This is a genomic window from Yaniella soli (assembly GCF_054782375.1).
Genome location: NZ_BAAGSP010000002.1, coordinates 114067 through 170611, shown reverse-complemented (window position 1 = coordinate 170611; position 56545 = coordinate 114067). Strand labels below are relative to the sequence as shown.

The following is a 56545-nucleotide window of genomic DNA, read 5'->3' as shown; positions in this document are numbered from 1 at the left end:
GTACGGTTGAAGACCGTATTGACGCCACCCTGGGGCATCCGGCCGATCAATACCCCAATATCGATCTGGCCCAGATCAATGGCGGGCTCATAGCGCACCATCAGGCTCAGATCGTCCAGTTTGTCGAGGCAGTGCGAGATGACCGCGCTCCTGCTGTTACCGGTACTGATGCCACCAACGCCTTGCGTATTCTGCTGGCCATCTACCACTCGGCACAGACCAACAAGCCCGTCGACTTTGCACCATTACCCGCCGCTCCGCAGGTCCCAGACGAGATGCTTGACCGTCTTGATATTGCCGCCACGCCGCTGGCCCGATAGAACACACGAAAGAGAACGCTATGAACCGAACCACCCAACCTCTTGGGCTTGCCCAACTGTCACTGCTGGATGTTGCTGCACCGCAGCTCATTCGCTTGGCCGCCGATGTCGGTTTCGACTTCATCGGGGCACGCGTCCGGGCCGTGACAGGCAACGAGCCCGTCTATGATTTTCAACCCGGTTCCCCACTGCTTGCCGAAACGCTGGCCGCCATCGATGAAACCGGAGTGACCGTCGGAGACATCGAATTTCTCTTAGTCGACGGCAGCGACCAGCGCGACGCCTGGTTGGCCATGATGGAAGCGGGCCAGGCCCTCGGAGCCAAGACCATGACCGTTGCCGCAAGCCTGGAAAACGAAGCACAGCTGACCGATCTGCTGGCACAGATGACCGAGGACGGACGGCAATTCGGGATCATGCCAACACTCGAGGCCATCTCATATCAGGCCGTGAACACGCTGCCTCAGGCAGCACGCATCGCCCGGGCCGCCGGTTGCCAACTGGTAGCCGACACCTTGCACCTGTCGCGCGTTGCAACCCCGACCGAGCAGTTAACCGAATACGCCGAACTGATCCCCATGCTGCAGCTGTGCGACGGACCGGCCAAAGTGCCGGCTGATCGTGACGGACTCGTGCTCGAATCGCGAAGCCAACGTGGCGTGCCTGGCGATGGTGAATTTGGGCTGTCTCACTACGTGGCCGCGTTGCCTGCCGAGACGCCCCTGAGCGTTGAAGCTCCCGCCGATGCCACCGTGGCACGGATTGGCCACACAGCGTGGGCTGAGACATTGAAAGCCGGACTCGACCGGGTCATCGGTGACGCCACTGCGCTGCGCGAAGCGGTCGGACAGTAAAGGAGTAATGGCATGACATCCCTGCGCCAAGACGCAACGATCCAGCTGACAGATCACCTCGCCATCCCGGCCATCGGTCTGGGGACCTGGCCCATGGAAGGCGACGAAGCTTACGACGCCGTGCTCCGTGCGATCGACAAGGGTTACCGCCACATCGATACGGCCACCAACTACAACAATGAGGACGCCGTTGGCCGCGCCATCGTCGACACCGACACAGATCGCGACGACCTCTGGGTGACCAGCAAGTTCAATCGTGATGGACATGGGCGCGACGAAGTGAAACAGGCCTACGCTGCATCATTGCAGCGCATGGGACTCGACTACTTGGATAGCTACCTCGTGCACTGGCCGAACCCAGACCAGCACAAGTTCGTCGCCGCGTGCGAAGGGCTCCAGGAGCTTGTCGATGACGGGAAACTGCGCAGCTGGGGTGTCTCGAATTTCAAACCAGCCCACCTCGATGCGGTCTATGCCGCCGGGTTGACTCCGGTCATGAACCAGGTGCAAATCGACCCCCATCACCTGCAACCAGCACAGTTGGCCCACAACGCCAAATATGAACTGATTACCGCCGCGTACAGCCCACTAGGCCGTGCCGGCGAATTCCTCGACGACCCAGCGGTTACCACCCTGGCAGAAGCATACGACAAAACCCCGGCGCAGATCGTATTGCGCTGGCACCTCGATAGCGGTCGTATTGCCGTGCCGAAATCCGCCGATGACACTCGGCAGCGTCAAAACCTTGAGGTATTCGATTTCCACCTGACGCCAGCAGAAGTTGCCGCAATTGATGCGCTCGATACGGGTGCCGGTCCGCGCCTCGACGCCGACGAATTTGGACACTAAAGGATGAACACCATGACCACCACGTCTCAAGATTTCACCGACACCACCGTCGATGTGCTCGTCATCGGCTCCGGCGCCGGTGGACTGGCAACCGCCGTCACCGCTGCTTACCATGGCCTCAGCGTGCTGGTGATAGAAAAGGCTGATGTGTGCGGCGGCGCCACCTCCTTTTCCGGCGGCTGGGCATGGACGCCCGGCAACTCACTTGCCAAAGCCGACGGCGTGCATGAAGACACCGAGACCTTCCGCACGTACCTGCGCAATGCGATCGGTGAAGACTACGACGAAGATCGGGTGGATGCCTTCCTCGAAGCCGTGCCACACATGGTGGATTTCTTCCAATATCGCACCTCCCTGCAATTCACCCCCGGCACAGCGATCAAGGACATCTACGGTGACCTTCCTGGCGCCGGGACCGGGCATCGCTCTGTTGGTCCGGCACCCTACGACGCACGTGAAATCCGACCAGAGCTCCGCAAAAAAATGCGGCACCAGCTCTATGCCACCAGCTTTTTGGGTATGGGCATTATGGCCGGTGATGACCTCAAGAAGTTTTTGTCAGCCTCTCAGGGCGCGGTCACCGGGTTGGTCCATGCGACGAAACGCGTGACCCGCCATTTTGCTGATTTGGCCTTCCACCAGCGCAATATGCAGTTGGTCAACGGGACGGCTTTGACTGCACGGTTGATGAAATCAGCCGACGATCTCGGGGTCGAATTCCGAGTCGCCACGAGTGCCGAAAAACTGTTGACCGATGCCACGGGCGCAGTGACCGGCGCTGAAGTCGTATCCGGCACCAACCGATACACGGTCACCGCGAATGCCGGCGTCGTCCTCGCCACGGGTGGGTTCGCACAGAATGTTCGTCGTCGGGCGGAGTTGTTCCCCAACACCCCGACCGGCCAGGCACACTGGACCCTGACGCCACCAGAAGCGTCCGGCAGCGGCCTGGATATGGCTCTGGAAGTCGGTGCGAAATTCAATACCGATGTCGCATCACCGGCTGCATGGTGTCCTGTCTCTTTGATCAAATATCCGAATGGCACGACCGGCACGTTCCCACACATCATGGATCGTGCCAAACCGGGCAGCATCGGTGTGCTGGCCAACGGCAAACGCTTCGTCAACGAAGCCAACGGTTACTACGATTACGTTGCCGCTATGTTTGACAACACCGCAGATGGCGAAGAGGCCGCCTCCTGGCAGATTGCCGACTCGCGCTACGTGCGGAAGTATCCATTGGGCATGGCCAAACCACTCCCGGTACCGCTGACCCCGTATATCGCCAACGGCTACCTCATCAAGGCCAACACGCTGGCAGAACTCGCGGAAAAGTGCGGTATCGATGCCGATAACCTCGAGTTGACAGTTGCCCAATTCAACGTCAACGCCCGTGCAGGTGTTGATCCTGAGTTCGGACGCGGAGCAACGGCTTTCAACCGCTCGGGCGGCGATCCGAAGGTCGGACCGAACCCCAGCCTTGCCCCAATCGAAAAGGGACCGTTCTATGCGGTCAAGGTTCGCCCCGGCTCCTTCGGCACCTTCGCGGGCATCGACGTCGACTCCTCGGCTCGAGTACTCTCCGAATCCGGAGAAACGATTGAGGGGCTATTTGCCGTCGGCAACGATCAAGTTTCGGTCATGGGTGGGCACTATCCCGCCGGTGGTATCAACCTCGGGCCCGCACTGACCTTTGGTTATGTAGCCGCACGCGAGCTGGCAGGCGTCAGCGACTACGAAGTCACCCACCCGGTGATTCACTAAACCTTCCGATACGCACACCGCGTATCGGTCAGCAACATCAACAGATACAGGAGTTCAGTTATGAACATCTATGCAATCAACTACAACTACGACGACGCGACCGCAGCACAGCGCGACGAAATCCGCCCGGTTCACGTCGAATTCCTCAAGAGCCAGTTCGAAGCCGGTCGACTGCTCGCCTCGGGCCCGGTCGATGACGGTGCCGGTGCACTGTTGATCATCACCGGTGAAGACGAAAACGATGCACTGCAGTTGATGGACAACGATCCATACACCAAGAACAACCTCATCGCCGAACGCGGCATCCGCAAATGGGGCGTCTTCTTCGGCAAAGAAAAACTGCTCGGCGAATAATTTAGGAGGAAGGGATCCCCTATGCTTCGCGCTCATACCGTTGCTCGACGCACCATCGAACTTCGTGAGGAACCTGATCCGGTCGTAACCGACGGTCACGCTCTGGTTCGGGTGCACCACGTAGCCCTGTGCGGCACCGATCACTCCATCTGGGACGACAACTACCCGACAGAACTCCCCATGGTCCAAGGCCACGAGTTCGTTGGCGTGATCGAACAGATCGATGCACAAGCCTCCGATCTGGCCGTTGGCACTCCGGTCGCTGTGAGTCCGATGGTCTACTGCGGCACATGCGGCCCGTGTGCAGCGGAGCGCTATAACGTGTGCGAAACCATTTCGTGCCTGGGCTGCTATGAGGACGGCGCACTGGCTGAACTCATCGCGATGCCGGTCGAAAAGCTCCACCCGCTACCGTCGGACATGCCGCTACGGTTAGCCGCGCTAGGGGAACCCGGATCGATCGCCATGCAAGCCGTCAACCGCGGCACTCCACAGCCCGGCGAAACCGCACTGGTGCTGGGCTGTGGTCCGATCGGTCTGCTGGCCACCTTGTTTTTGACCGAACGCGGCGTCAAGGTCATCGCGTCTGATCTGGACGAACACCGCATGCAGTTGGCCCGTGACTTCGGTGCGGTCGCTACCATTGCCGCAGGTACCGACCCATTTCTCGATACCGCCGGTGCCGATGTGCTGGCGGAGCATTGCCCGTTGGGTGGCCCCACGCTGGTCATCGAAGCAACCGGTGTGCCGGTCAGTTTTGAAAATGCTGTGCGCCTTGCCGCGCCGACCGCGCGCGTTGTTCAGGTGGGTATCTCCACTGCGGTGGCCGCACTGTCGATGCGCGACGTACCCTTCAAAGAGCTCGACATCCGTGGGAGCCGCAACTCGCTGAACCTCATCCCCCAAGCGCTCGAAGTGCTCAATTCCCGCCAGGACCTGGCGTATAAGTTGATCACGCACAGCTTCGGCGTAGGACAGTTGTCCGAGGCCTTTGAAACCATGGAAGATCCGACGGCACAGGTCGGCAAAATCATTATCGATATGCCGGTGGCCAACCAGGCCAACGCTGACGAACAATTTCTCGAGGTCAATTACTCATGATACGTACCGAAGAATCTGCTTTTACCCAACCGAGCGAACTGGCAGACCGCTACGACGTGGTGGTCATGGGCTCGGGTGCTTCCGGCCTGACCGCCGCCGTCCGCGCAGCTCACGATGGCCTGCGGGTCGTCGTGGTCGAAAAAGACGCCAAACTTGGCGGTACAACTTCCGCGGGTGGCGGTGTGATTTGGGCTCCCGCCAACCACCTCGGTGCTGCTGCAGGTTATGAGGATTCCGAACAAGCAGGTATCGATTATCTGACGGCCGCGGCCGGCGACATCATGGAACCCGACGACATCGCCTGGTATGTCACAACCAGTGGCGAAGCCGTTCGGTTCTTGGACGCCCACACGCGAGTGGAGCTGCTGCCGCTGACCCGACCCGATTACCACATGGAATGGCCAGGAGCGGCAGCCGGTGGTCGTAGCCTCGATAATGCTGCGTTTCGTGCCGACGACTACCCGGAAATCGCCGAGGTACTGCGCCAGCCCACATACTTTCCATTATTGACCATGGTCGAACGCGATGACCTCAACGGTCGCGCACCGGACCCTGCGCTGCTCAACGAACGTGCCGAGGCCGGGGTTCGCACCATGGGTGGTGCGCTGGCTGGCTCATTGACTGCCAGCGCACTGGATGCCGGGGTCGACATCGTGTTGGGCACGCCCGTGACCGATCTGCAACGTGGTCAAGATGGTTGGAGCGTCACCCTGGATGAGGCTTTCGTGGTGCGCACGGGGGCCGTGGTGATCGCTTCGGGTGGGTTTGAATTCAACCCGCGGCTTCGCGAAACGTTCCTGCCCTTGGATGTCACCCCCATCGGTGCTCCGTCAAATGAAGGTGACGGGCTCGAATTGGGCATGGCTGCCGGTGCCAGCCTACAGGACATGACGGCGGTGTGGGGCGTGCCGATCATTAATGCTCAGAATCAAACCTATGATGGCAAACCGACCGGACGCATGGGCAACGTAGAGATGACCCTACCCGGGTCGATCTCTGTCAATCAGGCCGGTCGCCGATTCGTCAACGAAGCGCTGAACTATCACGACGCGGCGCGGGTCTTTGCCAATATCGACCCGAATACCAGCAAGGCCGAAAACAACCCGGCCTGGTTGGTCTTCGACCACACATTCATGTGCAAATATCCGGTCGCCGGATCAACCCCCGGAGACGCACCAGACTGGATGCTGTCGGCATCCACTTTGGCCGAGTTGGCTGAGCTCACCGGTATCGAGCCCGAACAGCTGGCCGAAACGGTTGAGCAGTTCAATGCCGATGCCCGCACCGGTGTCGACACCGCGTTTGGTCGCGGCTCGACTGCACAGGATCGCCACCTCGGCGATGCTTCAGTGGAACCAAACCCGTGCATGGCCCCGTTGGAGACCGGCCCGTACTATGCTGTGCCATTGCATGCCGGGGCGCTGGGCACCAGCGGTGGGCTGGCCACCAACCACGACGGCCAAGTGCTCGACCGGTTCCAAGAACCCATCGCCGGACTGTATGCTGCTGGCAACGTATCCGGCGGGGTATTCCGCAACACCTATCCGGGCGGTGGCGCAACCTTAGGTTCTGGCGTCACTCGCGGATTTGCCGCCGGTAGTCACATCGTCTCGGTGTTGGCGCCGGTCGCGTCCTAGCCCGAACACACTCATGACCGCAACGGCCCGGAAAACTCGGGCACCGTTGCGGTCATTGTGTTTTAACGCCGATATTATGGAACGTTCGAAGAGAATCGACTAGTATTCTTTAGCTCAGATTTGCGGCGTTTACTCATCTGCCGCAGTGGAGGGAATAGCAGCGCAGCCGCAGAAACGATAAACAGAATCATAGCGATTGGGCTCTGCAGAAATGATTCCCAACCACCTCCGATCAATGTACGTCGTAGGTTCGATTCTGCGAGAGGTCCGAGAATAAGACCTAGGACGGTTGGTCCTGCTGGGAATCCAAAACGCAGCATAAACAACCCAATTAACCCCATGATTAACATGACAGCGACATCAAAGACAGAATTGCTAATCGAATAGGTCCCTACCATACAGAACACAAGAATGATGATCCATAAGTACGCTTGATTTAGTTCAAGTAATTTCACCATCGACTTCATTCGCAGCAATGAGAGCGCCAAAGACAGCACCGTCGCGATCGTCAAGATTGCGACCAGCGAGTAGACCATCGATGGATCCGACGCGAACAGTCCAGGGCCCGGCTGGATACCCCAGATCATCATGGAACCAATGAGCACTGCCATAACGGAGTCTCCTGGAATGCCCAATGCCATCGTCGTCGTGACGGACCCGCCAAGCGTGGTCGTTGTTGAAGTATCTCCAGCCATAAGGCCTTCAACGGACCCTTTGCCAAATTCGTCTTTATTTTTCGACATCCGACGTGCGTTGTCCCAGCCAATAATCCCTGAAATATCGCCACCCACGGCAGGCACTAGCCCGATAACTGAACCAGTAGCTGCACCAACCGCTGTGGGTTTAGCCAAACGCTTGGTTGTTGTTTTGTCTGGCCACCACTGACCCATTTGAGCAATGGGTTTGAGCTGCGAAGCGCGGGGGTTATGTGTGAGCATTTGATTCAGCACCTCGGCAACACCAAACACGCCGATGATGACTGGGATGAATGGGACCCCTGAGTTTAACTCGAGAACATCCATAGTGAAACGTGCATCGCCGGATACCGGATCGCGGCCAACGGCTGCTAAAAATAGACCGAAGCAGCCCGCAATGAGCCCTTTGATGATGCGTCCTGATGATACGCCGATCATCATGGTCAGCCCGAAGACGACGAGTGCAAACAGCTCGGCGGGGCCGAACGCGCGAGCGAATCGTGCCAACGGGATAGCTATGAGCGCTAATAGAACTACACCAACGAGCATCCCAAAGGCTGACCCGAAAGCCGAAATTGTCATTGCGAGACCTGCGCGGCCTTGTTTTGCTAATGGATAGCCATCAAATGTAGTTGAAATCGATGCCGGTGTACCGGGTGTATTTATGAGGATGGCTGGAACGCGATCGCCGAATTGTGCGGCCACATAGATGGTCAGCAGTACTGAAAGTCCCTGCATGGGTTCCAGCGTGAGCGTGAACCCTGAAGCCAGAGCCACGGCCATGGTCGCGGTGACGCCGGGAAATGCCCCGACGAGCATGCCGACGGGCATCCCCAGTCCGATGTAGAGCAGAGTGTCGAGCTGTAAAATGATGCCAAAGCCGTCTAACACAGCATTAGCCGTGACGACTGAAGGTCCGAAGAATTCAAGAAAGTTTGTCATAGCAAGTTAGGAGTCTTTCAGCCGAGGGGAACCCGGAGCAGAATAACGAATAGCACGTGCAGCACCGCTGCAATAATGCCGGGGAATACCAACAAGAGTTTCCAGTCTCGGAACCCAAAGAGCAATAATAAAAGAACGATAGTGACAAATGTGATGAGCCATAGTTGCAAAACGTTAAACATCGCCAAGTAGCAAATGAGAACTACCAGGGTGATAGCCAAGCGACTAAGACCCCACCCCGTGACGGGATTGGGTAGATCCTTGGTTTCGCGAGCGGGGAGAACATTGGTTGTCACCAGTAATACGCTTAGAAAATCCGCCGATAGGTGCTGTTGTTAGGGTTTTCGATCGGGCCGATTGTCCCAGCGGTGGGTGACCCATGCTTGGCGGATCAGGCGTCGGATGATGATGACCGAGTTGGCTAAGGCAATAAATGCGTCGTTGACGCAAGCTCGGCGTTCGGTGCAGATCAAGAGTTTTTTGAAGCCTCGGGTGTGCCAGGCATTGGTGCGTTCCACGACCCAGCGGGCGCCGGTTTGCAACGGTTCGCCCTTGGTGCTGATCTGCCAATCACAGCCCAACTCGGTCAGCAGTCCACGGGTTTTAGCCGAGTCATAGCCGGCGTCGAGGTGTACCGTGATGTGGTCTGGTAAGTGGAATCCAAACCGCGATAATTTCTCCAACGTGGGCTGCAGTAGCGGTGAATCGTTGCGGTTGGCTGGGGCCGCTACACAGCCAATGGGGATACCGTTGCCATCGGTCAAAACGGATCGTTTGGTGCCTTGCTTGCCCCGGTCTACCGGGGATTTGCCTGCGATTTCACCACCACAGGGGGCTTTGACGATGCATCCATCGACGCACAGATTTTCTAGATCAAGGCCTTCAATTCGATCGTAGGCTTCCAGACAGATCTGCTCCAAATTTTCGAAGATTCCTGCAGCGATCCACTCGTCGCGGCGGCGTCGGATCGTGGTGGCTGAGCAGGTGCTGTCGCTGATTTTTTCGTAGGCGGCACCTAACACCAGTACCTGGATGAGTTTGTCGAAAATCACCCGGTCGGCGACACGTGGCCGGTGACAGCCCAATGGATGATGATCCACGATTGGTGGGATCAGCGCTTCAAATTGGTCCCACAAGGGGTCCATGATGAATAATGGAAGGGCAGGCATAGGGATCTCCTGGCAAACGATGAATTCTGAACAAATCCATGTTTAACAGGCCCTATGCCTGCACTATATTTAAAGACTATTAATGACGAGCCGACAACGCCCTATTGGCGGATTTTCTTAGACAAATAAGTCCCCAAGCAAGCAAAGTTGGCCAAAAGCGGGGCCCTAGCTCGCCTATGTCGCGAACAACAATATCCTGAGTAGCTATGAGCAGGATGAGACCGCCACTCAATGATACGACGACGGCGATCCACTCGCGGACCCGGTTGGCGCGCTTAGTGGGCGAAACCGGAGGTGTAGGAGCCACCTCTGCGCCGGATGGGTCAGCAGGTGGGTCTTGTTCTATAGAGTCCTTGCCGACCATGATTTATCGATTCTTCCGAGCTTCGTTACTCACCCTGAGCGAGACGGATCCATGCCTCGTGACGTTCGTCTTCTTCAGCGATGAACTCAGCAAACTCTTCTGGGTTGGTTGCTACTGGAATGAGATTCGATGATTCAATCGTCTCCTCATAGTCCTCGCTTGCCGCAGCGCTCTGAATTGCTGTCGATAAAGTATCGACAACATCCTCGGGGGTGCCAGCTGGAACTACGAGCCCAGTGAAAGACGAATTTTGTACATCAATGCTGAGTTCTTCTGTGGTTGGTACGTCAGGGAGCTCTTCTAAGCGCTCGTCGGCGAGGACTGCTAGGTAGCGCATATCGCCACCGTCGACCTGAGCTTTCTGTGAACCTACGGCGTCGATAGAGAAATCAACGTCGCCTGCACGCGCGAGTTTGGAATGGAACTGCAGGTAATTGGACCGTTTATTCCGACTTTGGAGCAGGGCCACGTAGCGGCCGCTTTTGCTCTTCAGCAAGACTCAACCGCCATAATGGGATTAACGATCAGCTGGCAATTGTTATCATTCAATACTTGTTGGCTCAGGGGTACGAAGTGCCAAGAGATTTTTCGGTCACAGGTTTTGATAACACGCAAGCGGCGGAAATTATCCACACGGGCTTGACATGTCTGAATGCGCCGTTGCGACTCGCGGGACATAAAGCTGTTGATTTGTTGTTTGAACATTTGGCCGGAAGCAGGACTCCGCAGTCGGTTCGGTTGAACGCTGACTTGGTCGTGCGTGGGTCGACCGGTCAGGCGCCAGTCTCTTAGCGTTATCTGAACGCTGCTTCCGCGCGTATACCTGGGCGCGCGGAGTCGTCGCCGTGTCTGGACAAGACTCGGCTCAGGAATATTGCAGGGTTGGCCTATTAAGCCAGCCCGAGCTCAGTGACTGTGTCTCGTTCTTCGGATAGCTCGGTCGCGCTGGCATCCATCTTTGCCCGGCTGAAATCGTTGATCTCAAGATCGTGGACGATCTGCCAGTTGCCGTCTTGGGTGGTGACCGGAAACGAATACATCAAACCTTCTGGTATCCCATAGGAGCCATCGGAAACTACGGCCATCGAAACCCAATCACCTTCTGGGGTGCCGTGCAGCCAATCACGGGCAGCATCGATCGTGGCTGAAGCAGCTGAGGCCGCCGATGATGCGCCTCGAGCCTCAATAATGGCCGATCCGCGTTGGGCTACCGTGGGGATGAAATCATCTTCAATCCAGTGTTGCTCTACCAACTCTGCTGCACTGTGACCATTGATCTTGGCGTGATAAATATCTGGATACTGCGTTGCCGAATGGTTGCCCCAGATCGTCATGTTCGTGATCTCGTCGACCCTGGATTGGGTTTTGCGGGCCAGCTGCGCGAGGGCGCGGTTGTGGTCGAGTCGGGTGAGCGCACTGAAGCGTTCGGCCGGGATGTCCGGGGCATTGTTCATCGCGATCATCGCGTTCGTATTCGCCGGATTGCCGGTGACGCCGATGCGAACGTCCTCGGCTGCGACCTTGTTCAGTGCCTTGCCCTGTTCGGTAAATATCGCACCGTTGGCATCCAGCAGATCCTTGCGTTCCATTCCCTTGCTTCGTGGGCGGGCTCCGACCAGCAGGGCGAGGTTTGCGCCATTGAAAATATGCTCGGCGTTATCACCAAGTTCTACGGAATCCAACAGTGGGAAAGCGCAATCGTCGAGTTCCATAGCGACGCCTTCAAGCGCTTGCATGCTCGCCGGGATCTCTAAGAGACGTAACTGGACGGGAACATCTGGCCCAAAGAGCGCACCGGATGCGATGCGAAACAGCAGGCTGTAGCCGATTTGGCCAGCTGCGCCGGTGATGGCAATTTTTACCGGGGTGGTCATGTTCAAGCTCCTTACATCGAAAGCTATGTCTCAGCTTACGCTGGGTGACCAAAAAGCTGACTACTGTCAGCATTGAACTCGAAACAGCGCAGACATCAACGGCTTCCTCAGATGACTTCATGTCGAGTTATCCACAAAGGGCGCTGGCATAGTTTCATATCGGGGCAGAATGTCATAGATTCGCTGGCATATACGGTGATTCATAGGCACAATGGGAGTATGCACATGCCGGTTGAAGTGATCGAGACCATCATTATCGCCGCCAGTTTGTTGATAACTCTTGGCGGTGGGTTTTATGCTGGTTTCGCATGGTTGATTCGACGCAGTGATGCTCAAACGGTCCAGGAGCGGACCATGCTCATGGCCAAAATCGATGAGGTGGGGTCACAGGTTGCCCGGGCGCAGGCAAACACCGATGCACGGTTTGACAAGGTAGACGAGCGTTTCGATCGCATGGGCGAGCGAATTCATGACGTCCAGACAGAACTGACCGAGGTTAAGATTGCGGTCGCACGCTTTGAAGGTCCTCTGCAGCGACTTATTGTTCCCCGCTGACCTTTCTATTGGGCAGGTGTCGCGGATTGCTGCTTGCGCGCGTATGCTCGCGCTGCCCGCACCCTGTCCCCACATCGAGTCGAGCACCAACGACGCCGAGCGTGTGTGCGCACATAGAATCGATCGCACGGTGCGGATTCACACTGGGTTAGCAGGTCACTGTGTTCACCGGTGAGTAGCGCTGCTGCATCGTCGCTGACCAGGGCCATAGCGTGCTCAACCAGTTGGGTAACCGGGTGGATATGCTGGCGGTAAAATCCCTGCTGCTGATCATATTGTAACTCTGAGGCACTCGAAATCTTCTGCATCGAGTTGTTGACGGCTGCCAACACTGTGTCGGCAGGGACAGCGCCGCGAACTTTCGCGCTGAATAATTCCCGCAAGTGGACACGCAGCCCAGTCAACTGGTTCTAGCAATACGGCAGTAATTGGGTATCTTCGGGCACCAACGCATGACTGATGAGCCAGCCGGTGGCATCTTCTGGGCTGGCCAAACCGTCTTCGATTTCTTCGCCGGGCAACGTCACCACGGTGTTGGCCAGCTCGAGACTCACATACTGATCCGACCCGGGTGCGGGAAATAACGTAGTCATACCATCACGCAATAGAGTTACTTGTACCGTGAGGATTTGAAGTTGGAATCAACGCAACAGACCAGTACTGCGCCGTTCACTCTGTCGGTACTCGACAATGCACATACTGCCGTAGGGCAAACCGTGGAGGATGCCTTTGGCGAAGTGATCAACCTGGCTAAGGTCGCAGACCAGCTGGGGTATCAGCGGTTCTGGATGTCAGAGCACCACGCGATGCCCGGCGCTTCGACGTCGTCGCCGTAGCTCATGCTGGCTCGATTGATCGGCGAAACCACTAACATCCGCCTCGGGGCAGGTGGCGTCATGCTGCCGAACCACGCGCCACTGTTGATAGCTGAGCAGTTCGGCATGCTCAATGCGATGGCTCCGGGTCGCATCGACCTTGGGTTGGGTCGACCCCCAGGTACAGATATGGCCACCGCAGCAGCCTTGCGTCGTCATAAACATGCCAACGACAACTTCGGCGAACAGGTGGATGAGCTGCTGGGTTTCTTGCGCGCTGACTTCCCGTCAGGGCACCCATACCAGCACGTCCATGCCGTGCCGGGGCCATGGCAGAATGTCGAAAACCGCGTGCCAGCCGCAGGCCTTAGTCCAGAAGAGTGGATTCTGGGCTCCTCGACCTTCTCCATACACTTGGCCGCCGAGCTCGGACGCCCCTACGCCTTCGCTTTGCAGTTTGGCGACGCAGATGCCGTCAGCGCACTGCGTCTCTACCGCGAGCAGTTCCAACCTTCTGAAGTCCTCGCTGAACCCTATGCGCTGGTGAGTCTTGGGGTAGTGGCTCACGACGATCCGCATGAAGCTGCGCTCCAGGCGCGTACCGCTGGGATGGCCATGTTGCGGATGTTTAAGCGCGAGTCTTACAGTCTCCTGCCGCCCGAAGAGGTAGCAAACTACCCGGCAACGCTCAATGAGCGCCACGTCCTGGACGTTTACGATAAGCGGTTCGTCAATGGTACGGGCGCCACCGTTGCTGCTGCGCTAGATCGGCTCTATGAGCAGACCCAGGCCGATGAAATCATGCTTGTGACCATGGGCTCGTCGCGCGCCGTGCACGTGCGCACCATCGAGCTCATCGCGCAGCATTATCAGCTCGGTGTTGGCGTCAACAGCTAGGAGCCGGTGGGGCGGAGGGTCACTACACCGGCCGCCCTCAGGTTGTGGCGTTCTAAGTGGTGCCGAACTGAGGTACGAAAGTTCAACTCAGCAAAGTACGGCATGACGTAGTTGTATGTTCGTGGACACGTATATAAGGTACAGCTCATGAAGAACATACGTCAGGGGGCCATGTCATGTTGAAATCTCGTCGGCTGAGCGTCGCGGTTCTTAGCACGGCGGCTGTGCTCGTCTTCGCCAGCTGTGCTGGGAGCCCCACACCAGAAGCACAGGGCAATGAAGAGCTGACCGTCTATGCAACGACCGGGTACCTCGCCGATGCCGTCGAAAATATCGCGCCTGACGCAGAGGTCATCACGATGGTTGGGCCCGGCGGCGATCCGCATACCTACCAGCCCTCCACCCAAGACATTCAAACCATTGAAGAATCCGACGTCGTCTTGTGGAACGGTTTGCACCTGGAAGCACAAATGATCGATATCTTGCAGGCCCAGGGGGACAGTCAGCTAGCTGTAGCTGATCAATTACCCGAAGACATATTGTTGTCCTGGCCCGAAACTGATGACCGGGGCAACGCCCTCCATGATCCACACGTGTGGAACAGCCCGGAAGCCTGGTCGCTGGTTGTCGACCACGTCGCCGAAAAACTCGCGGCCGCGGATCCAGAGCATTCAGAGGATTACCGTGCCAATGCGGAAACGTATCAGCAAGAGATTGCCGATACCGCTGCGGAGGTCGAGGACTTGTTGGCGGATGTGCCTGAGCCTCGCATGCTGATTACAGGTCACGATGCGTTCAACTATTTCGGCGAAACCTATGATCTGGATGTTCGCGCCACCGACTACGTGTCCACCGAAGCGGCGCTGAGCGCCAGCGAGCTCTCGGAACTGGCCGATCTGACTGCTGATCATGAAGTTCCGGTGATCTTCCAAGACAACCAGGCCAACCCGCAGGCGATCACCAGTTTGCAGGAAGCAGTACGAGACCGGGGTTGGGAAGTCGAGGTCTCCAACCAGGAACTGTACGCCGATTCTCTGGGTGCCGAAGAGGGCGTCGAGACGTACCTCGGTGTATTTGAACACAATGCCAATGCGATTGCCGATGCGCTGGGAGAAGGCACCGAATGACCAACCTTGCATGCGCAACACAGAACCTCGCGGTGGCGTATCGAGCCGAGCCGGTGCTCTATACGGTGGATTTCCAAGTGCCGGATGGTGCGGTCATGGGGATTGTCGGTCCTAACGGGGCCGGAAAATCCACACTCATTAAGGCTATGCTTGGTTTAGTGAAGCCGCTGACCGGTAGTGTCGAGTTCTTCGGTCAGCCGGTTGCCAAGATGCGTCAACGGGTCGGATATATGCCTCAATCCACATCGGTGGATTGGGATTTCCCGACCACGGTCATCGATGTGGTCACGATGGGCACCTACGGTTCGCTTGGGTTGTTTCGGCGCCCCAGAGCAAAACACCGCGCATTGGCTTACGACGCGTTGGAGCAAACCGGAATGGCGGAACTTGCCCGTCGCCAGATTGGTGAGCTCTCCGGCGGGCAACGTCAGCGCGTATTCTTGGCGCGTGCCCTCGTGCAACAGCCAGACCTGTACTTCCTGGATGAACCATTTCAAGGCATCGACGCCCGATCCCAGCAGTCGATGGTCGAGGTACTTCGTGCGCTGCAGGCGAGTGGCAAAACCATCGTCATCGTGCACCACGATCTGGCGACCCTGGCTGACTACTGCGATCACGTGACCCTGCTGAACCGTCGTATCGTAGCCCACGGGGCCGTCGAGGACGTCTTCACGCGCGATAATATTCGCACGACATATGATGTGACCGATGACAGTGCCGCGTTTCTGGAGTCCATCCGATGAGTCTCATCGAGTTCTTCGGTAACCACACCTACCGCATGGTGTTCTTCGGGACCATGGTCATTGGAATTGTGGCCGGTGCACTCGGCAGCTTCGCGTATCTGCGAAAACAATCATTGATTTCGGATGTCATTTCCCACGCAGCGCTCCCGGGTACCTTGTTGGCGTTTCTCACTGCCGTCACCGTGCTCGGTATCGACGGGCGCAATATGATCGGACTGATCATCGGGGCGATGGTGGTAGGTACCATCGCGGCGTTATTCGCCAACGCCGTCACCAGGGCCACAAAAATACGGATCGACACGTCGATGGCGGTCACCCTGACGGTCTTCTTCGGCGCCGGAATGCTGTTGATGCGTGTGATTTCTGACGGCGCGTTTCCTGGCAAAGGCGGGATTCAGGACTACCTGTTTGGTAACGCCTCTGTGATGACCGTTTCTGACCTGCGAGCCAGCGTGATCGTCGGTGGGATTGCCCTGGTTATCATGCTGCTGTTTTTCAAAGAGTTCGCGCTGCGCAGCTTTGATCCGCAGCATGCCACCGTGCTGGGCCTGAATGTCCGACTCATCGACACGTTGACGTTCACTGCCATCGTGTTGGCTATCGTCATCGGTGTGAAATCAGTAGGCCTTGTCCTGATGGTGGCCTTTATCGTCACACCGCCTGCTGCCGCACGCCAATGGACCAAAAGTCTCGGCGCGGTGGTCACGCTTTCGGCCATCTTCGGAGCCGTCGGTTCAGGCGTGGGTGCATACTTGTCGATCGCCATGGTCAACGCTCCCCACCGGTCCGCTGATCGTGTTGACCCTGTTCGCCATCTTCGTTGTGTCGCTCGTGTTCTCTCCGCAACGCAGTATCGTCACGACGGCGCTTGCTCGAGTTCGCGCTCGCAGAGACCTTCGACGCGCATTGGAGACCGCATGAGCTTCGTCGTCGGGACGGCCTTGTTAGCAGTGGTCACTGCCGTGGCCTGTGCGCTGCCGGGTGTCTTCGTGGTCCTGCGCAAGGGATCAATGCTTGTGGACGCGATCGCGCACGCGGTATTCCCCGGTATCGTCGTAGGATACGCCCTCACCCAAAACTTTGATTCACCGGTGTTGATCCTTGGCCCGGCACTGGCCGGGCTGATCGTGGTGGCAGGTGCTGAGGCACTAAACCGCACCGGGCTGCTCAGCGGGGACTCCCCGCAGGGGCTGATTTTTCCGGCGCTCTTTTCCATTGGCGTCATCATGGTGACAACACAGTTCGCAAATATTCACCTGGACACTCACATGGTGCTGGCCGGAGATCTGAATCTTGCTGCATATGAGCAACTCGAGATTGGTGGGGTAGCTGTCGGGCCCCAATATCTCTACGTCATGATCGGTATGCTTGTGGTGAATGCCGTGTTCCTGTCGGTGTTTTATCACCACCTGAAAGTGACTACTTTTGATTCCCAGTTTGCGTCGAGTCTTGGTATTCGGTCGAATGTGGTCAACATGGCGTTTATGTTTTTGGTGTCCGTGACGGTCACAGCGGCATTCAACGCCGCAGGAGCCATCCTGGTGATCGCACTGATGATTACCCCACCGGCAACCGCATATTTGCTGTCCAACAATCTGCCCACGATGATCGGCATCACGGTCGTGGTCGCGATCGTCGGCGCCCTGGTCGGTTTCGGCGCCGCCTACGTACTCAATGCTGCGACCAGCGCAGCCATGTCCGTGTTGTATGGAATCTTTTTTGTGCTCGCCATCGGCCTTGAGCGGTTCCGGCGGCGGCGTCGACAACGGGCGTCACAAGGAGAGCTTGTGGTCAGCCCCACAGTTTGAAACCTCAGGGCATTGGGTGCCACGAGGGTGACATTGCTTTAAAATCGTAGTGTTGTCATGCGATTGGTGACCTTTATGCGTACTTTGCAAGTAGTATACCTAGCCCAACATCATGTTGTGGTGTATCCACTCATGTTGGTGTGACTATACGCGCGAGGTTTGTTGAGCTAACATAATAATCAAGCCTGCTTACCTATAGTTCAAGGAGCCATCATGATTGAAGCCTGGATGTCCGCTGACGATATTGCTGAACACCTCGGGGTCACAAAGCACACCATTTATGGTTGGATCAATGACCGCTCCATGCCCGCCCATAAAATTGGCCGTCTCTGGAAGTTCAAGGCCTCTGAAGTCGACGAGTGGGTGCGCACTGGTGGCGCTGCAACGGTTGAAGACGAAGAAGGCTAAGAGACGTTTTTGAACATCAAAAAATCCCGGTCTGTACGTTGAGTGTACAAACCGGGATTTTCTTTGTGCTTATTCAGCGCTATTGAGTGGCTGTGGTGTGGGGTTTGTCCACGGGTCCTCAACCGGCTGGGAGAGACGCCATACAGCGTAGGCTGCACCAGCGGCAGCAACGGTAATACCAACGACGACGAGTCCACGACGGGACTTCTTCTTGCGCTTGGCCTGTTTTTTCAGTTGCTTTTCGGCATCCTGGGCCCAGTTCTTTGCGGCCTTCTGGAGGCGACGACCGGATTTCTTATCACCGGTCACACGAGTAATGGTGTCATTCACAAAGGCTGGCAGCTCGGCATCCTTGATGACCTCTGCGCTTCGACCGGCAACCGGAGCAAGTTGGCCTGCGGCGGTCGGGATGTATTCGTCCTGAACCTTCTGTTGGAAGTTCGTTGCGGCGTCGCCAACTTTATGTGCTGCATCCGAAATCTTGTGCGACACAGCATCTACCATTGGAGCGGCACGATCGGCGGAGTCCTGCCAAACGTTTTCTGCCCAGCCGCGAACCTGTGCCGCGGTGCCTCCCGACGGTGCTTTGGACTTGGATCGTCCGAACATATATACCTCCATAATAGGGAATGACTACAGTCTAGATTACGCGGTTGGGTTTGTCGTTGCCACGATCTGACTGCTTCGGGTCGTATTTCTTTAGGCCATCGGCGAATGAATACGTACTCGCACTGACTCAAGACTGTGTCGGGGGCTCAGATGATGACAGAATAACCTCATGAGTATTGCTACACATAAAGCTGTTATCAAAACCAACCGCGGCGATGTTGTCGTCGAACTCTTCGGCAACCACGCCCCTAAGACCGTCAACAACTTTGTTGGTCTGGCAACCGGTACCCAGGAATGGACCGATCCAGCCATCGGCGAGAAGAAGAATGGTGTGGCCCTCTACGATGGCACTATCTTCCACCGCATCATCTCCGACTTCATGATCCAGGGCGGTGACCCACTGGGCAAAGGTATCGGTGGACCCGGCTACCAGTTCGAAGACGAATTCCACCCGGAACTCGACTTCAACGACCCATACAAGCTGGCCATGGCCAACGCTGGTCCAGGCACCAACGGCTCACAATTCTTCATCACCTCGGTTGCAACACCATGGCTGCAGAATCGCCACACCATCTTCGGTGAAGTCATTGACCCTGACTCGCAGAAACTGGTGGACGAACTCAACACCGTGCCAACCGGCGCACAGGATCGTCCGGTCAACGATGTCGTCATCGAAACCATCGAAATCACCGAACTCTAAACCCTTTAGAAAGCACGATATATGTCATCCGGTCCCTCGTTTGGTGCCTATCACGATCCCTCGGCTGAACAGCCGGTGTGTCCCCGGCACCCAGATCGGGTGACATATATTCGATGCCAACGCTGCAACCAGCCGGTCTGCACCGACTGCCAGCGACCCTCTCAAGTCGGCGTGCTCTGCGTCGACTGTGTGCGCGAACATCAGCGTGCACTGCCCCGTGAACAACGGGCCCCAAAATTTACTGACCGCCGCGGGCACGCGATCCCGTTGGCGACGTACATCATTCTCGGCCTCACCGTGCTCGTTTACGCGCTGCAGTGGGCCGGCGAACTCATCCCGGCGTTCCCGCCAATCTACGAACTGTTCTTGTATTCCCCGCTGCATACGTCATGGGTAGCGCTTGAGGTAGCCCAGGTGACCGGGCAGTCGTTGTTCCAGCCATGGCGAATGCTCACCTCGGCGCTCGTGCATTCTATGGGCTCACCGGTCCACCTGCTCTTGAACATGGCGGTGCTGTGGATGATCGGCCGCCAGATCGAACAGTACCTCGGCGCCGCAAAATTCGTTGCGCTCTATGTGCTATCTGCCATCGGCGGGGCCGTCGCCGTCCTCTTTTTGGCTGAACCAAACTCAGCAGTCGTCGGCGCATCCGGTGCGGTGTACGGGCTGTTCGCGGCCCTGTGGCTGATCGGACGACGCTTGGGCGCTGACACCCGCGGCATCACCGTATTGATCGTCATCAACTTCGTATTCTCATTTATGGGTGCCAATATTTCCTGGCAGGGGCACCTCGGTGGCTTCATCACCGGGCTGGCCGCCTCGACACCAGTCGTACTGGCAGATAAAAAACAGGCCGGCATCGGTTCAACGCCCGAGCTCCGCAAGAAGCTCAACCGTCGAACCTGGCTCGGCCTGGCGCTCGTCCTCGTCCTGCTCATTGCACTGACCGTCATCGGTGCGCTGTTGATCGACACTCAGGCCATTCTCGGCCGCTAACCCCACGGTGTGTGACGCGCCCTGTGGAGAAACAGCGGAGTTAAACACAGTTTTCCCACAAGCATTCCACAAGTTATCCACAGCAAGTGTGTATAAGTGGAGTACGATCATGCCAAATCGCTGGGTATCCACAGAGTTACCCACAGGTTCATCCACAATGTGGAGAATTACATGCGTGTAACTCTAGGATGTCTGTGGGGATCTACCGCCAGCGGGTCATCATAATAAAACCGACCATAGCGAGCCCGAACCCGACAATAATGTTCCAACCGCCGATCCCCGGAATAGGATACTGACCGCCCGGCGCAAGGTAAAACACCATAATCCACAACAGCCCGACGATGAGCAGTCCAAACATGACCGCCTTATACCAGGTAGGAAGCGGCTGGGGCTGATCGTCAGCTGCTAATAACTGTGCGTCGAGTTCGGTTTCCTGCGAGTCGGCCTTACCGCGCTTCTTCGATGATGCCAATGCGTGTCCTGTTCAACAAGGGGGCGTATACTACTGACAGTATTCTACGTGTACGAGCTTCGTACCGCAGCGTATCTTGACTCCTAGGATTTTCACCATGTCAGATGCCGGTTCACAGCCGCTATCTCGCCGCCCGCGTCGCGCGGCAAAAAAACGTCCGCCACGACCAACCTTCCTCGGTGTGCTCGGCGAGTTGCTGATCACCGCCGGGCTCTTCGTCCTGCTGTTTGTAGTGTGGGAGCTCTATTGGACCAATCTCGGCGCCAACCGTGAGGCCCAAGCACACCGCGATACGATGGCCGATACCTTCAGCGAAAACTATGATGCCGGATTCGACGGTTCAGGCCCGGACCCGGCCGTGCCCGAAGAGGTCACAAGCGGCGACCCGTGGGGCATGCTCTACATTCCGCGCTTTGGCCCAGATTATTCGGTGCCCATGCTCGATGGCACCGGCCCCGAAATCGACTCGGCCGTGGTAGGTCGGTATGAGGACTCGCCGCGCCCGGGTGAAGAGGGCAACCTTGCTCTGGCAGGCCATCGACAAACCTACGGTGCCGTGCTGTGGGACATGGACAAGCTGCAAGATGGCGACCGCATGTACGTCCAAACCGCCAACGGCTGGTGGGTATACGAAACGCGCATGGTGCACATTGTGGATCCGTCCGACATCGAAGTGTTAGCCCCCAACCCGATGGATCCAGCATCGGGCGAGCCGGATGGCAGCTGGTTGACGTTGACGACGTGCCACCCGCCCTACACCGTGCTGGAACGCATGATTTCGCACGCCGAGCTCGTCGATTTTGTGCCGCTGGCCGACGGAGCACCCGAGAAGATTGCTGAATCGGTCGGCGACATCGAGCTCGAAGCCGCCCCGTCCACCATTGATACACCCGAGCACAATGACGCTATGGCTCACCGCGTCGCCGAGGAGGCATAATGTACGCCTGGATCTTCCACATTCTGCCCGGGCCCACCTGGTTCCGGTGGATTCTGGTGCTCGCCGCGCTGGCCGCGATCGTTTTTGTGCTCATGGAAGTTGTGTATCCATGGGTTGCTGAATTCGGGTTCTTCTCTGATGCGACCATGAACGTCGAATAGTTCAGATTTGTAGGAATGTATTCGGCTCGCGCGAGGTTGACCTAGATATGACTACGAATCACCATGCATCGTCCATACCCGAGGGAGCCATCGAATTTGGCCTACACACTTTCGGGGACCTCACCCAAGATGTCGAAGGCACCCGCGTGCTCGACTATCCCGAGGTCCTGCGCAACGTGGTTGCCGAGGGTGTCCTTGCCGATACCGTGGGCGTCGACGTCATCGGCGTCGGCGAACACCACCGTCCCGATTATGCGGTCTCCGCGCCCGACGTCGTGCTGACCGCGATCGGTGCCCAAACCGAAAAGATCAAGCTCATTTCGGCCGTCACCGTGTTGTCCTCGGATGATCCGGTGCGCGTGCACCAGCGTTTCGCCACCCTGGATGGCATCACCTCGGGTCGCGGAGAAGTCTCACTGGGACGCGGGAGTTTTATCGAATCGTTCCCGCTGTTTGGCTATGACCTGAGCGACTATGAAGTCCTGTTCGAAGAGAAACTCGAACTCTTCGATCACCTGCGTCGCGAAGAACCCGTCACGTGGTCGGGCACCAAGCGCGCGGCACTGGAAAACTATTCGATTTTCCCGACGACGAATCACGAGTATGGTCTGCCAACCTGGGTGGCCGTGGGCGGTTCGCCACAGTCGATCGTTCGCGCAGCAAAGTACGGCATGGGGCTGGAGTTGGCGATCATCGGGGGTGCGCCACACCGCTTCGTGCCGCTAGTGGAGTTGTACCACAAGAACATCGCAGCAAATGGGTTCGATCCCCGTCGCGTGGCAGTCCATTCGCACGGGTTTGTTGCCGCGACCGATGAGGAAGCCATGCAGCGTTACTACCCGTATTGGCATCATTCGATGCAGGTACTGGGTCGGGAACGGGGTTGGCCTGAGCCGTCACCGGATCAGTTTGCGCAAGAAGTTCGGAACGGTGCACTGCATCTTGGGTCGCCTGAGACTGTGGCCCGCAAAGTTGCCAACACCATTCAAACCCTGGGCGCCACCCGTTTTGGTATGAAGTACGGCAACGGGCGATTGCCCCACGAGTACATGATGGAATCCATCGAACTCTATGGCACCAAGGTCAAGCCAATGGTGTTGGAGATGCTCGCCGAGTAGGTTAGCTCTCCTCGTCGGTGGGCGAGTCCTCATCATCCGGTGAGGACTCGTCCTCGCTTGGGCTCGGTGAGTCAGTTTCGTCGTCATCTGGCGACGGCGAAGGGCTCTCGGTCTCCTCTGGTTCGGTTGCGATGGTCACGGTAATGACCGAACCTTGCGAGGCGTTTTCGCCGGGGTCAACGGATTGCTCGAAGACGCGGCCGGTTTCCTCGTCCGCATTTTCTTCTTCGACGACGTCAATACCGAGGCCAAGTTCGGCCGCGGTCAGCGTATTTTCGGCGTCGCCGGCGGTCATCCCGCGAACATCGGGGACTTCAACCTCACCCGACGACATTCTCAGCGCCACGGTGGCACCGTAGGACACGGTTGAGCCCAGGGACGGGTTGGTGTCGACGAGTCGATCGCGCGGAATCGTTGCCGAGTTGACGTATGAGACGTCGGCGACGGTGAGTCCGAGTTCCTCGAGCGTATCGCGCACGGTCGCTTCCGAAGCGCCCTGCAGCGAGTCGGGGATCTGTACTTCGTCTGGTCCCAGCGAGATGTTGAGCGTGACTTCGTCGTAGCGCTGCATGGTAACACCGCCGGCCGGTTCTGTTCCGATGGCGCGGTCCCGTTCGACGTCGTCACTGTGTTCGTACTCCAGAATTGGACGCAATCCCGCGGTGGTCAATGCATTCTGGGCGTCGGTTTCTGGCATGCCGGATACGTCTGGGATGTCGACCTGGTTTTCTTCGATGCGTTGCTGTTCGGCTTCATTCCAGAACCACCAGCCCGCAAACGCGCCGCCGCCCAGCAGCAGGATGAGCAACAGGGCAATGAGCCAGCCGCGACGGCGCTTGGATTTTCGCTTGTCGTCGGCGGTCTCCATTTGGCCGGTCATCTCGTAGTCTTCGGGGAGTTCTTCCCGTGGCTCGAAGATCGAGTCGTCTTTGGCGGAGATGGGCGCGATCGCCTGGGTGGCTTGTGTATCGCCCGGCACGACGGCGGGTGGGATGACAGCCGTGGATTGGTCGTCGCTGACTGGTATGCCGTCGTAATGGGCGGCGCGCAGTGCGCTGAGAAATTCTTTGCCGTCTTGGAAACGGTCATCGCGATTCTTGGACAGCGCTTTCTTGAGCACCGATTCTAACGCGGGCGTAATTTCGGGGACGAGTGTCGATGCCTCGGGTGGTTCTTCGCGGACGTGCTGGTAGGCCACGGCGACGGGGGAGTCACCCACAAACGGTGGGCGGCCGGTCAGCAGTTCGAACAGGACGCAACCCACTGAGTACAGGTCGGAGCGGAAGTCGACGGCCTCGCCGCGAGCTTGTTCGGGGGAGAGGTATTGCGCGGTTCCGACGACGGCCTGGGTTTGCGTCATCGTCGCGGAGGTGTCGGAGAGCGCACGTGCGATGCCGAAATCCATGACTTTGACGGCACCGGAGCCATCGACCATGACGTTGCCGGGTTTGATGTCGCGGTGCACGATGTCATTTTCGTGTGAGTATGCGACCGCAGCGAGGATGCCTTCGCTCCACTCGACGGCCTGGTCGAGGCTGACTTCGTCTTTGCGTAGCAGTGCGCGCAGGGTGTCGCCGTCAACATATTCCATGACCATATAGGGCAGGGAGACGTCAGTGTGTTGACCGGTGTCGGGCAGTTGTTCTTCACCCGTGTCGAAGACCGCAACGATATTTGGATGGTTCAGTGCAGCGGACGCGTGTGCTTCGCGGCGGAATCGGGTTTGGAACTGTGGGTCTCGGGCCAGATCCGGGCGCATCATTTTGATGGCGACGGTACGGCCAAGGCGTTCATCGCGACCCAGATAGACGTCGGCCATTCCGCCGCGACCTATCAGTTCACCGACTTCGTACCGGCCATTGATAATTCGTTGTTGGGACACAGTTTTCCTTATGAGGCGCTACGCCGCAGGACTATCGTCATGGTCATAGGCAGTCGCTCCACCATTTCGTTTGGACATTTCATGTGATTTTTCATTTTAAGTTGTGGATCCCAGTTGCGTTGGAGATTCTGGCGCTGATGTGCCGTTCGCTTGCTCGGATCCCGGGGAGTCTGCTGGCTGTTCCTCAGTAGGGACGTTACCGTCAGTCTGGTCGGCACCGTTTCCGTTAGTTGCACCATCGGTGTTGCCATTGCCACCGTTTTCTCCGGTTTCGTTACCGGCACCGTCATCGCCTGTTCCATCGGTCTCATCACCGGTGCCGTCGGTATTGCCGTTGCCGTTGGTTCCGTCTCCACCGGTGCCGTCGGTGCCTCCGTTACCGTCGGGCTGATCTTGACCATTCTCTTGGTTTTGCTCTGGCTGAGGCTCTGGCTCGGGCTCAGGTTCCGGTTCGGGCGCTGGCTGTTCAGGTTGGGGTGCTGGTTCTTGCTCGATCGCTTCAGCTTCGTTTGAGAAGGTCACGGTGATCTCCTCGCCTTCCTCAACTTCACCGGTCGGATTCAGAGCAATCACTGTACCAAATGGATCTGAGTCGTCCCTCTCCACAGCCTCCACGGTGAATCCAAGCTCTTCGAGCTCGGCTGTCACTTCGTCGATGTTGCGGCCAACGTAGTCGTCAGGATCGATTTCGACGGTCGCCACGGTTTCGGTCTGCGTTGGTTCAGGTTCTGGCTCTTCATCTGAACCCAGTGAGCCTAACCAGAGGCCGAGACCGACCAGCGCTGCGAGGATGACGATGCCGATGATTGGCCAAAACCATGGGCTACGCTTCTTTTCTTCGTCTTGCGTCTCAAGGTTGGCCGGACCATCTTCGGGGAGTGCATCGGCGCCCAGTCCAGCGGATCGTGCCGAAACTTGGGACGGAGGGGTGTCGGCTTGTGGCATCGCGGTCGTTGAACTGGAGGGTTCGTCGGGCATGTTGGTCATGATTTGGGTGGCGTGAGTATCGCTCATGCTTTCGAAGCTCTGAGTATCGATGACTTGGGTGGCATCCGAATCAAAGCTGCCGGAGGTCACGAATGGGACCATGCCGGGTACCGCATTAATCGCGGCTTGGGTGTCTTGTCGACGTAGGGCTTCGGCTGCTTCGGCCAGTTTGTCGGCATCGACTGGCCGATCTTCGGCTTCTTTGGCCAACATGGACATGATCAGGGCGCGCACCGGTTCGGGGATGGAATCGGGCAGGTTCGGTGGGTCGTCGTTCACCTGGGCGAGTGCGATAGCGATCTGGGATTCGCCGGTGAAGGGACGGTGCCCGGCGAGGCATTCGTAACCGATAATGCCCAGCGAGTAGATGTCGGAGACGCCGGTGGCCTGTTGACCGGTTGCTTGTTCGGGGGCGAGGTACTGGGCGGTGCCCATGACCTGTCCGGTGGCGGTGAGCGGGACTTGGTCGGCGAGTCGGGCGATGCCAAAGTCGGTGACTTTGACACGGTTCTTGGCGTCAATCAACAGGTTGCCGGGTTTGATGTCGCGGTGGACGAGGCCTTGTGCGTGCGCGGCGGATAACGCTCGAGCCGTCTGGGCCATGATACTCAGGGTTCGGTCCGGGGATAACACCTTCTCCCGGTCCAGAATGGCGCTCAACGGATCCCCGGGTACAAGTTCCATGACCAGAAAGCCGGAGCCTTCTTCTTCGCCGTAGTCAAAGACGTTGGCCACACCGGGGTGGTTCAACAGTGCTGTGTGTTGGGCTTCGGCGCGGAAGCGGCGGAGGAAGTTCGGGTCCCCGGTGTATTCTTCCTTCAAAATTTTGATGGCGATGATGCGTCCGAGCACGGTGTCGCGTGCTTTCCAGACTTCGCCCATGCCACCGATGGCGATACGATCGGTCAGTTCGTATCGGCCGCCTAGCGTCATTCCCGATATTGGTCTCACTGTTCGACCACCGCCTCCACGATTGTCCCGATGTTATCTACCGTGAGTCGGTGTCCCACGGAGTAATCAACATTTCTATACACGAGTGTCACCGCTACTTGTGGATCATCGATCGGTGCGAAACCGGTGATCCATGAATTGACTTTATCTTCTGTTCCGATTTCAGCTGTACCGGTTTTTGCTGCGATCGGAACTGATGACTGCGCTGCTGCGGCCGTTCCGGCTTCCACGGTTTGGGTCATCATTTGTGTCATTTGGGAAGCAGTTTCTTCGCTGATGGCCTCCGAATACACTTCCGGTTGCGGTTCTTCAAGCAGATTCATGTCCGGCCCACGCACCGAGTCGACGAGCTGCGGATTCATCACGGTGCCGTCGTTCGCGATGCCCGCGGCGATCATGTTCATCTGTAAGGCGCTGGCTTGCACATCGACCTGGCCAAGCACGGATTGTGCCAGGGTGGCATCGTGCAGCTCTTCGTCAGGGAAATATGATGCTTCGACCGAAAGGGGGATGGTGATGGAATCATCATTGAAACCGAAGCGTTCGGCAACATCGAGGATAGGTTCCTGGCCCATATCCATGGCGGCTTGTGAGAACGGTGTGTTACACGATTGCGCAAAGACCCATGTGAATTCTGCGGAATTTCGTTGCGCGCATGCACCGCCGCCGAAGTTCGTGATGGGAACGTCGGCTTGCGGTAGGTCCAAGCTATTGGGGACGTCCATGACGGTGTCGGTATCGTACTCGCCGGATTCGAGCATCGCGATGGCATCAATGAGTTTAAACGTGGAACCGGGCTGCGCCGTATCTGCTGTCGGCTGGTTCATATACGGGCTTACACCTGACTCGACCAGTGCATCCATATTTTCTGATGCTTCGGTGGTCGAATGCACAGCCAACTGGTTGGTGTCATAACTTGGCCGCGACGTCATGGCCAGGACACGTCCGGTATCGATTTCGGTGACGACGACGGAGCCTTGAACACCCTCGGGGATGAGATCATAGGCGGCTTCTTGCGCTGCCGGGTCGAGGGTCAACTCAACCGAGGCCCCGGGGTTTTCTTCCCCGGTCAGGTTTTGCCGCAGTCGTTCAACGAACAGGTCGTCGGAGGTGCCCGAGAGCCATTCGTTGAGGCGTTGTTCCAAACCTGTCTGGCCGTAGTTCAGCGAGTAGAACCCGGTGAGTCCGGAGTAGAGTTCGGGTTGGTTGTAGACGCGCTGATAATTGAAGCTGGTTGAATCGCTGGGTACGGATTCGGCGATAGGTTCACCGGCCACCAGAATGGGGCCGCGGGGTCCACCGAATTGTTTATACAGTTCGCGAGTGTTGGCCTCGTGGGTGCGCAGATCTTCGGCGCCGATGACCTGAATGTAGCTGGCTGCGCCAATGAGCACGAGGAAGATGGCAACGATGCCGAACCATGCGTATCGTACGGATTCATTCATGAACGTTCACCCGCTTCCACAGGTCGTCCGGGGCCGGAGGCTCCTGCACCGAAGCCCGAAGCGTTGACCATTGGGCCGGCTTGCATCGGTCGGTTGGCGGTATGGGAAATGAGTAAGACGAGCCCCATGATCATCCAGTTTGATAACAATGACGAACCACCGGCAGCCATAAACGGTGTGGTCAGCCCGGTTAGTGGGATCACGCGTAGGACACCACCGACGACGACGAAGATCTGGATGGCCATGGCGCACCCCAGCCCCGCGGCTAACAGTTTGCCAAAGGCGTCGCGCGCGGATAGTCCGATGCGCATGATGCGGGTGATGAGCACGAAGAAGACCAACAAAATGGCAGTGAGTCCGACGAGACCGAGTTCTTCACCGAACGATGCGATGATCATGTCCGAGTTTGCTGCGAACACCATGTCTGGACGGCCTTCACCCAGACCCGAGCCGAAGAGCCCACCCGAGGCGAGCCCGAAGAGTCCTTGGACCACCTGGTGGGAGCCGTGTTCGGCGTAAATCATGTCCATATCGAATGCATTGAGCCAGCCGTCAATACGGGCTTGGACGTGTGGGAAGAGACTGGCGGCGATGACGGCACCGACACCTGCGGCGCCCACCCCAAGGACGAGCCAGGATAGGCGCGAGGTCGCCAAGTAAATCATCGCCATGAACAACCCGAAGAACAGCACGGCTGAGCCGAGGTCACGCTGGAAAATGAGTACACCCATGGCCACGAGCCACGCGACGACGAGTGGGCCGAGGTCTTGGAGCCGGGGGAAGGTTAGCGGGCCAAGCTTCTTGCCGGCCAGCAGGATGAGGTCGCGGTTAGCGCTGAGGTAGGAGGCGAAGAAGATTGCTAGGGTCAGTTTGGCGACTTCACCGGGTTGGAATGAGCCGATGCCAAGGTTGACCCAAATGCGGGCACCATAAATTTCGACACCGATGAATGGCAAGAACGGCAGGATGAGCAGTATCGCTGAGGCGAGGAGCCACACGTAGGTGAAGCGGCGCATGTTGCGGTAGTCGACGATGAACCACACGATGGCCATCGAGATGACTAGCGACAGCGCCGTCCACAGCAGTTGGTTGTTGGCGAGTCCTTCGCCGGGTGGTACCAGGTCCAACCGGTGGATCATGGCGAGGCCCAGACCGTTGAGTGTTAGCGCGAGCGGCAGGATGTATTGGTCGGAAAATGGTGCGCGCAGCCGCAGTACGATATGGAAGATGATGGCCAAGGCGAACATCACACCGAGTTGTACCCAGTAGTGGGCGTCCAGTGCTTGGTCCATACCCAGGCCTGAAAGCATGTAGGCGCCCGAGCCGATGGCTACGGCCATCACAATGAGGACGATTTCGGTGACGCGCAGCGGTTTCTTGATGGGCTGGTCAGTCGTGACGGCGTCGGTCATTATGGGTTCCCTCCCATCGCTCCGGCGGTTGCTCCACCGATGGAGCCGGAGGCACCCACGCCGTTGGAGGCGATGGGGATATCCGAGTCGTCGGCCTGATCGCCCGGCGAGACCGGCGGGGCCTCGGGGATCAGCGCGGATTCGAGATCCATCAAAATCTCTTCAGCGTGGTTGAGATCCTGTGCTGGCAGGCCGGTTTCAACACGTTGACGGCTATAACCGGGCAGCCTGGCCAGCGGGATGTCGGTGGATTGTTCCAGCGAGGATAACTCGAGTGGACCAATTGCCTGGGGCACGCCCTGATAGATGGCTACGTGGTCCTGTTCGGTGCCCACGTAGTACTGTCCGCGAATCCAAAGGAAACCGACGGCTAGGGAGGTGGCGAAGAGGATGAGGAACACGCCCACCATAGTCAGCAGCGGCCAGGAGCGCCGACCGGTTGGGACGGCATCTTCTTCGAGTTCTTCGCGCGGTGCCGGAGCGGCTGGCTCGGCAGCATCAGAAGCGCCATGCAACAGTGCTGCGGCACGCTTTTGCGAGGAGGACCGGGTGACGACCGGGATCTGATCGGTATCGGTGGCAAGTTCAGCTGCACCCACCAGCAGGTGTGGACGAGAGGCGAGGTCGGCGCGCAACAGGGACGCAGACACTGACTCACCGTTCTGTGCGGCAGAAACCTCGCGAGCCGATTCAGTGAGTTCATCGGTTTTGGGATTATTTCCGGCGGTGATCTGACGTTCGGCGGTTTCAAACACCACGATCGTGACGTTATCGGGCGCACCACGGTTCAGTGTTTCATCGATGAGATCCCGACAAATATCGTCGAGTGGCTTATCGGCGCGCAGCAGTTGTTCAATGGTCTCGTCCTCGACGACGGCGTTGAGCCCGTCGGAGCACAATAGCCAACGTTCGCCGGGTTCGGTGGCAAATGAGGTGACATCCAGCTCGGGGGAGGCGTCCACGTCGCCCAGCACACGCATGAGCACGTTTTTATGGGGGTGGGATTCGGCGTCGGCTGCACTGATGCGGCCTTCGTCGATCAGGCGCTGGACGAAGGTGTGGTCGGCCGAAAGCTGTTGGAACGCATCGTGTTTGAGTCGGTAGGCCCGAGAGTCACCGATGTGGGCCATGTGCAGGATGTCGTTGTCGACCATCACAGCAGTACAGGTGGTGCCCATCCCCGCCAGTTTGGGGTTGTCGTGCACGAGATCATTGAGGATCAGGTTTGCCGATTGGATCTCATCGGGAAGCATGGTGGCCGGATCTGGGTGATCATTGCGATCCAGCGGAGCAAGGTCGAGCACCACTGAGGCTGAGGCGACGTCGCCGCCCACGTGGCCGCCCATCCCATCGGCCACGACAGCAAGGAAATGGCCAACGTAGGCCGAGTCGTCGTTTTTTGAACGCACTCGTCCGACGTCAGAGCGGGCAGCGAAGTTCAGCTCGAGGGCCATGGTTATGCCTTCAGCTCCATGACAGTTTTGCCAATGCGCACAGCTGTGCCCGGATCAATGGGCATGGTTCGTGTGAGTTGTTCACCCTGCACGAAGGTTCCGTTGGTTGAGCCAAGATCTTCCAGAAACCAGCGACTGCCTTGCGGGAACAGTCGAGCATGGCGGCCCGAAGCATAGTCGTCTTCAAGGACCAGACCGGCGTCTTGGGCGCGACCGATCAACAGCGGTTGGCCGCCAAGATCGATGGTTCGACCTGTCAGTGGGCCTTCGGTGACGATGAGCCGTGAAGCCAGCGCACGTTGCGGTACCGGGGCGACTTCGGGTGTTTCTGCCGGGTCATCATCTTTTTTTGCTTTCCGGCGGGTCAGGCGTGCCGGACGAGCGATCTGGAGGGACCGACCTTGAGAACCGATGACCGAGAACACAAATATCCACAGCAGGGCGAGGAGCCCAAACCGCAGTGCGGTGATCGCTAATTCGCTCACGGGCTACCTCCGTGTCTGGGTTGTCGTATCTGGGGCAAGCCGGAACACAATAGTTGTCCGACCGGCGGTAATAATATCACCGTGCTGCAAATCTACCGTGTTTGCCGCCTTTTGCCCGTTGACGTAAAAACCATTGGTCGAACCCATGTCCACCGCTGAAACACGGTCGCCTGCCACCGTGATTTGGAGGTGTCGACGCGACATGCCCGGGTCAGCAACTGTTATATCAGCCTCTGATGAACGCCCGATCACTGCCGCTGAGGAATTGATGGCATACCGGGTGCCCTCGATCTCGACGACGGGACGCCAGTCGGTGCGATCCACTTGGACGTTGGGATCCGTCATTTCTGCGGGTGGTTGTACCGCAGGTGACGAGACCTGTTTATTGGCCGAATATGAAATGGGCTGGCCCGGATCAATATCCTCGGCAGTCTCGTTGCTCGACTCGATTTCCATCTGGCCGGTTTGTACTTCTTCATCGGCAACAAAGGTCACTCTGACGGGACCAGATAACGAATAGCCCTGCACCGAGGCATGTCGGATTGCCTCGTTGCACAACTCTTCGGCTAGGGCCCGTCCCCACTGTTGAACCTGCGTGAAGTCTTCTTCGGAAAACGCGATCGTATACACATTGGGAACCAGAGTGCGATCCTGGGAAATGGTGGCGGCCCGGTGATCCATTTCAACGCGCATCGCATTGGTCACCTCAACCGGCTTGATCCGTTTTGAACTACCAGCCGAGAAGATTTTGCGCACGGAACGTTCGAGAGCGTTCTCCAAGCCATCCAAGATGCCCAACTCGGCACTCCTTCCGATGTGTTCGAGGTAGTTAACCGGTAAATACTCAACAGTAGTTCTGCGCCGGAAATTTGTCACATGCATTTTCATTTTCGCATATCAGTCACAGCATTACACGAAGCCGGAAGTCAACGCCATATTTCCGCTCTTATTCAGTACGCCGATTCGCGTTGACTGTGTATTTGTGTTTATACTATAGATCGTGCTTAGCGCAGATGCTGGGCACAAGTCACTCGCGCGAGTGGCGGAATTGGTAGACGCGCTGGCTTCAGGTGCCAGTGTCTTCACGGACGTGGGGGTTCAAGTCCCCCCTCGCGCACAGACACAAAACAGCCTCTGATTCGGATCCGCTCCGAGTCAGAGGCTGTTTTTTATTTTCGGGCACTGAATACAGATAATTGAGATTGCGGTCGCTAATGCCTTTTATGATCTGGGCATGATCGAGATTGCAGAAGATGAACCACTCACCGTCCAGGAACTCGCTCTGTTTCAAGCGGGCGGGCGAGCATGGGTTTCGACGGATGAGAGCGATCAACCTGTTGCCTATATGTTGCTTCAGCGCGTGGACAACTGTGCCCACGTGGAACAAGTTTCAGTTCATCCCGATCATGCCGGAAGAAGACTCGGACAGGACCTGATCGAGTTCGCCGCCTCCTGGGCAGATCATTACGATCTGGCCGGGGTTACACTGACGACCTTCCAACATGTCCCCTGGAACGCTCCCTATTACAGGCGTTTAGGTGTAGTTCCTCGGGAGGTTGTAAACACTCGCGGTAGGAAGAAGACCTCCGGTAAGGATGGGGTTTACCACAACACTCATCGAACCGGAGGTCTTCATGTTCCACCCTAATGCACCATTAACCGCTGAAGGTCGTCGCCGTCTTGCCGTGCTGATCGTCGATGACGGTTGGACAATTCGACGAGCTGCGGAACGCTTCCAAGTCGCACCAGCAACGGCGTCGAAGTGGGCCAAACGCTACCGGGCTGGTACCGCATTGACGGATCGTGGCTCGCGGCCACAGCACAGCCCGGGCCGTACGCCGGTCAGGACCGAACGTCGGATCATCGGGCTGCGATTTCGGCGTCAGTGGGGTCCGCACCGGATCGGCTACCACCTGGGTGTTCCACGCTCCACTGTGGGTCGGGTGCTGGATCGGTATCGGATGCCGCCGTTAGCCTATCTCGATCAGGCCACCGGGCTGCCAGTGCGCAAGCCCAAACCCATTCGGTATGAAAAGACCACACCGGGTGAACTGGTGCATGTAGATATCAAAAAGCTTGGTCGCATCCCCGATGGTGGTGGCCACCGCAAACTCGGCGCGGCTGGCCGCAAAAACAACGGCTACGGCAACAAGGGGCGAGGCTATTCCTTTTTGCATCATGCGGTGGATGACCATTCGCGGCTGGCCTATTCCGAAATTCTGGCGGATGAACGCCAAGAAACCGCCACCGGCTTCTGGCAACGAGCCCACGCATTTTTCGCCCAATCAGGAATCACTGTTACCGCGGTGATGACTGACAATGGAGCGTGCTATCGGTCCCGGCTGTTCAATGACACCCTGGGCGCCAATATTAAGCATCGCTATACCAGGCCTTACCGGCCCCAAACCAACGGCAAAGTCGAACGCTTCAACCGCACCCTGGCCCAGGAATGGGCCTACGCTGAAACGTACCGCAGCGATGAGGACCGAGCAGCTACTTACATCGACTGGCTCCACCAGTATAATTACCACCGACCCCACACCGGCATCGGTGGTCTCACACCCTCACAACGTGTTCACAACCTCACGGGGAATTACATTTAGGCTTCCGGGGTTTAGAGATTGGGGAGCTCACGACCGGTCTGCGCGCTATCCGTGTTCATGAAGCTACGCTTGGTCTGGATAAATGGCCTCGTGTGGCAATGAGAAAAGATGTCATTGTGAACCATGGCCGGACTGTGTAGTTTACGGATTTAGCGCGCTCGGCATGGTCAGGAGAATAGTGGCCACACTTGCCTGAGACTTTGAGCTGCAACGGCTGTTATCAGCCGTTGCAGCATGCGGTAGTCAAAATCCGGGCGTAGACACAGGGGTTTGGTTACCTCTTCTATGTCTCGCGCCCCCTGGCCGGTTTCTGGAGAGTCTAATTCCACGAGGTCGAACACGCGGTGAAGGTCATCATTGAGGTCTCGAATGAAAACAGGTTCGTGGTGAGTGATGAAATTCCGGAGTTACGTATTTTCTAAATATCGTGACGAAGAACTGTCCTGAGTAGGACCTCCGCCCAACGTCGGACGGAGGTCTTGTCAGCTAAGGCCGGTAGATGCACAACAGGAAGTTGCATTGTGTTGAAAGCGACATTGCTTTTGTGTGTGGTGGGCGCGTTTTTAGGCGGCGGTGGGACAGGCGATGTCGACGGTGGTGTGCTCTAGCGCTGGTGGGTCGGTGTTCCATCGTCCGATTTCGGTGATGGGCGGCTTGGTGGGGACCGTGTATTGATGCCCTGTGGGGGTTATTACGGTGAGGTGATCGGGGGTACCGGTATAGGCCCAGCCCCGGTTTTCTTTGCGTTGGTTACACCGCTTACAAAGACCAAGGCCGTTAGCCCAGCTGGTTGTGCCGCCTTTGGCCCAGGGATGGCGATGATCAATGTCTTGCACGGGACTGTTACACCAGGGCGTGGCACAGGTATCGTCACGGATTCTGAGCATTTTCGATAACACCGCCGGGAATCGGCGCCGAACTGCATCTAAGGCGACGAGTTGCCCATCGGCGGCACGAGTATACATACGCCGGATAAACTTCGACGCCTGCGGGTTCGCTAACCAGTCTTTGGTCATGCCTGCTGGGAGCGGGCCCTGGCCCAGGATCCAGCCGGGCAGGTCATCATCACCAAACAGGGTGGTGTCGTTTATGATGACCACAACTTCTGCAGTGACTGCCTTAGCGGTGGTCTGGCCGGTGAGTAATTCTACGAAGGCATCGGCCATCACCTGGTCTCGGCTCAGCTGCTCACCGTTAGTGTCATTGGTCTTTCGGACGGCTGCGAGGCGTTGATTGGTGGTTTTGGTTAACGCGTCCATCACCGCGACCCCTTGATGGGTGGGTAGTTCTGCGGTGACATACACCATGCCTTCGCCGGCTGGGTCTAGACACACCCTGCGCCGGCGGCGCTGATTGTCGGCAGCTCGCTGATCTGCTGCCTCCCGATCCAACCGGTAGGCATGCCCCTGGATAAGGCTGCGTAAACGTGAGCTCGAGGCGTGACCCAGTTTGGTGGCGATGGCCGCATCAATGGCACGTCGGTGGGCGTCAGACAGGTGGTTGGTTTGTTCGGCGACAATCCGGGCATGGTACTCACTGACCTCTCCGGCCTCTAGCGCGGCAAGCGTATGAGGTAGCACGGTGCATAACGCGGTGGCAGTATGCGTCAGCCCAGCGCCGACAAACGGGGATTCGCCGCGGGCTAGGCCGACTTCGGCTTCGATGCCTTTGATCTGCATCGAGGTGGGGATATTGTTCGCGGTCTCTTGGGCTTGGCGTTGCTCCACGAACCGGTGGGTCGCTTTGGCCTGGACCGCTGATAGGGCCCGTTTGGCGCGTTCCATGCACTGGATTCGGTCAATGTTGTCTGCCTCGGTTCCAGCAGGCGGCAGCGAGGCCAGGAAGGTCTCAAATTCCTGCACCTTTGCTTCCACTAACACCGCTGTATCCATACCCCCAACCCTACTGAGGGGGTAGGACAGGATAAGAAAACCGGCTCCCAGTAGACAATGTCTTTCAGGACGTCTTCACAGCAGCGGTGGATGTCTGCCGGGCAGCATAGGATGTTTGCGGCGTCGTTTATTCTAGGTCAACGCGGTAGATTTGGTGCTCGGCGTTTTAGTGAGGAGCTACTCTTCTTTTGCGTTCTGTTCGCTATTGCCGCGCTGGGATGTCTCTCCATTGAGCTGAGGTACGCTATCGAACGTATCAGAAATGTCTAGTTGAACTCTATCGGAAGTGGGCCAGATGAGCGGTGTGGACATTCTGCAACGAATTTGGACTGCGCTGCACGCAGCAACGAAGCAAGGCACCGGATTTACCCTTGGGTTTTTGGGGACTGTCTCGAACGGAGGCGGACCGCGCATCCGTGCTGTGATCCTGCGACGTTTTGACCGATCGCCTGACCGGATCTTCTTCGCAACGCATGCCAGCGCACAGAAGGCCATTGAAATTCGAGACCAGCCGCAGGTAGCGCTCACCCTGCAAGATAATGACAGCGCCTTGCAGCTACGCATTGAGGGGACCGCTAGCGTGGTCGAAGACCCTGCCCAGCGACGAAACGCATGGGAATCACTTGCCCCACATAGCCAGCAGCTTTATGCCTCGCCTGAAGTTCCTGGGAGGCCACTCACACAAAACGTGCACTCCTTGGTCGACGATAGCGAAATGCGATCGGCGTTCGAGCGGTTCGCGTGGATTCGCATTGACCTTGCATGGCTCGACTGGCTGGATCTATCGACTGAACCACAGCAACGATGGCAGTTCAGACTAAACGAGGGGAGCTGGCGGGGACAACGAGTCGTCCCATAATTGTTCCTATTGTTTTAGCTCTTCAATGCTTTCACAACACGTGCGACAGCACGGCCGGTCACAAACATAAATGGAATGCCAACCGCTAACAATGCGATGGTGTTCGGTTCGAATCGGGTCACACCGTCGCGGGTGATATACGCGCCGACAGGTGCGGAGCACCCACCGCCGCCACCGCCTGAGCCCTCGACATTATCATTGTTGGATTGTGGGTTGCCCTCGCCAGCGCCGAAACCGAAACTTGAGACTGCGACCGGCAGGATCGTCGCCCCGTCAAGCTCAATTGGTGCGCCATAAGAGGGCTTCACGCCAACATTTGAAAGTGTCTCTGCCAGTTCTTGTGCGATATTTGCCATGGTGCCCGCCTCATAATGGTCATTTGCGTCAGGAGAACCTGGGCACAAGTATACGTCGGGGCTGCGTACGGCGTCTTGGAAGAGGCCATAGGCAGCCTCTGTCGTAGTTCAACAACTGATCGGCCTGTTGAGGATCGCGGTGACATCCTTGGCTGAGGATTCCGGCGTCTCCGCTGAGTCCAGGTGGGCGCATTCCAATTTTGAGCCTTCGACATCAACATCGGGCACGATGCGAAGTGGTTGTGCACCTGTGACCTGAAAAGTCCGGTGCGGTGTCGCAAGGCTGAGACCGTCGGCTAGGCTGCAGGCATTACGCCCTGTTTTGCTCACCGATCTTGCACAATAGAAGGGAAGCACGCCGTGTCTGTACCACTGAGTATTCTTGATCTCGTCTCAATTTCTGAGGGCTCAACAGCCCGCGACGCGATCAACGCATCAATGAAATCCGCTCGTCTTGCCGATCAGCTCGGATATCGTCGACTTTGGTTCGCCGAGCACCACAACACCCCGAATTTGGCCGCCAGCTCTACTGCGCTGTTGATTTCACAGGCGGCTGGGCACACCGAGACCATCCGCGTGGGATCCGGCGGCGTCATGCTCCCGAACCATGCCCCGCTCATGGTCGCCGAACAGTACGGCACCATGGCCAATATGCACGGGGATCGCATTGATCTGGGTCTGGGCCGCGCTCCAGGCAGGGATATGATGACGGCCCAGGCGCTGAGTCGGTCTTCTGCCGAACCACAAGCGTTTGCCCAAAGTATCTACGATCTGCAGGGCTGGTTTAGTGACAGCGGATCGGCCTATAGTATGCCGATCGTGTCAGCCGTTTCTGCGGGCACCAACGTGCCTATTTGGGTGCTGGGTTCGACTGTCAACGGTGCATCGATCGCCGGCCAATTGGGTCTGCCGTTCTCGGTCGCTTCGCATTTCGCGCCCGATCAGCTGGACCAGGCCATCGGGGTATACCGCGAGTCGTTCAGTGCCGACGCGCCAACCGCACAGTTGGATGAGCCCTACGTGATGGCTGGGATCAACGTCTTTGTGGCAGATACTGATGCTCAGGCGCAGCGTGAGTTCACTGTGGTCGAGCAAATGTTCCAAGATATTTCCTCCGGTCAGCGCCGACTCATTCAGCCACCGGTGGACCCGGATCAGTTGACCGGGAGCGGTCCCGATGGAAACCCCATGCTTCGTATCAAAGCCGTTGGGTCGCCGCAGACGGTGACATCACAGCTCGACGAATTCGTGGAACGTACCGGCGCCGATGAGCTCATCACCGTGACCTACGCGTATGATCCCGCAGCACGTGACCGTTCCTACCAGTTGCTGGCAGATGTCTGGTTTTAGGACAGCAGTGTACCGATTGCTAGTTGACTCCTCGCATGCCCCGCTGCACCGGTCGGACGAGTAACAGCATGAGAACACCGATGCCGATGGTCACTGCTCCCAGGATCCCAAAGTAGGTTCCTTCAGTCTCGGCGGAGTAGAACGTGGCCAGGGAACCGGCAAGCGAGGTGCCCAATGCCACGGACAAGTTGTAGAGCGCGACCATCAATACCGGGTAATGGACCGGCGCCAGTTTTGTGGACAGTGACAGCCCGACGGGCGACACCATGAGCTCTCCCAGGGTGGCGACAAACAGAATGAGGGCGATCCACAACACCGGAACAGAGACGGTTGTGACCATCGGCAAGAACAGCAGGAATGCGGATCCCATCAGAATAATGCCCATACCAAACTTCTTGGGCGTATTCGGCTGTTTAGTGCCCAGCTTGGTCCAGAGCAAAGCGAAGAGTGGCGCGAACGCGATAATGAACACCGGGTTGATGGACTGGACCCATTCGATCGGCATTTCCCAACTGAAATCGCCCCACGAAAAGCTCCGATCCAGGCGGGTATCCGAATAGATGGTGACCACGGTGAACTGCTGCTGAAACAAAGCGAAGAATGCTGCTGAGCCGATAAACAGCGGAATAAAGGCCAGCACGCGGGAGCGTTCGATCGTGGTGACGTTCGACGTGGTCAACAGAAACGCAAAGATCCCGACGGCGGCTACCGCTGCGACCAACACCGTGACGTTCGAGAGGTTCGATGCGTTCACCACGCCGGTGGCTAGCAGGATGCCGATAGCGACCAGCGCGAGGACAACGCCTGTGATCCAGCGCGGGTAGGACGATTTCGGTAACGGATTGGGCACCCGGTGTACGTCGTCGGGCAATTCGCGGCGGCGCCAGAGATATTGCGCCAGTCCTAGGGCCATCCCCAGGGCGGCCAGCCCGAAGCCGAGATGGAATCCCCACTCTTGGCGGGCCAAGCCGGTGAGGAATGGGCCAAACAGCGCCCCGATGTTCACGCCCATGTAGAACAGCGAGAAGCCGGCATCCCTGCGTGGGTCATCGCGCGAGTAGAGCGAGCCGACCAGGTTGGAAACATTGGCTTTGAGTCCACCGGAACCGATGGCCACCAACACCAGCCCGGTGATGAGCCCCGGGATACCGGGGATGAGCGCTAACCCGGTGTGACCTGCCATGATCAACACGGCACTCCAGAGCATGGCTTTCTCGGAGCCAATCAACCGGTCGGCAACCCAGCCGCCGATGATGCAGAAAACATAGACCATCCCGCCGTAAGCGCCGACCACACCGGTCGCGATGGCTGGATCAATACCAAGGCCGCCACGGTCGGTTTCAAAGTACATGTACAGCAGCAAGATGCCTTGCATGCCATAGAACGAAAACCGCTCCCATAGTTCGACACTGAATAACGTCGACAGGGGTCCCGGCTGACCGAAAAAGGTTCGCTCGGTGCGCGGCGGCTTTGTGGCCGCTGGCGTTGATTCTGAGGTAAGGCCCTGATGCTTCACCCGCGAGACTATACTCCTCCGCGACGGAAACGTTCAATCGTTGTGAATGGAGCGGAAGCGTTTGCGTATTCTGCTGGGTGTTCGTTCTTGTTTGTAGTGTGAGTGCTACAGTGGCCGCGCGACTGCACGTACCGGGGAGCCGTCGAGGCCTTCAACGTTGAGTGGCAGTACGCTCATCCATACCTGCTGGGGGAGCACGGTGAGTCTGCGCAAGTTCTCGACGATCACGCCGTCATTGCCCAACCAGAAATCGTGAACAGGTACCTGATGAGCCTCATCTGAGGTGGGGTCTGGGCTGAGGGTGTCGACGCCGAGGACTCGGGCGCCTCGTTGCCAAAGTTCGTGTGCGAGTTCCGGTGCGATGAACGGGTGCTGCTCACGTAGTTCCTCGTAGAAATATTGGTCCCATCCGGTCGCAATGCACACGATGCCCGGCAGTTCCTCGGGCAACGGGTCTACGTCTTCGTGGCGTATAACCTGTGCCGCAATACCAGCGGTGTGTTCAGTTCGTACTTGGAGAACGTAGGCGGCACCGACGAGTCGCTCGAGGTCGAGTTGATCAACGGTGCGTCCGTGTGGAACCGTGTGCGCCGGGGCGTCCAGATGGGTTCCACTGTGGGTGCCAAACTGCAGGTGGGTGACGGCAGCACCATCGTCTTCGAGTTTCAGCGCTGCGGTGGTCGATACCTGAGGGTCGCAGGGGTACACGGGCATTCCGGTACGTAGGGGATGACTCAAATCGAGCAGTGTCATGTGTACCTCCGATGCGCTGTGAGATCCGGGCGATTGCTAGGCTGATGATGTTCACTCTAAATCGTCGAGGACATCGCACGAAGGATTCGCCATCGCAGATCTGAAGTCGGCAGAAGTATTTCGAACCTTTCTCAAACTTGGTGTCACCTCTTTTGGTGGCCCGGTTGCACACCTCGGATATTTTCGCGATGAACTGGTCGCACGCCGCAAGTGGGTAACCGAACAACAATACGGCCAGCTCGTTGCACTGTGTCAGTTCCTGCCGGGCCCAGCATCTAGCCAGGTCGGCTTTGCGCTCGGTCTGATTCGTGGCGGATACGTCGGTGCGCTCGCAGCCTGGGTCGCGTTTACCTTGCCGTCAGCGCTGCTTTTGGTCTTGTTTGCGATCGGCGCGGTGTCGCTGGATGGTCCGATTGGGCAGGGGCTGATGGTGGGCCTCAAAGCCGTCGCGGTGGCCGTGGTCGCGCATGCGGTATGGGGCATGGCGAAGAACTTGACGCCAGACCTGAAGCGGGTACTCATCGGCGTCGTTGCGATAGCGTTGGCTCTTTTTGTTCCGGGCAATTTCGGCCAACTTGCCGCAATCGCAGTCGGTATTATCGCGGGACTGATCTGGTGTAGAGATCTGCTCACACAAGACGCCGAGGCGCTGTCGCTTCGGGTGTCAAAGCGCGTGGGCATTGGTGCCATGATCGTCTTTGTTGTGCTGTTGGCCGGATTGCCGTTCCTGGCCGCGTTCACAGCGAACGGTTGGGTAGGTGTTACCGATGCGTTCTACCGGGCCGGGGCGCTCGTGTTTGGTGGGGGACACGTGGTCTTACCCCTTCTGCAGGGTGAACCGGTCATTGCCGAGGCCGTGACGCAGGAACAATTCTTGGCAGGATACGGTGCGGCACAAGCCGTCCCGGGACCATTGTTTACGTTTGCCGCATATCTTGGCTTTGAAATGGCCGCCGGGTCGACGGCGTGGCTACTGGCCGCGGTCGCCCTGGTCGCCGTGTTTGTACCGGTCATGTTATTGCTGGTGGCAGCGCTCCCATTCTGGAACGCCGTGCGCAATAACAAGCTCATTCGTGCGGCAATGGCCGGTGCGAATGCTTCGGTCGTGGGTATTTTGACCGCCGCGCTCATCACCCCCGTCATCACTTCAGGGATTACCGGCATCGCGCCGTTGGTCATTGCGCTGAGCTGTTTTCTGTTGCTGATCTTTGCCAAATTGCCAGCGTGGGCCGTCGTGCTCATTGGCGCTATTGCCGGACTTCTTGTCGGTATGACCGAGTTTGGTGTGGCCTGGACCTAGTGGTGTTCGCTCGTTTCGCCATGATGCGGTTGTATGGCGTAGAGTGATCGTAGCCAGCCGGATATCAACTTTTTCCGGTGCCGGCCAGTACCGCGTAGAGCTGCCTTTGTATCGCCGCTGCCGCCAGTGCCAGGGCCGGGTCTATTTTCTTCCACCCGGACGGATTCATTTTTTCATGACTTCATATCAACCTACCGCCAAAAACGGCGGTTCCTCCAACGCGCTTTCTTCCGACGCCCCAGCAAACGGCTTTACCAAACTCGGGCTACCAGAAGGCCTTGTGAACGCTTTGGCTCCCCAAGGCATCACTTCTCCAACCCCTATTCAAGCCGCAACCCTGCCTGATTCATTGGCGGGACGCGATGTCCTCGGTCGCGGTCGCACCGGCTCCGGTAAAACCTATGCGTTCATGTTGCCCACGGCAGCACGGTTGACCGGCGGACGTGCCGCTCAAGCACGTCGTCCTCGGTCACTTGTGTTGGCGCCCACCAGGGAACTCGCACTCCAGCTGGCTGAGTCGTTTGAACCGCTCAGTGCCGAAACCGGACTCTCTTCGACCACGATCTTCGGTGGCGTGGGCCAGAACCCACAGGTGAAAGCCTTGCAGCGCGGTGTCGACGTGCTGGTCGCTTGCCCCGGCCGGCTGTTGGATCTCATTGGACAGGGCCACGTCGACCTCTCGGGCATCGAGATTCTCATCATCGACGAAGCTGACCACATGGCTGACATGGGCTTTTTGCCGATGGTCCGTCGCATTCTTGACCAGGTGCCTGCACACGCGCAGAAGATGCTGTTCTCGGCCACACTGGATGCCGGCGTGGGCGTACTGGTCAACAAATATCTTGAGAATCCAGTCGTCCACGAAGCCGATTCAGCAGCTTCCCCGGTGGCAAAAATGGACCACCACGTGCTGACAGTCGATGGTGACGACCGTTTGAGCGCATTGACGAGTATTTGCGCGGCGCAGGGCCAAACCATTGTGTTTACGCGTACCAAGCACGGTGCCAAGCGTGTTGCCAAGCAGCTTCGTCAGCGCGGTGTGGCCGGCCTGGAGTTGCACGGTAACCTCTCGCAAAATGCGCGCACGAGGAACCTCAAGGCATTTCATGACGGGACGGCTACCACCCTGGTGGCAACTGACATTGCGGCTCGCGGTATCCACGTTGACGACGTCGCCCTTGTGGTGCATGCCGATCCGCCTGCCGAGCACAAAGCGTATTTGCACCGTTCAGGCCGTACCGCGCGCGCGGGTCAGGCCGGCACTGTAATTACGCTGGCGTCCACTCAACTGCAGGGTGAGGTGCGCCAGCTCATGAAGGCCGCCAAGATCAAACCAACGGTGCACTCCAATGGCGCCTCGGATGAGGTCTTGCATCAGCTGGTTCCAGGCGAGCGCTCATTTTTGGCGCCGGCTGAAATCGAAGACCGCTTGGCTATTGTGACACCTCTCCCGCAAAACGGGCAGCGCAGTAAACAGCAGAATTCCAAGGGCCAAAGTCGCAATGCCCGTGGTCGCAGTGGCGGTCAGCGCAGCGGTGGTCAACGCGGTGGCCAAGGTTCTCGAGGCCGTGGTGGTCAACGCAATAGCAGTCAACGCGCTAGCGCGGGCGGACGCCCCGGGAACCGCCGCAGTAGTTCGCCAGGGTCGTCCCGCGGCTAAGCCGTTCGGCGCCACTTCTTATTGAGGTGAACCAGGTTGCTGCGGTGGCTGATACCCACCGAATTGTTGTGACCCACCAGGGTGGCCGCTCTGCGGGTAGCCACCTTGGTGCTGGCCGTAACCACCCTGTGGATACTGGCCAGGCTGCTGATGCGCAGTGGCCTGGTATGGCTGCGGTTGAGCAGCCCGTGGCTGCGTCGCTGATGGACCTGCTTCGATGCGTGCGGCCAAGTACAGCATGGCCCCGGCAAGGAGTACCAGCGCCATAAAGATCAACCACACAACCGAGAAGCTGCTACCGCGCGTGCCCAGGAACCCGATGAGTGTGAAACACCGTGCCAACAGGGCAAAACCTGCGCCAATACTGACGACGATGAACGAATACCGCATCCACTTCGATGGTAGGAGCAGTTCCAACACGGCAAGTGCGACCGTGGCGATGAGCAACAACAGGATCACCCAACCGCCTGCGGCCACATGCGACATGTCCGCCAGGGCATAGGCCGTTGTAGACGGGGTGAAGAAGAACCCGAAGAGGCTCAGGAATGCGGCGCCGCCAGCGACGAAGAGCCCCCACGTACCTCGGTCGCTCATGTCGATCTTCGAAGCGTTGCGTGGTGAGGCCCCGAACTGGGGTTGACCGTAGTACTGCTGTGACTGGCCAAAGCCCGGCTGCTGTGGTTGACCGAATGGTTGCTGTCCGGTTTGGGCATATCCAAAGGACTGTTGACCAGAGTGCTGTTCGCCGCTAGTGGGTTGCTGGTTCCACTGAGGTTCTTGCTGTGCTGGCTGCTCAAATGGTGACGGCTGACCAAAGGGCTGTGGCTCCGACTGGGGAGACGACGCACCGGGTGATGGTTCTGCACCACCCCAGGCCGGTTGGGCGGTCTCGGAATGGGACTCTGGTTCGCCAAATGCTGTAGTCGGTTCATCGCCGGGTTGAATCGGATTCTGGAACCAACCGCCAGCCGGTGTTTCTGCTTGCTGCTCACTGGTCGAGCCGCCGGAGGGTTGTGCCCAGGCAGGTGCAGAGAATTGTTCTGGTTCGGCCGCTGTAGCGGGATCTGTGCCTGCCGCTGGTTCAGTCGCCTCGTCGTCAGCGGGCTCGTCGACCGGCTCTTGTGTCGGCTGAGAAGGGGCCTGGGCGGCTTGTTCCGCTTTGCGATCGCGGATCCAATCGGCTAAGCCGGGGTACACATTGGGGTGTTGCAAAATCTCATCCCACAGCTGCGGGTGGGTTTGCGCTAATTCTTGGAGCCGTAGCGGTTCGACCGCTGGATCGGACAGATCCACCGGTTCATGTGAAGACGAATTCGTCATGTGCAGTGTCCTTTGAGATCAGCAAGACGTGTGTGAGTTCAGTTGTTCGGTGTCACAGCGCTACACGCATGGCAGGCAGAATGTGTGCGTCGACGCCACACTAAAAGTCTAACCGAGCCGCGTATATTGCCATACTCTAAGTAGCCGCGGCGTGTGGGCTACAATGCGATGATGCACACGTCACGTTGTGGCAGGTAACAGTTGCATATATTTTAGGCGGGGGTCCAGCGGAACCCCTGCGACGTATTGTATGAGTGGAACATATGGCTGACGAACACGACCCCAACCTCGACGCGTCCCAGCACGACGACGAGGACACTGTAGAGCAGAGTACCCGCGACACCGAGGCGCCGGAAGAGGCTACCCCGGATGAGCTGGACGCGGAGACGCGAATGCTGCAACAAATTGCTGCCTTGCGTGAAGGGGACCAGCCCGTGGCAAACGCTGACCAGGAACAACCTGGTGAAGACGCTACTGATACCGCCGCCACTCCCAGTGCCGAAGATGAGACCGAAAAAACCAAAATGTTCACACCGATTGCCGCGTCCGGTGCTGCTGCCAGCGCCGGATCGGGAGCCGGTGATGGTCGTGACGACGAGGTGAAAGGGCCGCGCAAGAAGCGTCGTTGGCCGTGGATTGTGCTCGTAGTCATTGTGCTGTTGGGCGCCGGATACGTTGCGACCGCATTTGCCACCGAAGACAGCCTGCCAGCAAGCCTGACCGTGGAGGGAGTGGACGTTTCGGGCTTGTCCCTCGAAGAGGCCGCCCCGGTACTGGAGGAGGAACTTGGTGCTCGTGCATCGCGTGAACTGACTGTCACCGCCGCGGATGTCGAAGCCGCCATCGTGCCGGCTGATTCCGGCTATGCCTACGACGTAGACGCCACGCTGGACGATCTGACGGATCTTACCTTCGATCCAGTGGAAATATGGGGTCGTCTTTTCGGGGAAGCACACGTTTCAGCGGTCACCTCCGTTGACGAGTCTGCTGCTCAAGAGGCCGTTGCCGGCCTGAGCGAACAGTTGACCTTTGATCCCACCGAAGGCTCGGTGACGTATGAGGGCGACACTCTCGAGTATGCGGAGCCCATCGATGGTTTCACCGTCGACGCCGAACAGCTCTCCCAGCAGCTCAATGACACCTGGCTGAGTGAAGAAACTGAAATCGAGGCCCCCGGGGATGCTGAAGACCCAGCAGTCTCTGGTGAACAGTGGGAGCAGTTTGTCGCCGCCACAGCCCAGCCGTTGATCGATGACACCTATACCGTCACAGCCGACGATACGAGCACCGAACTGGCGCCAGCTCAGCTCGGCGCGGCGGCAGAGGTCACGGTTGCAGAAGGCGAAGAAGGTGACTCTCCAGTGCTCAGCCTCGATGGAGAAGCACTGACAGATTCTCTGGCCGAAAATAATGCTGAATTTGAATCCACGAACCAGGACGCCACGGTCGAACTTACCGGTGCGCCTGGGTCAGGACAGCCTGAGGTCGTCCCCGGTTCATCGGGTAGTGGTGTCGACGGTGAACAAGTGGTCGATGAGATTCTGGCCGACCTCAATGCGGAAGAAACAACGCGTGCCATCACGGTGGATCTGCACGAAGTTGAACCCGATGTGACCACCGAGGAAGCCGAAGCCTGGGATGTCAATCACGCGGTGGCCGAATACGCCACACCGTATCCAGCCTCCGATGGTCCACGTACCGCAAACCTGGAAGTTGGTGTGAGCCGGATCAACGGAACCGTCGTCATGCCCGGCGAAGAGTTCAACCTCAATTCCCTCCTCGCCCCCGTCACGGAAGCCAACGGCTACCATTCGTCGGGCGTCGTGGAATCCGGTGTCGCGACGAACGCGGTCGGTGGTGGCCTATCACAGATCGCCACTATGTCCTACAACGCCGGCTTTCTTGGCGGAATGGAAATTGTCGAGCACAAACCACACTCACGCTGGTTCGAACGCTACCCCCAGGGACGAGAATCCACCTACTGGGAGGGTCAAGTAAATGTCCGCTGGAAGAACGATACCGACGCACCGGTGATTGTCGAAATGTGGCTTGCCGGATCGCAAGTACACACCCGGCTGTGGGGTTCGGATTACTATGATGTTTCGACGACGACGTCGGATCCGTATAACTACACTCAAGCCCCAACTATCCACAACACCGATGACGAATGTACCCCGGAAACCGGCGGACGCCAGGGCTTCACCGTCGACGTGCACCGCAGCAAGACGCCACCTGAAGGTTCAGCAATTCAAGAATCTTGGAGCTGGGCCTACTCCGGTTGGCCAACCGTCATCTGCGACTAAACCTCGGTGACGACCGGCGTCACCCACACCGCATCAACCGCCGCCGGGCCGAGTGTCAGCTGCGCGTCAGGGGCGACCAAGGTGACCGTATCCGAAAACGGGGCGCCCTCGGCTAGCTCGACAATCGTGCCGTGAGCGACACCCTGCGAAGCAAAATACTGCAACAGCGCCGGATCATCATCGGAGATCCGCTCCACCGAAGCCTGCACCCCGACCCCAAGATTCGTCAACGAAATCGCCGTGAGCCGTTCGACGCTGCCATCGGCGCTAGGTATCGGATCACCGTGCGGATCACGATTCGGATGCCCAAGGTACTCCGCGATCTTGTCGACCATAAAATCCGAGATCGCGTGCTCTAGAACCTCTGCCTCATCATGCACCTGATCCCACGTATACCCCAGCGCTTGCACCAAAAATGTTTCTAACAGCCGATGACGACGCACCATATCAATGGCATGCACGCGTCCGGTCTCGGTCAGCTCAATCGAGCCATACGGGGCATGATCAATCAACCCCGACCGACGCAACCGCCGCAGTGCATCCGATGTCGTCGATAACGTCACCCCGACCCGCTGGGCAATACTGGTCGCGGTGATCTGTTCATCCGACCATTCTTGCGCAAGCCAAATGGCCTTCAAATAGTCCTGGGTGGAATCGGAAAGTTGCTCGATCGACATAGTTCCTAAGGTACCAAGTTCGCACCAGATCCGCCGACTAGACAAAGTATTTCAAATCTGGAATACTTTCGTGTTGGAAGATGTTGTAAAGAATTACGTGGTGCCCACCCGAGAACAGACCACATGGCATCACAAGATCTCAATTGAAGGAATGTACAAAATGGCTAACGTCACCCCAGGCAAATGGACACTCGATACTTCACACTCTGAAGCAATGTTCAGCGTCCGTCACGCCGGAATTTCCCGTGTTCGCGGTAACTTCGAAGAGTTCTCCGGAACCGCTACCTTCACCGATGACTTGAACGGTTCCGTTGTTGAAGCCAACGTGCAGGCAGACTCGATCAACACCCGTAACGAAGGCCGCGACGAGCACTTGCGTTCAGCAGACTTCTTCGACGCCGAGAACCACCCAGTGTTGAAATTCGAATCGCTCGAAGTTGCCAACTTCGACGGTGAAAGCTTTGACCTCAACGGCAACCTGACCATTCGCGGCGTCACCAAAGCCGTGAACTTCAAGGGCGAATTCGGCGGTCAGACTGTTGACGTCTTCGACCTGACCCGTGCAGGTTTCGAAGCCACCGCCGAAATCTCCCGTGAAGAATTCGGTCTCACCTGGAACGCTGCGCTCGAAGCAGGCGGCTTCCTGGTATCCGACAAAGTGCGCATTACCCTTGACGTTTCCTTCACCAAAGACGAAGAGTAAGCGACAGACGCTCAGTCTCTAAGACGTCGACGCCGCCCGGCAATCCAGTCACGGATTGGCCGGGCGGCTTGTGTTAACGGCGCTTGGCGGTGCGTTAAACTGGACCACTATGAGTGACCAGCCTGCAGAGACCTTATTTTTATCCACGATTCCCGGTGCCACACCATCCAAATGGATTCATCGATACTCCGCGCGCGGATCAAATGTGCAGTTGGTAACCCAGGACGAACAATCTCAAACGCTATTCCTACAACCCCACGACCCGCCGCGGTATCTACCGCAACTCGGGTATGTGCGCTGGCGAGCGGATCAATCGTGGCAGGAACTCATGCAGGCCCACGGTCTGGAACCAGTAGAGCTGCACCTGGTCCGGCTCTACGACGAGGACCCGGTCATTATGGTTTCAAAAGATCATCTCTTGGGCGCCTGGACCGACGATGACGGTGACGTCTCTGCCGCAGATCTTGAAGATGAGACCTTTTGGGATCCGGGTGACTATTCCTCCGAGCCGGTCGTTGATCCGATCGATGCCCCCGAACAGGTCGGCGCAGGTGAACGAATGGCCATTCAACTGGCCGCCACGGGTTCGGGCTACACCCTGCTGCCAGCATCGGTAGCGCGCATGTTCGGGCAAAAAGATCTCATCGTGCTCCCGACCGACATCCATCCCGGTTGGGAGGTCGGGCTGGCCTGGCGAAAAGCCGCCGACTCGGAGTTGATCCAGGATTTTATCGGTGTGACCAAAGGCCGCCGTCCACGTTCAAGCCGGTAGCAGGCAGGCCTCGGTCGAATTAGCCCAAGCGGCCGGGGGCTACCGCCGCTGGGGCATCCTCATCATCCTCGATCGGTTCGGTGTCCCGCCAACGAGCAATCGCCGTCATGAGGTGATAAATGACCAACACCGTGATGGTTCCCAGAGCGATCCCGCCGAACTGCATGCCGGCTACATCGATGATCGGGTCTGCTATCGCGACGATCAAGCCCGCACCAGCGGCCATCACATTGATGGTGTTGGAGAAATCGACACGATTATTGACCCAAATGCGGGCACCCATAATGCCGATCATGCCGTACAGAATAATGCCGGCACCGGCGGCCACTCCCATAGGGATGGTGGCGATCAGCGCCCCGAATTTCGGGAAGAAGGCCAGGCTCATCGCCACAATCCCGGCGACCCAATATGCGGCCGTAGAGTAAATACGCGATGATGCCATCACACCGATGTTCTCGGCATAGGTTGTGGTGCCCACGCCACCACCGCTACCCGACAACATTGTGGCAACGCCGTCGGCGATCAGGGCCCGCCCGTTCTGTGGGTCCAGGTTGGTGCGCGTCATCAAGCCCACGGTGCGCACATGCCCAATGTTTTCTGCCACCAGCACGAAGACGACGGGCAGAAAGAGGAAGAGCACATCGAATCGGAATTCCGGGGCGTGGAAGGCCGGTAGACCAAGCCACGAGGCATCCAGCACCGGCTGAAAATCAATCTCGGCCTGAGCCAGTGCCAACAGGTACCCCGCGACAATACCCAAAAGAATGGATAGCCGTCCGAGGAAACCGCGAAACAGCACCGCCGTGATGACTACGGCCGCCGTTGTGCCGAACGTGGTCCATGGGACCTCGACCATGCCCTGTGTAGTCGCGCTGGCCAAGTTCAGCCCAATTAACGCCAGAATCGTGCCCATCACAACCGGCGGCATGACCGCATGAATCCAGCGGGTGCCAGCCTTGTGCACGATGAACCCGACGATGGCCAGTGCCGCACCGGTGATGATGATGCCACCGGACGCAACCGCCATCGAATGCATCGACGTGGCCGCAATCATGGGAGCGATGAATGCAAATGACGAACCCAGATAACTTGGGACTTTGCCTTTAGTGATGAGCAGGAACAACAGGGTGCCCACCCCGGAGAAGAACAGAGCCGCGGTCGGTGGAAAACCAGTCAGGGCCGGCACCAGCACCGTGGAACCAAACATTGCCATCACATGCTGTAAACCGATGCCTATGGTGTGGGGCCACGCCATGCGCTGATGAGGTTTGACGACCTGGCCGGCACCGATGGTTTTCCCGTCGCCATGGATATCCCAGGTCAGACCCAAGCGTTTGTGGAAAGATGATGCCATGGCAGGCTCCTATAGAAGGCGGTATTCGTTGCGAGCAAGACTTTACCAACAGATGACCCATCCCAGACCAAATCGCGATACGATCTCTTGGTAAGGAAAGGACTCACTGCATGCCTGAGCGTTTGGCGCCGCACGGTGCCGAAGTGGAGCGGGACGCCATCGGCCACCCGCTGGCGAAACCACAACTAATTGCCACAGATTTAGACGGGACCATCATCCCGTATACCGAAACCCATACCGGTTACGTTTCGCCCCGGACCCTGGCAGCCCTGACCGCCGCACACGATGATGGGATCGCCGTCGCATTTGTTACCGGACGTCCCATGCGCTGGATGTGGACCCTAGCCCCCGTCCTTGGGCAGATGGGCCCGGCGATCGTCTCCAACGGTGCCATTATTTACGATATGAATAGCGATACCGTGCTGGAGGCCCACCCGATGGACCAGCACCTCGTCGCCGAGGTCACCCACGAGCTGCGCAGTCTCTATACCGGCGCCATTTTCGCCGCCGAAACGCTCACCGGGCTGATCACTGAGCCGGAATTTATTCCGGAGCGCACCCGAACACGGGATCGTTACGGTGAACTCATTGCATCGGCCACCGATGAGCCCGTTGAATCGGTCGCGGTGCGTTCTGCACGCCGCATCGAAGCCGAGGTGATTACCGATCATCTAACCGACCACCCGGACGTGGTGAAACTGATGATCAAAGTCGTCGGCCATGATCCCGATGATCTCTTGCGTACCGTGCGAGCCCATTTTGGAGATCGTGTCCAAGTCACCCACTCGGCGCCCGGTATGGCACTGCTCGAGATATCGCGCGGCGACGTGCATAAGGCCTCCACCCTGGCCGATTATGCGGCAAGCCTGGGTGTCCACGCCAATGATGTTGTCGCCTTCGGGGATCAACGCAATGACGAGCAAATGTTGCGCTGGGCTGGCAGTTCATATGCGGTGAATTCAGGGCACCCGGACTTATTCGACCAGGCCGATGTTGTCGCGCCGGCATGCGATGACGACGGGGTGGCCAAGATGATCGAACACCTGCTCACCGTGCCCAGCTAGCGAAATAACTCGGCGCACCGCGTCGGCTGGCCGGTGGCAAAATACTCGACCAGATCCGCCTGCTGCGTACCCGAGAGCTCCTCGGGCAACGTGCACGAAGCAATGTTTTCAGCCGGTACATGCCGCAAGGATTTCGCCAATTCGGTGATCCGGCCGGTATCGAGGTCTTGATCAGCTGCAACATACGGTGTCAGGGCGCTGGCCATGGAGTTCAATCTGCCTGGATCTCGGGTATCCAGGGCCTCCTGTAACACTGAAGACCAGACGTCTTGTGCTTGCAGTGCTTCGGGATTCGCCAACAGTTCTTCTGCGGTGACTTGCGCGTCGTCCAGCTCAGCCATAAATTCCAGATCCCACAGCATGACATGCTCCATGCGTGCCCCCGTGAGGTCTTCGACCTCGGCGACGGTTGCTGCAGCGTCATCAATATTTGACACATGAGCGCTCTGGGTGGGGAAGTTGACCACATCGATGCGACGCCGTCCGTCGGCAAGATGAAAAACCGACAACGTGTGTACGCTATCGGCAGCCTCACCAAAGACCAAAAAGTTGACCGCGCTGCGGTGCTCATCAGATGCTTCGGGCCGGTGCTCTTCTTCGGGGAACGGATCGTCGATCACGGCTAACGGCTGCAGACTGGACCGAATTGTGGAGTACGCTACCCACGCGGCACCGGCAAACAGTGCCAGGACAATTACCCAAACCCAAACCGTTTTCCGTCGCGACGCAGCAGCCATGGCAAAAGTCTAGCTGACATGGTTCAGGGTGGCTTCACAAGTGGCGCTGCGAAGTGACGTACGGTGGAATCTATGACCACTGGCGCCCAAGAGTCGTTGACCGCCCGGATCACGCAGCTGCGAACATTCGCCGCCACCCGGGCGACCCATTCGCGTGCCTTCCGCATGGACCAACTGCGCGGTCTGCGCGAACTCTTCGAAGACTATGCCACAGATATTCAGGACGCGCTGTGGCAAGACATCGGCAAATCGGCTGCCCAAACCGATCAAACCGAATTCGTCCCGGTCAAAGACGAAATCTCCTATGCGATGCTGCATTTGACCGACTGGATGGAACCCGACAGGCGGTCGATTCCCTATGCGTTGCGTCCCGGGAAAGCCATGGTGAAAGCGCGGCCGCTTGGTACCGTGGGAATTGTAGGTCACTGGACGCACCCGTTCTACACACTGTTGGCGCCACTGGTTGGCGCGGTGGCCGCAGGCAACTGCGTGGTGCTCAAGCCGTCCATGCGGTCCCCAAAAACCGCTCAACTGTTGGGTACCATCCTGCCCGAGTATCTCAATCCGCGCTCCATCGTCACGGTCACCGGTGGAGTCGGTGCCCTCGAAGAGTTGGCCAGCCAAGAGCTCGACCATCTGTTCTACACCGGGTCCGAATCGACCGGTCGCCGCGTCTATCAACTCGCCGCGCAGCAACTGACCCCCGTGACCTTGCAACTGGGAGGAAAATCGCCGCTGATCGTTGCGGACGGTCACGACTGGAAAACCATTGGACGGCGCATTGCCTACGGGAAATTCTCGAATGCGGGCCAAAACATTGTCAGCCCCGACTACCTGGTCGCGGTGGGTCACGACGTCGCAGCAAAAGTCCAAGACGCCATCATCGATGCGGTCGAAGAATTCTATGGCTCCAATCCCGGTGAGGCACAACAGTTCGGACGGATCATAACGCCCGAACATACCGAGCACCTCGTCGAACTCATTCAAGCCACCGTCAAAGGTGCGGTTGGTGCGACCCCGGCCCGTCTGGTCCACGGCGGCAAATACAACATCGAATCGGCATACCTGGCCCCAACTATCCTTGCCGATGTGCACCCCAACTCCGCGATCATGCGGGAACAAGTGCTGGGTCCCATCCTGCCGATACTCGTCGTGGATACCTATGACGAAGCCCTGGAATTCGCCAACTCCATGCCGAACGCCCCGGCCGCCTACCTGTTTTCAGAACGACGTCGGATTCGGCGGGATTTTATGCATCGCATCAATGCTGGCGCGGCCGTCATGAACGCGACCGCGATACAAACATCCCTGCCGGCGCTACCCCGTACCGCCACCGGCGACGCAGGATTCGGCTCGTGGGGCGGGTATGAGAGTTTCCGACTCTTCTCGCAATACCGCACCCACCTGTATAAGCCGACGCGCTTCGATACGCTCGAAGCCGCCTATCCGCCCGACCCCAAACTGGGCACCCGCTTCATCGACAAATTGAAATAACTCTTCCTGGCTACTGTCTGTCTGCTGTGTGACGGTCAGCAAGGATCCCAAGAAAATCGAGACCAATCGTGCCAGATTTTGGGTTGATATTTGATCCAGGTCTAGTTCGCCTCCGTCAGACCGCGGCGTCGGCCAATCTGCGCGACTGTGGATAACCCTTGCTTGAGTTTCGTCGACTCGTGTCCGCAGCCCGAACACCGCAGTGCCTGTTCTCGTTCGCCACGGGCCACAATGGGCGATAGTGTAGATGCGTTCATAAAACAGAGAAGTCGAAGCAGCATGCTGGAGGTGCTAGTTCGTGGCCGAAAGACCGCCATCAGAAGACGACAGTATTAAAGAGGACGCCAAACGAGTTGGGCGGCAAGCGGGGAAGTCCGTTGGCTCGTGGGACTACTCTCGGCCGAACTATCCACATAACATTCACCCGGCGCTAGTTTGCGACCCCGGTGTCATTAGTTGATCTCATGCCCACACTGCTGGAACTCTCGGATGCACCGGCAGCTGACGTCGCGGGGATGTCACTTCTGGAATCCGCACGACGAGAGCAGGATGGGAAAGCCGGACCAGAAGACCGCGATGTCATCATCGAATACTTGGCCGAAGGCACGCACGCACCACAGCTGACTCTGGTCCGTGGGCAGTACAAATATATTGTGTGCCCGGGCGACCCAGATCAGCTCTTCGATCTTGCGGCAGATCCGCACGAACTGCAGAACGTCGCGGCGTCGGCGGGTTACGTCAACATCGTCCAGCAATTGCGCAAAGAGGTGGATTCGCGCTATGACCCTGAAAAACTAGAATCCGACGTCCTCAAGAGCCAAGAGCTGCGCCGACTGGTGGCCTACTCGCTGCAACAAGGCAAAGTGCGCCACTGGGACTTCAACCCGGACCCAGAACAGCGCTATGTGCGCGGCGACTTCTGGGATGCATTGGGCTACGGCCAGGTGCGGACGCCACATAACAGTTAAAGCGTACTGCTCGACGACGGAACTTATGACCGGGTGGGGAGTCGATCTCGGTTGTAGGTAATGTCGTTGAATCCGTGCTCGAAGGGTTGCCCGTGTTCATCGAGCGAGACGAACACGATCTTGTCGATCGTCAGAATGATGTTCCGGGTGATCATGTTGCGCACTTCGGCTCGCATCGTCATGGAGGTGCGACCGAAGTGCGTGGCCTTGAGCCCCATCTCGATCATGTCGCCCTGGACGGCTGAAGCCACAAAATTGATTTCGGACATCATTTTGGTGACCGCCCGGTGATTGCCCATCTGCAAGATCGCATAGATGGCGGCTTCCTCATCGATCCAGCGCAGCAGGGCGCCGCCGAACAGGGTGCCGTTGGCGTTGAGGTCTTCTGGTTTCACCCATTTGCGGGTGTGGAAGTTCATGCCGTCGTCGATCACGCTAAAGGCTTGGGTGTTTTGTGAAACTGGTTCATGCGTCATACCCACAAGGGTAGTCATGCCAGCTCGGTGCGGTGATTACGTCGCTCACATTTGCTGTGCGAGCGAACAACGAGCCGCTATGTCGCGGGCTTTTGCCCGGCGATAAGGGTCTCGAGACGCGCTGCGAGCCGCAGGAGTTGGTCTTCTGTGCCAACCCGTCCGATGGCCTGAATCGACCAGGACATCCCCTCATCATCGTCTTTCACGGGCACCGAGATGGCGGGCAGCCCGAGGACGTTGATCATCGACGTGTACGGCGTGAATTTGCACTGATACTCGTAGTCTTGTTGTCCCTCCATGGCCGAAAACGTGCCGACCGGTGGGGGTCGAAACGCAAGGACCGGGGTGACCACGACATCGTATTGACCAAACTGGCGGCGCGTATCTCTCGCCCAGTCGGTGAGTCGCTCCACGGCATCCTCATATTGTTCTTGGGTGCGGGACCGGGCTTGTTTGAGGAAGTCCTTCGCCAAGGCTTCCATGTTCTCCTCGGCACCTTCGGG

The 56545-nt window shown here is 58.0% G+C and carries 57 protein-coding genes, 1 tRNA gene and 1 pseudogene (2 of these 59 running past the window's edge); 33 read left to right on the top strand and 26 right to left on the bottom strand.

All coding sequences use genetic code 11. From position 1 onward, the window contains the following. The 7 genes in view from ACYVJT_RS01910 to ACYVJT_RS01880 are tightly spaced (at most 60 nt apart) and all read left to right on the top strand, a layout consistent with a single transcriptional unit that may run on beyond the window. Positions 1 to 320, top strand: the 3' portion of a protein-coding gene (locus ACYVJT_RS01910) for a Gfo/Idh/MocA family protein (RefSeq protein WP_343958550.1). The gene continues 838 nt to the left of window position 1, outside the view; the window shows 320 of its 1158 coding nt (coding positions 839–1158); its start codon lies off the left edge, out of view; its stop codon occupies positions 318 to 320. 20 nt (positions 321 to 340) lie between these two features. Further along, positions 341 to 1174: a sugar phosphate isomerase/epimerase family protein gene (locus tag ACYVJT_RS01905; RefSeq protein WP_343958552.1), complete on the top strand. Its 834-nt coding sequence runs from the start codon at positions 341 to 343 to the stop codon at positions 1172 to 1174. A gap of 12 nt (positions 1175 to 1186) precedes the next feature. After that, entirely contained in the window at positions 1187 to 2023 is an 837-nt protein-coding gene (locus ACYVJT_RS01900) for an aldo/keto reductase (RefSeq protein WP_343958554.1), read from the top strand. Between the two features lie 12 nt (positions 2024 to 2035). After that, positions 2036 to 3787 carry an FAD-dependent oxidoreductase gene (locus ACYVJT_RS01895; RefSeq protein WP_343958556.1) on the top strand — a complete coding sequence of 584 codons (1752 nt, stop codon included), beginning with the start codon at positions 2036 to 2038 and terminating at the stop codon, positions 3785 to 3787. 60 nt (positions 3788 to 3847) lie between these two features. Continuing rightward, positions 3848 to 4141 carry a YciI family protein gene (locus tag ACYVJT_RS01890; protein WP_343958559.1) on the top strand — a complete coding sequence of 98 codons (294 nt, stop codon included), beginning with the start codon at positions 3848 to 3850 and terminating at the stop codon, positions 4139 to 4141. A 21-nt stretch (positions 4142 to 4162) separates the two neighbouring features. Beyond that, entirely contained in the window at positions 4163 to 5242 is a 1080-nt protein-coding gene (locus ACYVJT_RS01885; RefSeq protein ID WP_343958561.1) for an alcohol dehydrogenase catalytic domain-containing protein, read from the top strand. Further along, positions 5239 to 6879, top strand: coding sequence for an FAD-dependent oxidoreductase (locus ACYVJT_RS01880; protein WP_343958563.1), 1641 nt, complete (start codon positions 5239 to 5241; stop codon positions 6877 to 6879). The genes ACYVJT_RS01885 and ACYVJT_RS01880 overlap by 4 nt, the downstream gene beginning before the upstream one ends. Positions 6880 to 6953: 74 nt before the next feature. Here ACYVJT_RS01880 and ACYVJT_RS01875 read toward each other — a convergent pair whose 3' ends face one another. The 4 genes from ACYVJT_RS01875 to ACYVJT_RS01860 all read right to left on the bottom strand — a co-directional run bounded on the left by ACYVJT_RS01875 (position 6954) and on the right by ACYVJT_RS01860 (position 10545). Beyond that, a complete protein-coding gene (locus ACYVJT_RS01875; protein ID WP_343958565.1) occupies positions 6954 to 8516 on the bottom strand; it encodes a tripartite tricarboxylate transporter permease in 1563 nt (520 codons plus the stop codon). A gap of 17 nt (positions 8517 to 8533) precedes the next feature. Next, a complete protein-coding gene (locus ACYVJT_RS01870; protein WP_425579880.1) occupies positions 8534 to 8812 on the bottom strand; it encodes a tripartite tricarboxylate transporter TctB family protein in 279 nt (92 codons plus the stop codon). A gap of 39 nt (positions 8813 to 8851) precedes the next feature. Then, a complete protein-coding gene (locus ACYVJT_RS01865; protein ID WP_343958567.1) occupies positions 8852 to 9685 on the bottom strand; it encodes an IS5 family transposase in 834 nt (277 codons plus the stop codon). Positions 9686 to 10074: 389 nt separating this feature from the next. Beyond that, entirely contained in the window at positions 10075 to 10545 is a 471-nt protein-coding gene (locus ACYVJT_RS01860; RefSeq protein WP_343958571.1) for a tripartite tricarboxylate transporter substrate-binding protein, read from the bottom strand. Between ACYVJT_RS01860 and ACYVJT_RS01855 the strand changes: the two genes are divergently transcribed. Then, entirely contained in the window at positions 10449 to 10841 is a 393-nt protein-coding gene (locus ACYVJT_RS01855; RefSeq protein WP_499418042.1) for a substrate-binding domain-containing protein, read from the top strand. The genes ACYVJT_RS01860 and ACYVJT_RS01855 overlap by 97 nt on opposite strands. A 98-nt stretch (positions 10842 to 10939) precedes the next feature. Here ACYVJT_RS01855 and ACYVJT_RS01850 read toward each other — a convergent pair whose 3' ends face one another. Beyond that, positions 10940 to 11923, bottom strand: coding sequence for a malate dehydrogenase (locus ACYVJT_RS01850; RefSeq protein WP_343958574.1), 984 nt, complete (start codon positions 11921 to 11923; stop codon positions 10940 to 10942). A gap of 225 nt (positions 11924 to 12148) precedes the next feature. Here ACYVJT_RS01850 and ACYVJT_RS01845 point away from each other — a divergent pair, with 225 nt between their 5' ends. Further along, positions 12149 to 12478 (top strand): hypothetical protein, encoded by a 330-nt coding sequence (locus ACYVJT_RS01845; RefSeq protein WP_343958576.1) that lies wholly within the window; start codon positions 12149 to 12151, stop codon positions 12476 to 12478. A gap of 5 nt (positions 12479 to 12483) precedes the next feature. Here the strand turns inward: ACYVJT_RS01845 and ACYVJT_RS01840 are convergent, their stop codons facing one another. Next, positions 12484 to 12633: a CGNR zinc finger domain-containing protein gene (locus ACYVJT_RS01840; protein WP_499418041.1), complete on the bottom strand. Its 150-nt coding sequence runs from the start codon at positions 12631 to 12633 to the stop codon at positions 12484 to 12486. A gap of 21 nt (positions 12634 to 12654) precedes the next feature. Continuing rightward, positions 12655 to 13071 (bottom strand): annotated as a pseudogene (locus tag ACYVJT_RS01835) (ABATE domain-containing protein); the annotation flags it as partial. 42 nt (positions 13072 to 13113) lie between these two features. Here ACYVJT_RS01835 and ACYVJT_RS01830 point away from each other — a divergent pair. The 6 genes from ACYVJT_RS01830 (at position 13114) to ACYVJT_RS01805 (ending at position 18276) form a co-directional block, all read left to right on the top strand. Further along, the gene (locus tag ACYVJT_RS01830; RefSeq protein WP_343958578.1) at positions 13114 to 13314 is read left to right on the top strand and encodes an LLM class flavin-dependent oxidoreductase; all 201 of its coding nucleotides are present in this window, start codon (positions 13114 to 13116) and stop codon (positions 13312 to 13314) included. A gap of 3 nt (positions 13315 to 13317) precedes the next feature. Further along, a complete protein-coding gene (locus ACYVJT_RS01825; RefSeq protein ID WP_343958580.1) occupies positions 13318 to 14190 on the top strand; it encodes an MsnO8 family LLM class oxidoreductase in 873 nt (290 codons plus the stop codon). A 176-nt stretch (positions 14191 to 14366) separates the two neighbouring features. Then, positions 14367 to 15317 carry a metal ABC transporter substrate-binding protein gene (locus ACYVJT_RS01820; RefSeq protein WP_343958583.1) on the top strand — a complete coding sequence of 317 codons (951 nt, stop codon included), beginning with the start codon at positions 14367 to 14369 and terminating at the stop codon, positions 15315 to 15317. Beyond that, positions 15314 to 16060 (top strand): metal ABC transporter ATP-binding protein, encoded by a 747-nt coding sequence (locus ACYVJT_RS01815; protein WP_343958585.1) that lies wholly within the window; start codon positions 15314 to 15316, stop codon positions 16058 to 16060. Before ACYVJT_RS01820 ends, ACYVJT_RS01815 begins: the two co-directional genes overlap by 4 nt. Beyond that, complete coding sequence (locus tag ACYVJT_RS01810; protein WP_343958587.1) at positions 16057 to 17868, top strand: metal ABC transporter permease; 1812 nt, start codon at positions 16057 to 16059, stop codon at positions 17866 to 17868. The genes ACYVJT_RS01815 and ACYVJT_RS01810 overlap by 4 nt, the downstream gene beginning before the upstream one ends. A 213-nt stretch (positions 17869 to 18081) precedes the next feature. Further along, positions 18082 to 18276, top strand: coding sequence for a helix-turn-helix domain-containing protein (locus tag ACYVJT_RS01805; RefSeq protein WP_343958589.1), 195 nt, complete (start codon positions 18082 to 18084; stop codon positions 18274 to 18276). A gap of 69 nt (positions 18277 to 18345) precedes the next feature. On the opposite strand, the gene ACYVJT_RS01800 is transcribed toward ACYVJT_RS01805, so the two are convergent. Further along, positions 18346 to 18885, bottom strand: a complete 540-nt coding sequence (locus ACYVJT_RS01800) for a hypothetical protein (RefSeq protein WP_343958591.1) — start codon at positions 18883 to 18885, stop codon at positions 18346 to 18348. A 169-nt stretch (positions 18886 to 19054) separates the two neighbouring features. Here ACYVJT_RS01800 and ACYVJT_RS01795 point away from each other — a divergent pair, with 169 nt between their 5' ends. After that, entirely contained in the window at positions 19055 to 19585 is a 531-nt protein-coding gene (locus tag ACYVJT_RS01795) for a peptidylprolyl isomerase (RefSeq protein WP_343958593.1), read from the top strand. Between the two features lie 189 nt (positions 19586 to 19774). Then, on the top strand, positions 19775 to 20581 hold the full coding sequence (locus ACYVJT_RS01790; RefSeq protein ID WP_343958595.1) for a rhomboid family intramembrane serine protease: 807 nt from the start codon (positions 19775 to 19777) through the stop codon (positions 20579 to 20581). Positions 20582 to 20783: 202 nt separating this feature from the next. Here ACYVJT_RS01790 and ACYVJT_RS01785 read toward each other — a convergent pair whose 3' ends face one another. Then, positions 20784 to 21053, bottom strand: a complete 270-nt coding sequence (locus ACYVJT_RS01785) for a cell division protein CrgA (protein ID WP_343958597.1) — start codon at positions 21051 to 21053, stop codon at positions 20784 to 20786. A 97-nt stretch (positions 21054 to 21150) separates the two neighbouring features. On the opposite strand from ACYVJT_RS01785, the gene ACYVJT_RS01780 reads away from it, so the two are divergent. Genes ACYVJT_RS01780 through ACYVJT_RS01770 form a run of 3 tightly spaced genes read left to right on the top strand, consistent with a single transcriptional unit; the run spans position 21151 to position 23269 of the window. Beyond that, positions 21151 to 21990, top strand: a complete 840-nt coding sequence (locus ACYVJT_RS01780; protein ID WP_343958599.1) for a class E sortase — start codon at positions 21151 to 21153, stop codon at positions 21988 to 21990. Beyond that, entirely contained in the window at positions 21990 to 22151 is a 162-nt protein-coding gene (locus ACYVJT_RS01775) for a hypothetical protein (RefSeq protein WP_343958601.1), read from the top strand. The genes ACYVJT_RS01780 and ACYVJT_RS01775 overlap by 1 nt, the downstream gene beginning before the upstream one ends. Positions 22152 to 22198: 47 nt before the next feature. Then, the gene (locus ACYVJT_RS01770) at positions 22199 to 23269 is read left to right on the top strand and encodes an Atu2307/SP_0267 family LLM class monooxygenase (RefSeq protein WP_343958603.1); all 1071 of its coding nucleotides are present in this window, start codon (positions 22199 to 22201) and stop codon (positions 23267 to 23269) included. Between the two features lies 1 nt (position 23270). Here the strand turns inward: ACYVJT_RS01770 and pknB are convergent, their stop codons facing one another. The 7 genes from pknB to ACYVJT_RS01735 all read right to left on the bottom strand — a co-directional run bounded on the left by pknB (position 23271) and on the right by ACYVJT_RS01735 (position 32761). Then, positions 23271 to 25151 carry a Stk1 family PASTA domain-containing Ser/Thr kinase gene (pknB, locus tag ACYVJT_RS01765; protein ID WP_343958606.1) on the bottom strand — a complete coding sequence of 627 codons (1881 nt, stop codon included), beginning with the start codon at positions 25149 to 25151 and terminating at the stop codon, positions 23271 to 23273. A 96-nt stretch (positions 25152 to 25247) separates the two neighbouring features. Continuing rightward, on the bottom strand, positions 25248 to 27089 hold the full coding sequence (locus tag ACYVJT_RS01760; protein WP_343958608.1) for a protein kinase domain-containing protein: 1842 nt from the start codon (positions 27087 to 27089) through the stop codon (positions 25248 to 25250). Then, a complete protein-coding gene (locus ACYVJT_RS01755; protein WP_343958611.1) occupies positions 27086 to 28534 on the bottom strand; it encodes a penicillin-binding transpeptidase domain-containing protein in 1449 nt (482 codons plus the stop codon). Before ACYVJT_RS01755 ends, ACYVJT_RS01760 begins: the two co-directional genes overlap by 4 nt. Beyond that, positions 28531 to 29946: an FtsW/RodA/SpoVE family cell cycle protein gene (locus tag ACYVJT_RS01750; protein ID WP_343958613.1), complete on the bottom strand. Its 1416-nt coding sequence runs from the start codon at positions 29944 to 29946 to the stop codon at positions 28531 to 28533. Before ACYVJT_RS01750 ends, ACYVJT_RS01755 begins: the two co-directional genes overlap by 4 nt. Then, positions 29946 to 31400 (bottom strand): PP2C family protein-serine/threonine phosphatase, encoded by a 1455-nt coding sequence (locus ACYVJT_RS01745; protein ID WP_343958615.1) that lies wholly within the window; start codon positions 31398 to 31400, stop codon positions 29946 to 29948. The genes ACYVJT_RS01750 and ACYVJT_RS01745 overlap by 1 nt, the downstream gene beginning before the upstream one ends. Before the next feature lie 2 nt (positions 31401 to 31402). Further along, on the bottom strand, positions 31403 to 31885 hold the full coding sequence (locus tag ACYVJT_RS01740) for an FHA domain-containing protein FhaB/FipA (RefSeq protein ID WP_343958617.1): 483 nt from the start codon (positions 31883 to 31885) through the stop codon (positions 31403 to 31405). 3 nt (positions 31886 to 31888) lie between these two features. Further along, a complete protein-coding gene (locus tag ACYVJT_RS01735; RefSeq protein ID WP_343958619.1) occupies positions 31889 to 32761 on the bottom strand; it encodes an FHA domain-containing protein in 873 nt (290 codons plus the stop codon). Positions 32762 to 32918: 157 nt separating this feature from the next. Here ACYVJT_RS01735 and ACYVJT_RS01730 point away from each other — a divergent pair. From ACYVJT_RS01730 to ACYVJT_RS01720, 3 genes are all read left to right on the top strand, one after another. After that, positions 32919 to 33002 (top strand) — tRNA-Leu (locus ACYVJT_RS01730). Positions 33003 to 33119: 117 nt separating this feature from the next. Further along, positions 33120 to 33533, top strand: a complete 414-nt coding sequence (locus tag ACYVJT_RS01725) for a GNAT family N-acetyltransferase (protein WP_343958621.1) — start codon at positions 33120 to 33122, stop codon at positions 33531 to 33533. Next, positions 33520 to 34488 (top strand): IS481 family transposase, encoded by a 969-nt coding sequence (locus ACYVJT_RS01720; RefSeq protein WP_343958623.1) that lies wholly within the window; start codon positions 33520 to 33522, stop codon positions 34486 to 34488. Before ACYVJT_RS01725 ends, ACYVJT_RS01720 begins: the two co-directional genes overlap by 14 nt. Before the next feature lie 563 nt (positions 34489 to 35051). On the opposite strand, the gene ACYVJT_RS01715 is transcribed toward ACYVJT_RS01720, so the two are convergent. Further along, complete coding sequence (locus ACYVJT_RS01715; RefSeq protein ID WP_343958625.1) at positions 35052 to 36380, bottom strand: HNH endonuclease; 1329 nt, start codon at positions 36378 to 36380, stop codon at positions 35052 to 35054. Between the two features lie 304 nt (positions 36381 to 36684). Here ACYVJT_RS01715 and ACYVJT_RS01710 point away from each other — a divergent pair, with 304 nt between their 5' ends. Beyond that, on the top strand, positions 36685 to 37239 hold the full coding sequence (locus tag ACYVJT_RS01710) for a pyridoxamine 5'-phosphate oxidase family protein (RefSeq protein WP_343958627.1): 555 nt from the start codon (positions 36685 to 36687) through the stop codon (positions 37237 to 37239). Between the two features lie 14 nt (positions 37240 to 37253). Here ACYVJT_RS01710 and ACYVJT_RS01705 read toward each other — a convergent pair whose 3' ends face one another. Next, the gene (locus tag ACYVJT_RS01705) at positions 37254 to 37595 is read right to left on the bottom strand and encodes a spore germination protein GerW family protein (protein WP_343958629.1); all 342 of its coding nucleotides are present in this window, start codon (positions 37593 to 37595) and stop codon (positions 37254 to 37256) included. A gap of 360 nt (positions 37596 to 37955) precedes the next feature. On the opposite strand from ACYVJT_RS01705, the gene ACYVJT_RS01700 reads away from it, so the two are divergent. Beyond that, a complete protein-coding gene (locus ACYVJT_RS01700) occupies positions 37956 to 38945 on the top strand; it encodes an LLM class flavin-dependent oxidoreductase (RefSeq protein ID WP_343958631.1) in 990 nt (329 codons plus the stop codon). Positions 38946 to 38964: 19 nt separating this feature from the next. Here the strand turns inward: ACYVJT_RS01700 and ACYVJT_RS01695 are convergent, their stop codons facing one another. Both ACYVJT_RS01695 and ACYVJT_RS01690 read right to left on the bottom strand, forming a co-directional pair. Continuing rightward, on the bottom strand, positions 38965 to 40461 hold the full coding sequence (locus ACYVJT_RS01695; protein WP_343958633.1) for a peptide MFS transporter: 1497 nt from the start codon (positions 40459 to 40461) through the stop codon (positions 38965 to 38967). Positions 40462 to 40566: 105 nt separating this feature from the next. Beyond that, positions 40567 to 41214 (bottom strand): cyclase family protein, encoded by a 648-nt coding sequence (locus tag ACYVJT_RS01690; RefSeq protein ID WP_343958635.1) that lies wholly within the window; start codon positions 41212 to 41214, stop codon positions 40567 to 40569. A gap of 91 nt (positions 41215 to 41305) precedes the next feature. Between ACYVJT_RS01690 and chrA the strand changes: the two genes are divergently transcribed. Both chrA and ACYVJT_RS01680 read left to right on the top strand, forming a co-directional pair. Further along, complete coding sequence (gene chrA / locus ACYVJT_RS01685) at positions 41306 to 42514, top strand: chromate efflux transporter (RefSeq protein WP_499418039.1); 1209 nt, start codon at positions 41306 to 41308, stop codon at positions 42512 to 42514. Between the two features lie 175 nt (positions 42515 to 42689). Next, positions 42690 to 44174: a DEAD/DEAH box helicase gene (locus ACYVJT_RS01680; protein ID WP_343958637.1), complete on the top strand. Its 1485-nt coding sequence runs from the start codon at positions 42690 to 42692 to the stop codon at positions 44172 to 44174. Positions 44175 to 44192: 18 nt separating this feature from the next. Here ACYVJT_RS01680 and ACYVJT_RS01675 read toward each other — a convergent pair whose 3' ends face one another. Further along, positions 44193 to 45494, bottom strand: a complete 1302-nt coding sequence (locus tag ACYVJT_RS01675) for a variant leucine-rich repeat-containing protein (protein ID WP_343958639.1) — start codon at positions 45492 to 45494, stop codon at positions 44193 to 44195. Between the two features lie 263 nt (positions 45495 to 45757). On the opposite strand from ACYVJT_RS01675, the gene ACYVJT_RS01670 reads away from it, so the two are divergent. Continuing rightward, a complete protein-coding gene (locus ACYVJT_RS01670) occupies positions 45758 to 47797 on the top strand; it encodes a VanW family protein (RefSeq protein ID WP_343958641.1) in 2040 nt (679 codons plus the stop codon). Here the strand turns inward: ACYVJT_RS01670 and ACYVJT_RS01665 are convergent. Then, positions 47794 to 48474 carry a metal-dependent transcriptional regulator gene (locus tag ACYVJT_RS01665; RefSeq protein WP_343958643.1) on the bottom strand — a complete coding sequence of 227 codons (681 nt, stop codon included), beginning with the start codon at positions 48472 to 48474 and terminating at the stop codon, positions 47794 to 47796. The two genes, ACYVJT_RS01670 and ACYVJT_RS01665, sit on opposite strands and share 4 nt — an antisense overlap. 160 nt (positions 48475 to 48634) lie before the next feature. Here ACYVJT_RS01665 and ACYVJT_RS01660 point away from each other — a divergent pair, with 160 nt between their 5' ends. After that, positions 48635 to 49177 (top strand): YceI family protein, encoded by a 543-nt coding sequence (locus tag ACYVJT_RS01660; RefSeq protein ID WP_343958646.1) that lies wholly within the window; start codon positions 48635 to 48637, stop codon positions 49175 to 49177. Between the two features lie 109 nt (positions 49178 to 49286). Next, positions 49287 to 49949, top strand: coding sequence for a LysR family transcriptional regulator substrate-binding protein (locus tag ACYVJT_RS01655; RefSeq protein ID WP_343958648.1), 663 nt, complete (start codon positions 49287 to 49289; stop codon positions 49947 to 49949). 19 nt (positions 49950 to 49968) lie between these two features. Here ACYVJT_RS01655 and ACYVJT_RS01650 read toward each other — a convergent pair whose 3' ends face one another. Further along, on the bottom strand, positions 49969 to 51303 hold the full coding sequence (locus ACYVJT_RS01650; RefSeq protein WP_343958650.1) for a uracil-xanthine permease family protein: 1335 nt from the start codon (positions 51301 to 51303) through the stop codon (positions 49969 to 49971). Between the two features lie 110 nt (positions 51304 to 51413). Here ACYVJT_RS01650 and ACYVJT_RS01645 point away from each other — a divergent pair, with 110 nt between their 5' ends. Then, positions 51414 to 52367: an HAD-IIB family hydrolase gene (locus ACYVJT_RS01645; RefSeq protein ID WP_343958652.1), complete on the top strand. Its 954-nt coding sequence runs from the start codon at positions 51414 to 51416 to the stop codon at positions 52365 to 52367. Here ACYVJT_RS01645 and ACYVJT_RS01640 read toward each other — a convergent pair. Next, complete coding sequence (locus ACYVJT_RS01640; RefSeq protein WP_343958654.1) at positions 52364 to 53104, bottom strand: LCP family protein; 741 nt, start codon at positions 53102 to 53104, stop codon at positions 52364 to 52366. The two genes, ACYVJT_RS01645 and ACYVJT_RS01640, sit on opposite strands and share 4 nt — an antisense overlap. 72 nt (positions 53105 to 53176) lie before the next feature. On the opposite strand from ACYVJT_RS01640, the gene ACYVJT_RS01635 reads away from it, so the two are divergent. Further along, positions 53177 to 54598, top strand: coding sequence for an aldehyde dehydrogenase family protein (locus tag ACYVJT_RS01635; RefSeq protein ID WP_343958656.1), 1422 nt, complete (start codon positions 53177 to 53179; stop codon positions 54596 to 54598). Between the two features lie 464 nt (positions 54599 to 55062). Then, positions 55063 to 55566, top strand: a complete 504-nt coding sequence (locus tag ACYVJT_RS01630) for an alkaline phosphatase family protein (protein ID WP_343958658.1) — start codon at positions 55063 to 55065, stop codon at positions 55564 to 55566. Positions 55567 to 55589: 23 nt separating this feature from the next. Here ACYVJT_RS01630 and ACYVJT_RS01625 read toward each other — a convergent pair whose 3' ends face one another. Together ACYVJT_RS01625 and ACYVJT_RS01620 are read right to left on the bottom strand one after the other, a co-directional pair. Next, positions 55590 to 56042, bottom strand: a complete 453-nt coding sequence (locus ACYVJT_RS01625; RefSeq protein ID WP_343958661.1) for an acyl-CoA thioesterase — start codon at positions 56040 to 56042, stop codon at positions 55590 to 55592. A 77-nt stretch (positions 56043 to 56119) separates the two neighbouring features. Next, positions 56120 to 56545, bottom strand: the 3' portion of a protein-coding gene (locus tag ACYVJT_RS01620) for an amidase (protein WP_343958663.1). It continues 978 nt past the right edge of the window; 426 of the gene's 1404 nt are visible here — the last part of the coding sequence; its start codon lies beyond the right edge, outside the window; it ends in the stop codon at positions 56120 to 56122.

Excerpts from the sequence above, each read along its gene's own strand:
- ACYVJT_RS01905 (WP_343958552.1), top strand. The coding sequence starts at position 341 with ATGAACCGAACCACCCAACCTCTTGGGCTTGCCCAACTGTCACTGCTG.
- ACYVJT_RS01900 (WP_343958554.1), top strand. The coding sequence starts at position 1,187 with ATGACATCCCTGCGCCAAGACGCAACGATCCAGCTGACAGATCACCTC.
- ACYVJT_RS01895 (WP_343958556.1), top strand. The coding sequence starts at position 2,036 with ATGACCACCACGTCTCAAGATTTCACCGACACCACCGTCGATGTGCTC.
- ACYVJT_RS01890 (WP_343958559.1), top strand. The coding sequence starts at position 3,848 with ATGAACATCTATGCAATCAACTACAACTACGACGACGCGACCGCAGCA.
- ACYVJT_RS01885 (WP_343958561.1), top strand. The coding sequence starts at position 4,163 with ATGCTTCGCGCTCATACCGTTGCTCGACGCACCATCGAACTTCGTGAG.
- ACYVJT_RS01880 (WP_343958563.1), top strand. The coding sequence starts at position 5,239 with ATGATACGTACCGAAGAATCTGCTTTTACCCAACCGAGCGAACTGGCA.
- ACYVJT_RS01875 (WP_343958565.1), bottom strand. The coding sequence starts at position 8,516 with ATGACAAACTTTCTTGAATTCTTCGGACCTTCAGTCGTCACGGCTAAT.
- ACYVJT_RS01865 (WP_343958567.1), bottom strand. The coding sequence starts at position 9,685 with ATGCCTGCCCTTCCATTATTCATCATGGACCCCTTGTGGGACCAATTT.
- ACYVJT_RS01850 (WP_343958574.1), bottom strand. The coding sequence starts at position 11,923 with ATGACCACCCCGGTAAAAATTGCCATCACCGGCGCAGCTGGCCAAATC.
- ACYVJT_RS01845 (WP_343958576.1), top strand. The coding sequence starts at position 12,149 with ATGCCGGTTGAAGTGATCGAGACCATCATTATCGCCGCCAGTTTGTTG.
- ACYVJT_RS01825 (WP_343958580.1), top strand. The coding sequence starts at position 13,318 with ATGCTGGCTCGATTGATCGGCGAAACCACTAACATCCGCCTCGGGGCA.
- ACYVJT_RS01820 (WP_343958583.1), top strand. The coding sequence starts at position 14,367 with ATGTTGAAATCTCGTCGGCTGAGCGTCGCGGTTCTTAGCACGGCGGCT.
- ACYVJT_RS01815 (WP_343958585.1), top strand. The coding sequence starts at position 15,314 with ATGACCAACCTTGCATGCGCAACACAGAACCTCGCGGTGGCGTATCGA.
- ACYVJT_RS01810 (WP_343958587.1), top strand. The coding sequence starts at position 16,057 with ATGAGTCTCATCGAGTTCTTCGGTAACCACACCTACCGCATGGTGTTC.
- ACYVJT_RS01805 (WP_343958589.1), top strand. The coding sequence starts at position 18,082 with ATGATTGAAGCCTGGATGTCCGCTGACGATATTGCTGAACACCTCGGG.
- ACYVJT_RS01800 (WP_343958591.1), bottom strand. The coding sequence starts at position 18,885 with ATGTTCGGACGATCCAAGTCCAAAGCACCGTCGGGAGGCACCGCGGCA.
- ACYVJT_RS01795 (WP_343958593.1), top strand. The coding sequence starts at position 19,055 with ATGAGTATTGCTACACATAAAGCTGTTATCAAAACCAACCGCGGCGAT.
- ACYVJT_RS01780 (WP_343958599.1), top strand. The coding sequence starts at position 21,151 with ATGTCAGATGCCGGTTCACAGCCGCTATCTCGCCGCCCGCGTCGCGCG.
- ACYVJT_RS01775 (WP_343958601.1), top strand. The coding sequence starts at position 21,990 with ATGTACGCCTGGATCTTCCACATTCTGCCCGGGCCCACCTGGTTCCGG.
- ACYVJT_RS01770 (WP_343958603.1), top strand. The coding sequence starts at position 22,199 with ATGACTACGAATCACCATGCATCGTCCATACCCGAGGGAGCCATCGAA.
- ACYVJT_RS01755 (WP_343958611.1), bottom strand. The coding sequence starts at position 28,534 with ATGAATGAATCCGTACGATACGCATGGTTCGGCATCGTTGCCATCTTC.
- ACYVJT_RS01750 (WP_343958613.1), bottom strand. The coding sequence starts at position 29,946 with ATGACCGACGCCGTCACGACTGACCAGCCCATCAAGAAACCGCTGCGC.
- ACYVJT_RS01745 (WP_343958615.1), bottom strand. The coding sequence starts at position 31,400 with ATGGCCCTCGAGCTGAACTTCGCTGCCCGCTCTGACGTCGGACGAGTG.
- ACYVJT_RS01725 (WP_343958621.1), top strand. The coding sequence starts at position 33,120 with ATGATCGAGATTGCAGAAGATGAACCACTCACCGTCCAGGAACTCGCT.
- ACYVJT_RS01720 (WP_343958623.1), top strand. The coding sequence starts at position 33,520 with ATGTTCCACCCTAATGCACCATTAACCGCTGAAGGTCGTCGCCGTCTT.
- ACYVJT_RS01715 (WP_343958625.1), bottom strand. The coding sequence starts at position 36,380 with ATGGATACAGCGGTGTTAGTGGAAGCAAAGGTGCAGGAATTTGAGACC.
- ACYVJT_RS01705 (WP_343958629.1), bottom strand. The coding sequence starts at position 37,595 with ATGGCAAATATCGCACAAGAACTGGCAGAGACACTTTCAAATGTTGGC.
- ACYVJT_RS01690 (WP_343958635.1), bottom strand. The coding sequence starts at position 41,214 with ATGACACTGCTCGATTTGAGTCATCCCCTACGTACCGGAATGCCCGTG.
- ACYVJT_RS01680 (WP_343958637.1), top strand. The coding sequence starts at position 42,690 with ATGACTTCATATCAACCTACCGCCAAAAACGGCGGTTCCTCCAACGCG.
- ACYVJT_RS01675 (WP_343958639.1), bottom strand. The coding sequence starts at position 45,494 with ATGACGAATTCGTCTTCACATGAACCGGTGGATCTGTCCGATCCAGCG.
- ACYVJT_RS01670 (WP_343958641.1), top strand. The coding sequence starts at position 45,758 with ATGGCTGACGAACACGACCCCAACCTCGACGCGTCCCAGCACGACGAC.
- ACYVJT_RS01665 (WP_343958643.1), bottom strand. The coding sequence starts at position 48,474 with ATGTCGATCGAGCAACTTTCCGATTCCACCCAGGACTATTTGAAGGCC.
- ACYVJT_RS01660 (WP_343958646.1), top strand. The coding sequence starts at position 48,635 with ATGGCTAACGTCACCCCAGGCAAATGGACACTCGATACTTCACACTCT.
- ACYVJT_RS01655 (WP_343958648.1), top strand. The coding sequence starts at position 49,287 with ATGAGTGACCAGCCTGCAGAGACCTTATTTTTATCCACGATTCCCGGT.
- ACYVJT_RS01650 (WP_343958650.1), bottom strand. The coding sequence starts at position 51,303 with ATGGCATCATCTTTCCACAAACGCTTGGGTCTGACCTGGGATATCCAT.
- ACYVJT_RS01645 (WP_343958652.1), top strand. The coding sequence starts at position 51,414 with ATGCCTGAGCGTTTGGCGCCGCACGGTGCCGAAGTGGAGCGGGACGCC.
- ACYVJT_RS01640 (WP_343958654.1), bottom strand. The coding sequence starts at position 53,104 with ATGGCTGCTGCGTCGCGACGGAAAACGGTTTGGGTTTGGGTAATTGTC.
- ACYVJT_RS01635 (WP_343958656.1), top strand. The coding sequence starts at position 53,177 with ATGACCACTGGCGCCCAAGAGTCGTTGACCGCCCGGATCACGCAGCTG.
- ACYVJT_RS01630 (WP_343958658.1), top strand. The coding sequence starts at position 55,063 with ATGCCCACACTGCTGGAACTCTCGGATGCACCGGCAGCTGACGTCGCG.
- ACYVJT_RS01625 (WP_343958661.1), bottom strand. The coding sequence starts at position 56,042 with ATGACGCATGAACCAGTTTCACAAAACACCCAAGCCTTTAGCGTGATC.